Source organism: Nonomuraea sp. NPDC004580 (genome assembly GCF_040609855.1).
GTDB lineage: Bacteria > Actinomycetota > Actinomycetes > Streptosporangiales > Streptosporangiaceae > Nonomuraea > Nonomuraea salmonea.
This window is the reverse complement of record NZ_JBEXLH010000039.1, coordinates 35124-80305: the sequence shown is the minus strand read 5'-3', so window position 1 is coordinate 80305 and position 45182 is coordinate 35124. Positions and strand designations below refer to the sequence as shown.

General features: G+C 71.2%; 47 protein-coding genes and 4 pseudogenes. 26 read left to right on the top strand and 25 right to left on the bottom strand.

What is annotated here, in order from left to right; genetic code table 11:
- Positions 1 to 140: 140 nt before the first annotated feature.
- Complete coding sequence (locus ABZW11_RS31345) at positions 141 to 1049, bottom strand: helix-turn-helix transcriptional regulator (RefSeq protein ID WP_355424839.1); 909 nt, start codon at positions 1047 to 1049, stop codon at positions 141 to 143.
- A gap of 189 nt (positions 1050 to 1238) precedes the next feature.
- On the opposite strand from ABZW11_RS31345, the gene ABZW11_RS31340 reads away from it, so the two are divergent.
- From ABZW11_RS31340 to ABZW11_RS31330, 3 genes are all read left to right on the top strand, one after another.
- Complete coding sequence (locus ABZW11_RS31340) at positions 1239 to 2180, top strand: hypothetical protein (RefSeq protein ID WP_355424836.1); 942 nt, start codon at positions 1239 to 1241, stop codon at positions 2178 to 2180.
- Complete coding sequence (locus tag ABZW11_RS31335; protein WP_355424833.1) at positions 2177 to 2725, top strand: hypothetical protein; 549 nt, start codon at positions 2177 to 2179, stop codon at positions 2723 to 2725. Before ABZW11_RS31340 ends, ABZW11_RS31335 begins: the two co-directional genes overlap by 4 nt.
- 777 nt (positions 2726 to 3502) lie before the next feature.
- Complete coding sequence (locus tag ABZW11_RS31330; RefSeq protein ID WP_355424830.1) at positions 3503 to 3742, top strand: hypothetical protein; 240 nt, start codon at positions 3503 to 3505, stop codon at positions 3740 to 3742.
- Between the two features lie 298 nt (positions 3743 to 4040).
- Here the strand turns inward: ABZW11_RS31330 and ABZW11_RS31325 are convergent, their stop codons facing one another.
- Positions 4041 to 5378, bottom strand: coding sequence for an MFS transporter (locus tag ABZW11_RS31325; protein ID WP_355424827.1), 1338 nt, complete (start codon positions 5376 to 5378; stop codon positions 4041 to 4043).
- Positions 5379 to 5593: 215 nt separating this feature from the next.
- Between ABZW11_RS31325 and ABZW11_RS31320 the strand changes: the two genes are divergently transcribed.
- Complete coding sequence (locus tag ABZW11_RS31320) at positions 5594 to 5764, top strand: hypothetical protein (RefSeq protein ID WP_355424824.1); 171 nt, start codon at positions 5594 to 5596, stop codon at positions 5762 to 5764.
- Positions 5765 to 5766: 2 nt separating this feature from the next.
- Here the strand turns inward: ABZW11_RS31320 and ABZW11_RS31315 are convergent, their stop codons facing one another.
- The 3 genes from ABZW11_RS31315 to ABZW11_RS31305 are packed head-to-tail and all read right to left on the bottom strand — an operon-like array spanning position 5767 to position 7563.
- Positions 5767 to 6225 carry a dihydrofolate reductase gene (locus ABZW11_RS31315; protein ID WP_355424821.1) on the bottom strand — a complete coding sequence of 153 codons (459 nt, stop codon included), beginning with the start codon at positions 6223 to 6225 and terminating at the stop codon, positions 5767 to 5769.
- A complete protein-coding gene (locus ABZW11_RS31310) occupies positions 6222 to 7019 on the bottom strand; it encodes a thymidylate synthase (RefSeq protein WP_355424818.1) in 798 nt (265 codons plus the stop codon). The genes ABZW11_RS31315 and ABZW11_RS31310 overlap by 4 nt, the downstream gene beginning before the upstream one ends.
- 10 nt (positions 7020 to 7029) lie before the next feature.
- Positions 7030 to 7563 carry a hypothetical protein gene (locus tag ABZW11_RS31305; RefSeq protein ID WP_355424816.1) on the bottom strand — a complete coding sequence of 178 codons (534 nt, stop codon included), beginning with the start codon at positions 7561 to 7563 and terminating at the stop codon, positions 7030 to 7032.
- 39 nt (positions 7564 to 7602) lie between these two features.
- Between ABZW11_RS31305 and ABZW11_RS31300 the strand changes: the two genes are divergently transcribed.
- Positions 7603 to 7977, top strand: coding sequence for a DUF4260 family protein (locus ABZW11_RS31300; protein ID WP_355424813.1), 375 nt, complete (start codon positions 7603 to 7605; stop codon positions 7975 to 7977).
- Here the strand turns inward: ABZW11_RS31300 and ABZW11_RS31295 are convergent.
- On the bottom strand, positions 7951 to 8703 hold the full coding sequence (locus tag ABZW11_RS31295) for an SDR family NAD(P)-dependent oxidoreductase (protein ID WP_355424810.1): 753 nt from the start codon (positions 8701 to 8703) through the stop codon (positions 7951 to 7953). The genes ABZW11_RS31300 and ABZW11_RS31295 overlap by 27 nt on opposite strands.
- A gap of 92 nt (positions 8704 to 8795) precedes the next feature.
- Between ABZW11_RS31295 and ABZW11_RS31290 the strand changes: the two genes are divergently transcribed.
- Positions 8796 to 9398 (top strand): TetR/AcrR family transcriptional regulator, encoded by a 603-nt coding sequence (locus ABZW11_RS31290; protein ID WP_355424807.1) that lies wholly within the window; start codon positions 8796 to 8798, stop codon positions 9396 to 9398.
- A gap of 99 nt (positions 9399 to 9497) precedes the next feature.
- Here ABZW11_RS31290 and ABZW11_RS31285 read toward each other — a convergent pair whose 3' ends face one another.
- From ABZW11_RS31285 to ABZW11_RS31265, 5 genes are all read right to left on the bottom strand, one after another.
- Positions 9498 to 9995: a GNAT family N-acetyltransferase gene (locus tag ABZW11_RS31285; RefSeq protein WP_355424804.1), complete on the bottom strand. Its 498-nt coding sequence runs from the start codon at positions 9993 to 9995 to the stop codon at positions 9498 to 9500.
- A gap of 85 nt (positions 9996 to 10080) precedes the next feature.
- Positions 10081 to 10293 carry a hypothetical protein gene (locus ABZW11_RS31280; RefSeq protein WP_355424801.1) on the bottom strand — a complete coding sequence of 71 codons (213 nt, stop codon included), beginning with the start codon at positions 10291 to 10293 and terminating at the stop codon, positions 10081 to 10083.
- A gap of 6 nt (positions 10294 to 10299) precedes the next feature.
- Positions 10300 to 12390, bottom strand: coding sequence for a hypothetical protein (locus ABZW11_RS31275; protein WP_355424798.1), 2091 nt, complete (start codon positions 12388 to 12390; stop codon positions 10300 to 10302).
- A complete protein-coding gene (locus tag ABZW11_RS31270) occupies positions 12387 to 13967 on the bottom strand; it encodes a peroxidase family protein (RefSeq protein ID WP_355424795.1) in 1581 nt (526 codons plus the stop codon). The genes ABZW11_RS31275 and ABZW11_RS31270 overlap by 4 nt, the downstream gene beginning before the upstream one ends.
- A 2-nt stretch (positions 13968 to 13969) precedes the next feature.
- Positions 13970 to 15241 (bottom strand): cytochrome P450, encoded by a 1272-nt coding sequence (locus tag ABZW11_RS31265; protein WP_355424792.1) that lies wholly within the window; start codon positions 15239 to 15241, stop codon positions 13970 to 13972.
- A 205-nt stretch (positions 15242 to 15446) separates the two neighbouring features.
- On the opposite strand from ABZW11_RS31265, the gene ABZW11_RS31260 reads away from it, so the two are divergent.
- The 4 genes from ABZW11_RS31260 to ABZW11_RS31245 all read left to right on the top strand — a co-directional run bounded on the left by ABZW11_RS31260 (position 15447) and on the right by ABZW11_RS31245 (position 19056).
- Positions 15447 to 16391, top strand: a complete 945-nt coding sequence (locus ABZW11_RS31260; protein WP_355424789.1) for an acyl-CoA desaturase — start codon at positions 15447 to 15449, stop codon at positions 16389 to 16391.
- A 160-nt stretch (positions 16392 to 16551) separates the two neighbouring features.
- Complete coding sequence (locus ABZW11_RS31255; RefSeq protein ID WP_355424845.1) at positions 16552 to 16767, top strand: hypothetical protein; 216 nt, start codon at positions 16552 to 16554, stop codon at positions 16765 to 16767.
- Positions 16758 to 18092: a toll/interleukin-1 receptor domain-containing protein gene (locus tag ABZW11_RS31250; protein ID WP_355424786.1), complete on the top strand. Its 1335-nt coding sequence runs from the start codon at positions 16758 to 16760 to the stop codon at positions 18090 to 18092. The genes ABZW11_RS31255 and ABZW11_RS31250 overlap by 10 nt, the downstream gene beginning before the upstream one ends.
- A gap of 175 nt (positions 18093 to 18267) precedes the next feature.
- Positions 18268 to 19056, top strand: a complete 789-nt coding sequence (locus ABZW11_RS31245; RefSeq protein WP_355424784.1) for a hypothetical protein — start codon at positions 18268 to 18270, stop codon at positions 19054 to 19056.
- Here ABZW11_RS31245 and ABZW11_RS31240 read toward each other — a convergent pair.
- The gene (locus ABZW11_RS31240; RefSeq protein WP_355424848.1) at positions 19051 to 19710 is read right to left on the bottom strand and encodes an NADP oxidoreductase; all 660 of its coding nucleotides are present in this window, start codon (positions 19708 to 19710) and stop codon (positions 19051 to 19053) included. The genes ABZW11_RS31245 and ABZW11_RS31240 overlap by 6 nt on opposite strands.
- A gap of 43 nt (positions 19711 to 19753) precedes the next feature.
- Positions 19754 to 19885: pseudogene (locus tag ABZW11_RS31235) on the bottom strand (hypothetical protein); the annotation flags it as partial.
- A 20-nt stretch (positions 19886 to 19905) separates the two neighbouring features.
- Here ABZW11_RS31235 and ABZW11_RS31230 point away from each other — a divergent pair.
- Together ABZW11_RS31230 and ABZW11_RS31225 are read left to right on the top strand one after the other, a co-directional pair.
- Positions 19906 to 20013 (top strand): annotated as a pseudogene (locus ABZW11_RS31230) (LysR family transcriptional regulator); the annotation flags it as partial.
- Positions 20014 to 20326: 313 nt separating this feature from the next.
- Positions 20327 to 20713, top strand: a pseudogene (locus tag ABZW11_RS31225) (hypothetical protein); the annotation flags it as partial.
- A 79-nt stretch (positions 20714 to 20792) separates the two neighbouring features.
- Here ABZW11_RS31225 and ABZW11_RS31220 read toward each other — a convergent pair.
- Positions 20793 to 21878 (bottom strand): LacI family DNA-binding transcriptional regulator, encoded by a 1086-nt coding sequence (locus ABZW11_RS31220; protein WP_355424782.1) that lies wholly within the window; start codon positions 21876 to 21878, stop codon positions 20793 to 20795.
- Between the two features lie 147 nt (positions 21879 to 22025).
- Between ABZW11_RS31220 and ABZW11_RS31215 the strand changes: the two genes are divergently transcribed.
- From ABZW11_RS31215 to ABZW11_RS31205, 3 genes are read left to right on the top strand one after another with little or no spacing between them, the layout of a single operon-like run.
- Positions 22026 to 23387: an extracellular solute-binding protein gene (locus tag ABZW11_RS31215; RefSeq protein ID WP_355424779.1), complete on the top strand. Its 1362-nt coding sequence runs from the start codon at positions 22026 to 22028 to the stop codon at positions 23385 to 23387.
- A gap of 5 nt (positions 23388 to 23392) precedes the next feature.
- Positions 23393 to 24289: a sugar ABC transporter permease gene (locus ABZW11_RS31210; RefSeq protein ID WP_355424776.1), complete on the top strand. Its 897-nt coding sequence runs from the start codon at positions 23393 to 23395 to the stop codon at positions 24287 to 24289.
- A complete protein-coding gene (locus tag ABZW11_RS31205; RefSeq protein ID WP_355424773.1) occupies positions 24286 to 25110 on the top strand; it encodes a carbohydrate ABC transporter permease in 825 nt (274 codons plus the stop codon). Before ABZW11_RS31210 ends, ABZW11_RS31205 begins: the two co-directional genes overlap by 4 nt.
- Before the next feature lie 133 nt (positions 25111 to 25243).
- Here the strand turns inward: ABZW11_RS31205 and ABZW11_RS31200 are convergent, their stop codons facing one another.
- Together ABZW11_RS31200 and ABZW11_RS31195 are read right to left on the bottom strand one after the other, a co-directional pair.
- On the bottom strand, positions 25244 to 25780 hold the full coding sequence (locus tag ABZW11_RS31200; RefSeq protein WP_355424770.1) for a hypothetical protein: 537 nt from the start codon (positions 25778 to 25780) through the stop codon (positions 25244 to 25246).
- 115 nt (positions 25781 to 25895) lie between these two features.
- Positions 25896 to 27734, bottom strand: coding sequence for a DUF1996 domain-containing protein (locus ABZW11_RS31195; RefSeq protein ID WP_355424842.1), 1839 nt, complete (start codon positions 27732 to 27734; stop codon positions 25896 to 25898).
- A 601-nt stretch (positions 27735 to 28335) separates the two neighbouring features.
- On the opposite strand from ABZW11_RS31195, the gene ABZW11_RS31190 reads away from it, so the two are divergent.
- Both ABZW11_RS31190 and ABZW11_RS31185 read left to right on the top strand, forming a co-directional pair.
- Positions 28336 to 28692, top strand: coding sequence for a DUF1048 domain-containing protein (locus ABZW11_RS31190; protein ID WP_355424767.1), 357 nt, complete (start codon positions 28336 to 28338; stop codon positions 28690 to 28692).
- 1 nt (position 28693) lies between these two features.
- On the top strand, positions 28694 to 29020 hold the full coding sequence (locus ABZW11_RS31185; protein WP_355424764.1) for a DUF1048 domain-containing protein: 327 nt from the start codon (positions 28694 to 28696) through the stop codon (positions 29018 to 29020).
- Positions 29021 to 29116: 96 nt separating this feature from the next.
- Here ABZW11_RS31185 and ABZW11_RS31180 read toward each other — a convergent pair whose 3' ends face one another.
- On the bottom strand, positions 29117 to 29266 hold the full coding sequence (locus ABZW11_RS31180) for a hypothetical protein (protein WP_355424761.1): 150 nt from the start codon (positions 29264 to 29266) through the stop codon (positions 29117 to 29119).
- 32 nt (positions 29267 to 29298) lie between these two features.
- Here ABZW11_RS31180 and ABZW11_RS31175 point away from each other — a divergent pair, with 32 nt between their 5' ends.
- Positions 29299 to 29493 carry a winged helix-turn-helix transcriptional regulator gene (locus ABZW11_RS31175; RefSeq protein ID WP_355424758.1) on the top strand — a complete coding sequence of 65 codons (195 nt, stop codon included), beginning with the start codon at positions 29299 to 29301 and terminating at the stop codon, positions 29491 to 29493.
- Between the two features lie 198 nt (positions 29494 to 29691).
- Here ABZW11_RS31175 and ABZW11_RS31170 read toward each other — a convergent pair whose 3' ends face one another.
- Both ABZW11_RS31170 and ABZW11_RS31165 read right to left on the bottom strand, forming a co-directional pair.
- The gene (locus ABZW11_RS31170; RefSeq protein WP_355424755.1) at positions 29692 to 30486 is read right to left on the bottom strand and encodes an SGNH/GDSL hydrolase family protein; all 795 of its coding nucleotides are present in this window, start codon (positions 30484 to 30486) and stop codon (positions 29692 to 29694) included.
- The gene (locus ABZW11_RS31165) at positions 30483 to 31061 is read right to left on the bottom strand and encodes a PadR family transcriptional regulator (protein ID WP_355424752.1); all 579 of its coding nucleotides are present in this window, start codon (positions 31059 to 31061) and stop codon (positions 30483 to 30485) included. The genes ABZW11_RS31170 and ABZW11_RS31165 overlap by 4 nt, the downstream gene beginning before the upstream one ends.
- A 65-nt stretch (positions 31062 to 31126) precedes the next feature.
- Between ABZW11_RS31165 and ABZW11_RS31160 the strand changes: the two genes are divergently transcribed.
- Positions 31127 to 31927, top strand: a complete 801-nt coding sequence (locus tag ABZW11_RS31160) for a methyltransferase domain-containing protein (RefSeq protein ID WP_355424749.1) — start codon at positions 31127 to 31129, stop codon at positions 31925 to 31927.
- A gap of 3 nt (positions 31928 to 31930) precedes the next feature.
- On the opposite strand, the gene ABZW11_RS31155 is transcribed toward ABZW11_RS31160, so the two are convergent.
- Positions 31931 to 32479, bottom strand: a complete 549-nt coding sequence (locus ABZW11_RS31155; protein ID WP_355424747.1) for a GTP-binding protein — start codon at positions 32477 to 32479, stop codon at positions 31931 to 31933.
- On the opposite strand from ABZW11_RS31155, the pseudogene ABZW11_RS31150 reads away from it, so the two are divergent.
- Positions 32468 to 32560 (top strand): annotated as a pseudogene (locus tag ABZW11_RS31150) (30S ribosomal protein S14); the annotation flags it as partial. The gene ABZW11_RS31155 and the pseudogene ABZW11_RS31150 overlap by 12 nt on opposite strands.
- 31 nt (positions 32561 to 32591) lie before the next feature.
- Here ABZW11_RS31150 and ABZW11_RS31145 read toward each other — a convergent pair.
- Genes ABZW11_RS31145 through ABZW11_RS31130 form a run of 4 tightly spaced genes read right to left on the bottom strand, consistent with a single transcriptional unit; the run spans position 32592 to position 36047 of the window.
- Positions 32592 to 33362 (bottom strand): ABC transporter ATP-binding protein, encoded by a 771-nt coding sequence (locus ABZW11_RS31145; RefSeq protein WP_355424744.1) that lies wholly within the window; start codon positions 33360 to 33362, stop codon positions 32592 to 32594.
- Positions 33359 to 34369, bottom strand: a complete 1011-nt coding sequence (locus tag ABZW11_RS31140; protein ID WP_355424741.1) for an iron chelate uptake ABC transporter family permease subunit — start codon at positions 34367 to 34369, stop codon at positions 33359 to 33361. The genes ABZW11_RS31145 and ABZW11_RS31140 overlap by 4 nt, the downstream gene beginning before the upstream one ends.
- Positions 34366 to 35103 carry a class I SAM-dependent methyltransferase gene (locus ABZW11_RS31135; RefSeq protein WP_355424738.1) on the bottom strand — a complete coding sequence of 246 codons (738 nt, stop codon included), beginning with the start codon at positions 35101 to 35103 and terminating at the stop codon, positions 34366 to 34368. Before ABZW11_RS31135 ends, ABZW11_RS31140 begins: the two co-directional genes overlap by 4 nt.
- Positions 35100 to 36047, bottom strand: a complete 948-nt coding sequence (locus ABZW11_RS31130; protein WP_355424735.1) for an ABC transporter substrate-binding protein — start codon at positions 36045 to 36047, stop codon at positions 35100 to 35102. The genes ABZW11_RS31135 and ABZW11_RS31130 overlap by 4 nt, the downstream gene beginning before the upstream one ends.
- Before the next feature lie 136 nt (positions 36048 to 36183).
- On the opposite strand from ABZW11_RS31130, the gene ABZW11_RS31125 reads away from it, so the two are divergent.
- The 6 genes from ABZW11_RS31125 to ABZW11_RS31100 all read left to right on the top strand — a co-directional run bounded on the left by ABZW11_RS31125 (position 36184) and on the right by ABZW11_RS31100 (position 44080).
- Positions 36184 to 36462 carry a phosphopantetheine-binding protein gene (locus ABZW11_RS31125; protein ID WP_355424733.1) on the top strand — a complete coding sequence of 93 codons (279 nt, stop codon included), beginning with the start codon at positions 36184 to 36186 and terminating at the stop codon, positions 36460 to 36462.
- Entirely contained in the window at positions 36455 to 37621 is a 1167-nt protein-coding gene (locus tag ABZW11_RS31120; RefSeq protein ID WP_355424730.1) for a cytochrome P450, read from the top strand. Before ABZW11_RS31125 ends, ABZW11_RS31120 begins: the two co-directional genes overlap by 8 nt.
- The gene (locus ABZW11_RS31115; protein ID WP_355424727.1) at positions 37618 to 38901 is read left to right on the top strand and encodes a condensation domain-containing protein; all 1284 of its coding nucleotides are present in this window, start codon (positions 37618 to 37620) and stop codon (positions 38899 to 38901) included. The genes ABZW11_RS31120 and ABZW11_RS31115 overlap by 4 nt, the downstream gene beginning before the upstream one ends.
- Positions 38894 to 40270, top strand: a complete 1377-nt coding sequence (locus tag ABZW11_RS31110) for an amino acid adenylation domain-containing protein (RefSeq protein ID WP_355424724.1) — start codon at positions 38894 to 38896, stop codon at positions 40268 to 40270. Before ABZW11_RS31115 ends, ABZW11_RS31110 begins: the two co-directional genes overlap by 8 nt.
- Positions 40271 to 40344: 74 nt before the next feature.
- Complete coding sequence (locus ABZW11_RS31105; RefSeq protein ID WP_355424721.1) at positions 40345 to 41598, top strand: SGNH/GDSL hydrolase family protein; 1254 nt, start codon at positions 40345 to 40347, stop codon at positions 41596 to 41598.
- A 349-nt stretch (positions 41599 to 41947) separates the two neighbouring features.
- Positions 41948 to 44080 (top strand): hypothetical protein, encoded by a 2133-nt coding sequence (locus ABZW11_RS31100; RefSeq protein ID WP_355424718.1) that lies wholly within the window; start codon positions 41948 to 41950, stop codon positions 44078 to 44080.
- On the opposite strand, the gene ABZW11_RS31095 is transcribed toward ABZW11_RS31100, so the two are convergent.
- Positions 44028 to 45071 (bottom strand): hypothetical protein, encoded by a 1044-nt coding sequence (locus ABZW11_RS31095; RefSeq protein WP_355424715.1) that lies wholly within the window; start codon positions 45069 to 45071, stop codon positions 44028 to 44030. The two genes, ABZW11_RS31100 and ABZW11_RS31095, sit on opposite strands and share 53 nt — an antisense overlap.
- Positions 45072 to 45182: the final 111 nt, after the last annotated feature.

Sequence of the window (45182 nt, the reverse complement as noted above, 5' to 3'; positions counted from 1 at the left end):
CGCCGCAATCTGGCACAACTGGAACACCGACGCACCGGTGAAACGGTCCCTGACCGCCTACGACCACTAACCAATTTCACATCAGCGATCTAGCCGGTGAACGCCGCTGGTGCCGGCCGCCTGTCAGCCTCGACCGCCGCTCAGCCCGTCTTCGCGGCGGCGAGCTCCCGCAGCAAGCCGGCGGTCCGCTCGGGTGGCAGCGCCGCCAGGCCCAGTTCGTCCATCAGGGCGTGGTGGGGCAGCACGTCGGCGCTCTTGGTCAGGTATTGGGCCGTGGTGAGCTGCTCGATGTAGACGACGTCGGGCAGTTGCTGCTGCGGGAAGCGCAGGATCGTCACCGGGCCGAGCCCGCCGGCGCAGGCGCTGGAGGTGAACGGCAGCACCTGGATGGTGACGTGCGGCAACTCGCTCATCTTCGTCAGGTGCTCCCACTGGGCGCGCATGATCGCCTCGCCGGCGACGCGTCGGTGCAGCGCGGCCTCGTCCAGCACCACCCAGAGCCGTGCGGGATCGTCCCTGGTCAGGACGCGCTGGCGGCGCATCCGCAGCGCCACCCGCTGCTCGACGCTGTGACTCCCGGCGCTCTCGGCGCCCTGGGTGATGACCGCCCGCGCGTAGTCCTCGGTCTGCAGCAGGCCGGGCACCAGCTGCACCTCGTAGGCGCGGATGAGGCAGGCGTCCTGCTCCAGCCCCAGGAAGGGCTCGAACCAGTCGGGGATCGCCTCGCGGTATTCCTGCCACCAGCTCGGCGCGTTGGCCTGCTCGACCAGCGCGAGCAGGCTGGCCCGCGCGCCGTCGTCGGTGACGCCGTACAGGGTCAGCAGGTCGGCCACGTCGCGCGCCTTGAACCCGGTGCGCCCCGCCTCCATACGGCTGATCTTCGAGTTGGACCCCCGGATGAGGAACGCGGCCTCCTCGCGGCTGACCCCCTGCGCCTCCCGCAGCCGCCGAAGCTGGGCCCCGATCAGGGCCCGCAGGGTCGTCGGTGCGGACCAGAGCCCGCTGCCGTCAGAGACGTCGTTCAGGTCGCTCATGTCAGCAGCAGGCATCCATGCTCCTCGGTTCCGGGACCCTCGCCGCGCTCCATCCTGGCACGGACCAACGCGCGTGAGCCCGCTTATTCTCGCAAGAAGATCGGCCGCGTCGTCCGCCTGATCAGGTGATGTCGCGGCGAAGCGTGACGAGCCGTCGCCGTACGTGAAGATCGGGGCGGCCAGGAAGACCGCTGCGACCTGGCGGTGGCGTACAGCCTCATCCTGTGGTGGCCGTTCGCGGTGCTGCCCGACGAGGTCGGCGCGGTCGTTCAGCTCGTCATGTGGGGCGCGATCGACGTCCTCCTCCTGCTCGTCATCCGCTGGCGGTCGCGCGTGCTGCGGGCGGCGGCCGGGGTGATGTTCGCGATCCAGATCCTGGTGATGGTGGAGGACCTGCTCGACGAACTCGACATCTGGGAGTTCGACTGGAACGACGTCGCCTGGTGGATCTACATCGCGGTCTGTGTCGCGGCGACCGTTCTCACGGTCGCCGGGCAGTGGCGCGACGGCCGGTGGAGTCGCGGCACGCTGATCGCGGGCTGGTTGTCGTTGACCTCCTTCGCGTTCAACTTCCCGATCGGCACCTTCTTCGAGCCGCTCACCAGCGCCTGGCCGACGTCGATGGTCGTCAGCCACGTGCTGGGGCTCCTCGGCGTCGTGTGGAACGCGGCGACCGCGCGGGAGATGCCCGTCGCGGACGGTCATCCGGTGGCCGCGTCCTCGCGGCGGCGGGGGTGGGGGCATCGCGTCGCGCTGGCGGCCATGCTCGTCGTGCCGATGGTCGTAATGATCCAGCCCGAGCAGAACGCGCGTCACACCTTCGACGGCGGGTCGCCGGACTGCTACGGCCGGCCCAGCTTCGCGACCTCAAACCCGAGGAACGCGAGCCCACGTTCCTGTGCCTGGCGCGCAGCACGGATTACGGGCAGCCACCCATGTTCCCTGACAGCATGCCGGACCAGGCCGTCCTCGCGTACGGGCGGGAGCTGTGCCGGGCGAAGGACCGTACCGAGCAGGAGGCGCTCCTGCGGCAGGCCGGGAGCGCGCGGGCCGCCTGGGGCGTCGACGGCTGGGACCTCGTCTACGTCTGCCCCGAGATCGTCGCGAAAACCCAGCCTCACCTGCTGCGCTCCTCCGAGCAGTTGAAGGCGGACGAGCGCGACTACATCGCCGAGAAGAACGCCAGATGCCGTGACCCGTGGCCCCGGAGCAGGGGCGTCGTCCAGGCCACGGCCAACTACTTCCTGTTCGTCGACGGCGACCCCGGCTACGTGGTCACCGACTCCGCCAACGACGAGGGAACGGGCGAGGACGCGATGGACGAGCTCTACAAGGAGGGCAACACGACCGGGCTCGGGGTCACCCCCGGCACGGTGCTCGTCGGGCACGTCGCGGACGTCAGCGACGTGTGCATCACAGTGAAGGCGTTCCGCAAGGCGCCGCCGCCACGGACCGCCGGGTGGGACTCGGTGCATGAGGTTGCGATCACCAGCCGCAGCGGCACGCTCCAGGTTCCGGAGAAGGACGGAGGAGAAGTGGGCGCGGGCGCCCCGATGCCGAACCTCGCGATCAAGGGCAAGGGCCGCTACCGGCTGCGCGTGTACGTACGGGTGAGCGACGGAGGAGAGGAGGAGCACCTGGTCGTCGTGTACCCCGGAAGATCGAGGAAGCAGATCGCCCTGAAGTCGTGACCGGACGCCGTCGCGCGGTGTCGCCCACGATCAGCGGGGTCCACCACTCGCCGATGCGTTCCAGGGATTGGCCGATCGAGCAGTGCCTCTCCGACGGTTCGCCGGCCCCGCCGCCTGGGTGCACATCGACGAGTTCCCCGAGGGCGACTGGGGGCGGGCGGGGAGGTCGTCCGGATCGAGGACCTCGTCGCCCTGGTGGCCGCACCCCAGTGCCCGCACTCTAATGGCCGCCGCCCCGCTGTCCTGCGGGGCGGCTCAGCGGCAGCAGATCCAGCCGTAAGGTCTTCTTCAGGTTGTCACGGCAAGATTGCGCGGATGGGAACCATCGGCCCTGCTACTTCCATCCCATTTAGGGAAGGTGCGAGGAACCGGCCACCGGATTCTCGTACGTACCAGCGAAGTCGCAGGGGAGGTCACCGAATCGAGGTGCAAGCAACGGGCCGCACGCAAGCCCCCCACGGCGGCACGACCGCCGGCGATCGCGGCGCGCCCGGCCGATCCCTTCCATGGCCGGGGGAGTGGCCATCCCCCGGCACCGTCGCCCGCGCAGGCGTACGGTCGTCCGGCATTTCCCGAGCGTCCCGAGGCCGGGCACGACACGAGCGTGCCCGGTGCACCCACCGACGACGGGGGTATCGCGTTCGACCCGGACCTCTTGCCCGCACGCAGGCGGGGGAGCGTGACCCGCTCCCCCGCCGCGTCCACCACGACGACGAGGAAGACAATCACATGCATCCTGAGGCGTTAACCCGACGCGCGCGCCGCCACGGATGGAAGGTGGCGTCCGGCGCCGGCCCCGTGGTCGCCGTCGAGCGCCACCACTGGCGCATGAGAGTCACCTTCACCGGCACGGCCCCGCAGACGGCCAGCATCACCGGCCCCGACCTCGAGGAGAGCCGGCCCGTCAATCTCCGCCTGATCAACACGTTGCTGCGGGCGAGCCCGGCCGAGATCGCCGAGCATGCCGCCGAGGCCATCATCGGCGGCGGCCAGGACGGTGATCGGGCACGCACGTGACGGATCCGCCAGGGGGGTGACCGGGGCCGGACGGCCCCGCACCCGTCCCGCCACAGAGCTCACGCGATCATGTCCTTGAGCTGCGCACGCAGCTCCGGCCAGGCGTCACCGAGTACTCGAGGTCCTCGGCGCGCCCGCCGAGACGCTCGGCGATGGCCTCGACGGTCAGGGAGTCGGTGACAGGCTGTACGACGGTCCAGCAGGTGGCCTCAGCGAGATGGGGGCGATGCCGCAGGAAATCGGCGTAACTGCTGAAGATCAGTGATCACGACGGCAGTATGGCCACCCTCACCGACAATCAAGGCCGGCTCGGCTCGGGGTCCGCCGGTAGCGTGATGCGGTGGCTGAGCCGCCGGTACGGGCGGCTGCGCAGGGCCACGGCGGTGGCGATCAGGCCGATGACGCCGACCGCCATGAAGATGAGGGCGAGACCCCGGTCGGTGCCCGTGCCGAACCAGTCGCCGATCGTCCTGGCGCCCGCGCCGTCCGTCATGAACGGGATGACGACGAACTGGGCGATCGGGGAGATCAGGAACGCGGTCAGCGGGGACGCGGCCTGCTCCACGCTCTGCGCGAACCCGAAGACCCGCCCCTGCCGCTCATAGGGGACCACTTTCTGCAGGATCGTCTGCTCCGCGGCCTCCGCGTACGGGACGAGCAGCATGTACGCGTACATCCCGACGGCCAGCAGCACGATCGACGACCGCAGCGGGAACAGCAGTGTGACTCCCCACAGGACGAGGTTGACGAGCAGCAGCACCTTCACCGGGTTACGGCCCAGACCGGTCCGTGAGACGAGCAGGCCGCCGGCGATGAACCCGGTGCTCAGCACACCCCACAGCAGCCCCCACACCTGCACGGGCACCAGCGACAGCCCGTAAGGATCCATCAGCGCCATGAAGACGCCGCCGAGGAAGTTGTTGAAGGCGGAGAACAGGATGAGGGCCGTCAGCCCCGGCACCTCCCCGACCAGCCGCATCGTGCCGCGAAGATCCACCGACCGCTTCGGCGCGTCATCCGAGACCTCCGGGCGTTCCGGTACGCGGACGACGGCCAGGTGCAGCAGAGCGACCGCGAGGACCGCGAGGCTCAGGACGAGCACCCAGTACATGCCGCCGATCGCCACCAGCGCCCCGCTGAACACCGACGTCACCAGGAAGCTCACCCCCGTCGAGCTGCCGACCAGCCCGTTGGCGCGATCCCGGCCCTCCTCGGGGATCAGCAGGGTGACCAGGGTCGGCAGCGCGATCGTCCTGATGTTGCCCACGATGACGCCGACCATCAGCAGCACGACCATCACCCACAGGACGACACTGCCCGGATCGGTGAACGTCTCCTCAGGCACCGCCAGGTAGATGCCCAGCGCCCCGGCGTACAGCAGGAGCGAGGCCAGCGCCGACGCCTGCATCATCGTCTTCTTCGCATGGTGATCGACCAGGCTGCCGAACCAGATGCCGGATAAGGCGGTCATCACCAGGAAGATGCCGGAGATCACGCCCGTGGCGAAGACCGACCGCGTCTGCAGGTAGACGTAGAACGTGATCGCGAACCACGCCGTGCTGTTGACCACCGACACCAGCACGGTGTTGCCCAGCAGCTGGTAGAAAGTCCTGCGATCTCCAGGAATGACGCTCATGAGCCGCCTCCCGTACCTTTCGTCATGATGTCCTCGGACGTTGAGACCCCTCGGAGCGGGATAACTCATCGCAGGACGCCGCCCGTACGGACGATAATCGAGCGCGACATGGAATTCTTCTGCCGTCACCGTGACCGCCCCGGCTCCGCGACCCTCCGTGAGAAGCTCGTGGACGGCCTCGGCGCGGGCGAGGCCGAGGAGTCACCGCCCGGCCGGTGGGACGACCTGATGGCCTACGGCCGCTGCTGTCCGACGACGGCGGCACCTGGCTGGGCACGGCGGCCCTGATCCGGGCGACGGATCGACAGGCGGCACGCACGCTCCTCGACCCGGATCGGTACGCCGGCGTCGAGGTCCACGCCTGGGAGTTCGGCGGACGACGCTGAGCTCAGCTCCAGCTCAGGAACCGGTAGTGCAGGCCGGTCGACGACTCCTGCCACGCCCCCACGGAGTCGGGCGCGCGTCCCACGTCCGGCGCGTGTGTGTCCCCTTCGAAGGGCTCCCGGATCTGGGTGACCACGATGCGGTCGGCCAGGGGCAGCGCCGCCCGGTAGACGGCCGCGCCGCCGATCACCCACACGTCCCCTGACGCCGCGGCGAGCGCCTCCTTCAGGTCGGTGAAGGTGTCCACGCCCTCCTGCGGCGTGCGCGACAGCACGAGGTTGCGCCTGCCCGGCAGCGGACGGAACCGCGGCGGCAGCGACTCCCACGTGCGGCGGCCCATGAGCACGGTCGCGCCCGCGGTGAGGGAGCGGAAGTGCTTCAGGTCCTCCGGCAGGTGCCACGGCATCGTGCCGTCGCGGCCGATGACGCCGTTCGCCGACTGCGCCCAGACCAGCCCGATCACACCGCCACCGGTGCCTTGATGGCGGGGTGCGGGTCGTAGCCGTCGAGGACGAGGTGCTCGTAGGTGTAGTCGAACAGGCTGTCCGCCGGCTTCAGGCTCAGCGTGGGGAACGGCCGCGCCTCGCGTGCGAGCTGCGTACGGACCTGCTCCTCGTGGTTGTCGTAGATGTGGCAGTCGCCGCCGGTCCAGATGAAGTTACCGACGCCGAGCCCCACCTGGTCGGCGATCATGTGCGTCAGCAGGGCGTAGCTCGCGATGTTGAACGGCACGCCGAGGAACAGGTCCGCGCTGCGCTGGTAGAGCTGACAGGACAGCTTGCCGTCGGCGACGTAGAACTGGAAGAACGCGTGGCAGGGCGGCAGCGCCATCTGCGGGATGTCGGCGACGTTCCACGCGGAGACGATGATGCGCCGGGAATCGGGATTGTCGCGCAACGCCCGCAGCACTTCGCTGATCTGGTCGATGTGCCCGCCGTCGGGGGTCGGCCACGACCGCCACTGCACGCCGTAGATCGGGCCGAGCTCACCGTCCGGCCCCGCCCACTCGTCCCAGATCGTGACGCCGTTGTCCTGCAGCCACGTGACGTTCCCGTCGCCGCGCAGGAACCACAGCAGCTCGTACGCGACGGAGCGGAAGTGCACCTTCTTCGTCGTGACCAGCGGAAAGCCGTCGGACAGCCGGTAGCGCAACTGGTGACCGAAGATCGACCGCGTCCCGGTGCCTGTGCGGTCGTTCTTACGGGCGCCCGTGTCGAGCACGTGGCGGAGCAGATCTTCGTACTGGGTGTCCGGCATGCCCGCGAGCTTAACGGGTCAGCCCTGAGCCGGCCTCTTCCGGCTCGTCCAGTGACGACGGCCGCAAGGGGCGGGTGCTCATGACCCATGAGCCCGCCACGCGCGGAAGGCACGCCTGGACACGGGCTTGGGCCTGTTCGCCGAGCTCGTCCTGGTCGATCGACCAGTCCATGCGCGGCGGACCGTCCCCTAGGAAGACGGCCTCCAGGTAGTCGTTCCACCGCCCATAGGAGCTCAGGACGACGAACTCCTCCGGCGCGTCCAGGTCCAAGACGACATAACGGCCGTAATCCTCTTCGCTCTGAGGGTTGAGGAGGAGTTCCGCCGTCAGCGCCACCCGGTCGTCGCGGGTGTCCGGCCCGAGCCAGGCCCACAGGGGCGGCCGGCCCGAGCAGTCGATGCCGCGCCGCGCCATCTCCGCCACCATCTCCTCGTACGCGGGACGGTACGAGGGGCTCAGCACCCTGGCCCAGTCTCCGGCCAGTTCCCCGTGGTCCTCCAGCGACTGGAGCACGAGTCGGTGCTGAACCGTCCACAAACGCATCGGACAGAGTATGCCAGCTCGCGACATTAGGATGACGGGGTGGGCAACGACTTACCGCCGCGGGCCGGGCTGGGCCGGAGGGTCGCCTGGGGTGCGCTCGGGCTGTTCCTCGCGGCGTTCGCGATCTTTGAGAGCTGGAAGTACGGCCTGCCGACCACGGCCGCCGCCCTTGCGTTCTTCGTGCTGCCCGACGTGGTGCGGCTGGCCGGGGCGCGGCCAGGAGGGCCGCTGTACCAGGTCGTGCACCGGGGGTGGATCCCGCTCGTGGTGGTGGTCGGCTACAGCTTCGGGCCGGTGGTGTGGCCGCCGTTGTTCACGGCCGGTCTGGGGTGGCTCACGCGGATCGCGCTCGATCGTACGCTCGGGCGCGGTCCCGCCGGTGCCGCCTCAGTCGAGCGTGCCGGCGCCGTATGAGGCGGCGACGGTCTCCAGGTCGAACGTGCTCGGAGGGCCGATGAGGCTCGCCTTGGCGTCGGCGCCGATGCGGTCGACGATCTCGATCTCGCCGGCCTCCAGTCCGTCCAGCGCGAGCCGTACGAGGTCGGCGGGGTCCTGCAGGACACCGTCAGGGAACTCGATGCCGGCGTTCGCGGCGAACTCCTTCATCGTCTCGGTGGCGATGAGCCCGGGGACGAGGGCGGTGACCTGCGTGCCCTGGGCGGCCAGTTCCACGCGGACGCCGTTGGTCAGGCCCCATTGGGCGGACTTGGCGGCGGCGTAGGAGGTGTTGCCGTCGACCGTGGTCCAGGCGGCGGCCGACAGGACGTTGAGGATGGCGCCGCCGCCGTTGCGGGCCAGGATGGGCGCGAACGCCCTGATCATGGCGAGGGTGCCGTAGTAGTTCGAGTCCATCGTCATGCGGATGGCGTCGAGGTCGCCGGTCATGAAGTTCCCGCCGGCGGTGAACGCGGCGTTGTTGATCAGGACGTCGACGTCGGTGGCGATCGCGGCGGCCGCGTCGACGGAGCCCTGGTCGGTGATGTCCAGGCCCAGGACCTCGGCGCCCGGGACGTTCACGAGTTCGGGACGGCGGGCGGTGGCGTAGACCTTCGCTCCGCGTCGCAGCAGCTCGACGGCGAAGTGGTGGCCGATGCCGCGGTTGGTGCCGGTGACGAGGGCGGTGGCGCCGTGCAGTTCCATGGAGGCAGCTCCTTAAGATGACCGATAGGTCAAGATGTCTGGCGAACGTACCCAGAACATGACCTCTCGGTCAAGTTGCTAGGATCGCGGTCGTGACCAAGCCTGAACGCCCCCTGCGCGCGGACGCGGCACGCAACCGCCGGCTGCTCCTGGAAGCGGCGGCGGCCGAGTTCGCCGAACGCGGCCTGGACGCCTCGATGGCCGACATCGCCCGCCGGGCAGGGGTGGCCAAGGGCACGGTCTTCGCGCACTTCGCGACGAAGGAGGAGCTGATCGTCGCGACCGTCGGCCACTACTTCGCCGAGCTCACGGCCCTCGCCAGGCGGCTGCTCGACGCGGCCGACTCAGGGGCGGCGCTGCTGGAGTTCCTCACCGTGGCCTGCGGCAACCAGCAGCAGCACGACCTGGCGTTCCTGCAGACGGTCACGGAGGGCGACTCGGAGGTGACCAGGCTCAGAAACGAGCTGCACGAGAGCATCGGCGCGCTGGTCGATCGGGCCCGCGAGGCGGGCGCCGTCCGGCCCGACATCATCGGCACCGACATCTTCCTGCTCATCTGCGCACCGGTGCACGCGGTCGGGTTCCTGGCGAAACCGGACCCTGACCTGTGGCGGCGCTATCTCGCGATCATCTTCGACGGGCTGCGCCCGGAAGGCGCCAGCCCGCTGCCGCACCCGGCGCCGACCTGGCCGTGACCGTCACAGGGGGGAGCGCCGGCAGGCTGAGCGGCGTGCTCCCTCCCCGGTGCCGCCGCCGGCGCGGAGCCGTCCTGCACTCCTACCCGAGGCAGGTGTTCAGACGGGGACCTCGAAGACGAGCTCCAGGCCGTCCACCTCGTCCCACTGCTCGCCGACCTGGGCGAAGCCGAGCCCGGCGATCGTGGCCAGGGACGCGGTGTTGTCCGGGCTGATCGTCACCCGTACGGTCCTGACCTCCGGGGCGGCGGCGGCCTTGCGCATCAGCTCGGTCAGCATCGTCCTGGCGTACCCCTGGCGGCGGTGACGGGGGTCCACCGAGTAGCCGATCTCTACCATGCCGGATATATCCGGCGGCCCATGGAACCCGGCGTACCCCACCACGACACCGTCCGGCTCGGCCACCACGGCCTTGGTGAGCCACCCCGCGCTTTCCGGGGCCGTGGCCAGCTGGTTGACCCGGTAGCGCCAGACCCACTTCGCCTGATCGGTGAGGAAGTACGCGGTGAGCCCGGCTCCTGCCTCGGCACTGGCCCGGAGCAGGTCGTCGTCCAGGAGGGCGGTCATGACGGCGCCGGTCAGCTCGATGAACCTCACGGGCTTCCGACGGAGAGCGGATCTGTCACAGCGCGGATGCTCCCGGAGCGTCCCTGCCCGTGTCCAATCGTTTATGCGCCGGCGATCAGGGGGTCAGACGGCGTGCGGCGCTCTCCAGGTCGGCGGCGGCCACCAGGCAGGCCGCGATATGGGCCCGCACCGAGGCGTGCAGCCACTCCGGCGCCCCGCCGCCCGCCTGCAGCTCCGCCTCGATCGCGCGCAGCCGCTCGGCGCAGGCGATCAGGGCGTGGGCGTCCGAGCGGAGGGTCTCGGCGTGGGCGCTGATCTCGGGGGACATGGCACCTCACCGTGGCACCGGGACGGCGGCGTCCCGGAGCGACTGGCGGACGGCGGTGGACAGGCACAGCAGCGGACGGGCTCCGTCGAGCCCCAGCTCGCGCAGCCGCCCGGCCAGCGGATGGGCGGACTGCGGCGCGACGACCAGCCGCAGCGGGGGAGCCGCGTGCAGCCGCGCCGGCCCCCGCGTCCGTAGGCAGGACCGCAGCACCACACCGGCCTCCCGGGCGTAGGAGACCATACCGGGATCGCTCAACGGCAGCCCGGGCCCGAGCCGCCCGCGCAGGGTGAGAATCTGATCGGCGCCGACCTGAGCCGAGCGCCCGAGCCGGATCGTCAGCGGCGTCAGGTACGTCTCCCCGCCCCACAACCGCGAGCCCAGGGCGCGCACGACCGGGTCATCGACGGCGGTGCCGACGAGGAAGCTCCCGGAGCGGCGCAGGTCAGCCGCCCGCAGCAGATCGGGCACGAAGGGGAAGCGCCGCCGGAACGGCCCCGGCACGACGACGCCGACCTGCAGCTCCGCGTAGGCGCCCGCGCTGGTGCGCCGGTTGGCGGCCACGTGCACCGCGACCAGCGCCCGCCCCGCCACCTGGACGGCGGGCCCGACCCCGGCTCCCTCCAGCAGGCCGGCCGCCACCACGGGATGCGCCGCGAAGTACGCCGTGAGCGCTTCACCCTCATGGCACCTGATCGGCAGCTCGACGCCGCCCTCGGCGACGGCACGGGTGGGGACCGCGAGGAAGGGACACTCCTCGGGGCCGGGCGGGCGGTCGAACAGCAGGTACGCCTGCGACCGCACCACCCGCCCCCGATACGGCGTGAGCCGCTCGTCGATGACCGCGCGGGCCTCGGGCAGGTCGTCGGCCAGATTGGCGCGGTAGTGGTCGATGCCGTGACAGAGCGGGAACAGGTGGGTGGCATCGCCGTAGTCCACGACGTACCAGTCGGGGTGCAGGTCGAAGCAGGTGCCAGCGCCCTGCCCGTCGAGCGTGGGGATGATGTCGTGCTGGTTGGTGACGCTGGCGACCCACGTGCGCCGGTCGGCGGGACGCTTGAAGTCGACCGGCGAGCCGACGGCCACGACGTGGGTGACCGTGTGGCGGGCGCAGAAGGCGGCGTCCTGCGCCAGGTTCATGATCGCCGCTCCGCCCGCGCTGTGCCCGACCAGCGCCAGCTCGGCCTCCGGCGGCAGCCCGTAGTCGGCGACGGCCTCGGCCAGGGCGCGGCTGTAGGGGCTGCTCGCCAGGACGGCGCTGCTGAACGCGCCGAGCAGGTCCTGGGGAGACTCCCCGTCGGGACGTCCCGCGCGCATGCCGGGCGCCTGGAGGACGTGGCGGATCACCCCGTCGGGCCCTTCGACGCTCTGGATGAGGATCCGTCCCGTGGTGCCGAGCGCGCTGATGTTGCCCAGGAAAGCGAGCAGCGACCCCCGCGTGCACAGCAGCGCCGATTCGGCCGCGCTCAGCTCGACCCGGCGCGCGGCGCCTTCGCCGGTGTCGAGGACGGCGATGGCCCTGTTGCTCAGCCCGGTGATCGGGTCGGCGGTGGCGTACCCCTTGCCGGTCGCGATGAGCCAGGCGGTGGCGTCGTTGAGCGGGTTCTCGTCCAGGAGCGCGCGCAGCGCGAGCACCTCGCCGAAGACCGGGGCGAGCTGGCTGAGCGCGCGCACCGCGCCACGTTCCTTGAGCAGGGCGCGCAGGGCACGTACGGCCTCCAGGTCCCGGTCCGCGGCGGCCGCGTCGATGAGCCGCGCCAGCATGGGGTCGCCGGTCAGCTCGGGGTGGGCGATCGTCACGGCCGCGACGCGCAGCCGCAGCGACGTGGCCAGCACGCGTACCGACAGACTCTCGGCACCGAGCAGGCCGCCGATCTTGGCGGCGGCGGTGAGCAGCGGGCCGCCGCCGGTGAACGCCCACCCGAGCCCCCGGCCGTTCGTCGTGGCCCGCAGCAGCGCCCCGCAGGCGGGCAGGGCGTGCGGTAACGCGACGTCGGTGAGCGCGGACGTGGCGTGCGCCGCCGCGTCCTGGATGGTGAGCGCGACGTCGACCAGCTCGCGAGCCGCGGCGCGCAGCCGCGCGGCGTCGGGCTCGTTCATGGCCGGGTCCGCCGGGACATGCTGACCAGGCGGGGCTTCTGGTCCTCCGGGGTGTTGCGGTGCACGACGTCCGACAGCGTGCGGGTGCCGGCGATGACGCGCATGCCCACGGGGGAGAACGTGGCGGAGTTGAAGATCCGGGGAGCCAGCAGCGGGTTGGTGAGCGCCTGGGAGAAGGCGTCGATGGCGATGATCTTGGTGAGCAGCGGCGGCAGGATCGCTCCGGGGGAGCCGGGTTCCTCGGCGAACAGCCCGACGTACAGGTCCACGTCGTCCACGTCGCGATAGAGCTCGCGCAGCGCGCCGATGACCCGCCGGTCGCCGGAGATCTGCGTGAAGTCGCGCACCCGGGGGAAGCGGCAGTGCTCGCGATAGTCGTTGTACGGGGCCAGATCGAGCGCCCGCGAGTCGGCGATGCTGGCCACGTCGATCTCCCGCAGCACGGGATCGGTGTTGAACAGCCCGATGCGGCCGGCCCGCTGGCGGGAGGCGTCCTCGAACAGCCGCCCGAGACCCGGACCGGGGATCAGCGCGCTGCCGAAGAAGGTCTCGGCCATCGGCAGCTCGCGCCCGCCCACCGACAGGTGTGAAGGGACCAGGCTGTGCCAGCGGTAGACGAGGTTGAACTCCACCGACGCCCAGTTCTGGCGGTGCCAGGGCGCACGGTCCAGCCGCGCCGGCAGCGCCGGGTCGAGGGTGAAGCGGAAGTGGTAGGGGGTGATGTGATTGATGTACTCCTCGACGACCAGCTTGATCAGCAGCACGATGAGGATGTTGCGGGTCGTCTGGAAGAGCCGCTCGTCGTCCCAGCGCGGATGTTCCAGAGCGAGCAGCCGCGCCACCCGGTTGTGCTCGCGCAGGAACAGCACCGTGAGCATGGTGAAGCCGATCTGGCCGTTGCCCCGGTCGCTGCCGGTCGCGAACAGCGTGTCGCGTTGCGCGCCGGTGAGCCGCTCCCAGCGGACGACGCTCAGCGGCGCGAACTCCGGCTTGACAGCGCCGTTCTCGCACAGGTAGGGCGGGAACTCGCCGCCGTTGATCAGCTGGCTCTTCAGCAGCCCGCCGTCGAAGGTGCGCAGCGCCGTCGTCGCCGCGTCGTTCAGCCCGTACAGCTGGTTGAGGTCGATGTGGTGGTTGGAGCTGTTCTTGCGCGGGTCGCGCGGGACGTTGGTGTCGCCGCGCAGGAAACCGTCGGTGAACCATTGGGCGAAGTACGCGAACAGCACCGTGGACCGCGGGCACGGGATCATTGACGCGCCACGCGTGAACAGGGCGGCGGCGGCCTCGGGTGTGGGCCGCTCCCGCTCGCCTGCGGGGACGGGAGGCAGGTGCCTGCCGCTGTAGGTGCGGTCGGTCAGCGAGGCCCACGAGGTGTAACCGGCCATGGTGCTCAGCGGCTCGGGGCGCGGCGGCATCTCGCGGACCGCGTGGTCGATGAGCGAGGCGTTGATCCGGCTGCGCAGCGGCCGGCTCGCCTGCAGGAGGTCCCACAGCGGGCGGCCGCTGGTCAGGGCCAGGAACCTGACCCGGTTGGTGAGGCCGTCGGTGGCGATGCTGCGTGCTCTGCTCGGCGCCATGGTCAGCCTTCCCGCCCTTCGGTCCCGAGGCCGAGGGGAAAGGCGTCGGGGAAGATCCCGAGCGACCGTTCGACGCTGCCGGCCGCCTGTACGCCGGGACGCAGCAGCAGGCGGCGTACGGTCTCGGCGATCACCGGGCCGGCCAGGTGCACGCCGAGGCAGGCGTGATGCCCGTACCCGAAGAACAGCCGATGGTGGCGCGGGCGGTCGAGACGGAACGCGTCGGGCTCCGGCACCACGTCCGCGTCGAACATGGCGGAGGCCGGCGCCGCGAGCACGAACGTGCCCGCCGGGATCACCGTGCTGCGCGGGGTGCCGGCCGCCAGGACGTGATCGCGCTCGCAGATGCGGGGGAGCAGCTTGAAGAACGGGCTGAAGCGCAGCGCCTCCCAGACGTACGGGTCGAACCGCTCGGGGTCGGCGGCCGCCTGCCTGGCCTCGGCGAGCACCCGCGGGCGCAGCAGGAGCTGCTCGACCGCCTCCACCATGGCGCCCGGCGCGCTCTCCACGAAGCCCAGCGGCAGCCCCGCCATGTTCACCACGATGCGGTCGTCGCTCACGCCGGGCGGCGAAGCCCGGACGAGGCGGGCGAAGACGTCGTCGGGCAGCTCGTCCCCGGCCCGCAGCTCGGCGAGACGGTCGCGCAGGTGGGCGAGCAGCTCCGCGCCCGCGCTCACGGACGCGGCCTGGAGCTGCGGATCGCCGAGGAAGTTGGCGAAGCCGTCGGAGACGACGGCCCGCGTCCACCCGCCCAGCGTCCGCGGATCGGGGCCCGGCACGCCGAAGTAACGCGCGCACACGCCGAGCGCGACCGGGCGGAACAGCCCGTCCACCGCGTCGAAGCGCCCGTCCCGCGGGGCGGCGTCGAGCAGCTCGTCGGCGAGCCGGCCGGCCAGCTCGCGCACCCGGCCCGCGTCCTGCGGGTCGAGCATGAGCTGCATCAGGCCCTTCTCCCGCCAGTTCATCGGCGTGGCGTCCCTGGCCAGCATGAACGGGGCGCCGCCCAGCGCGGCGTCGAGGCGCGGCCCGAAGGAGCGCACGGAGAAGACCTCCTCATGCGCGAGCACCTCGACGACGTCGGCGAAGCGGGTCACCACCGTGAAGGCGGGGGTGACGAAGATCGGGCGCCGCTCGCGCAACTCGGCGAACAGGCTCCGCCAATCGGTCCGCATCCACTCGCGGACCAGGCCGAAAGCGGCCATCGGATCCCTGGCGAGCGCCTCCTCGTATCGCTCGAGATGGCCGCCCGTGGTCGCCTGATCGACAGCACCCATTCCGTGGACCTTCCGCCTGGTTTCGCAGCGTACCGAGATGATCGCGTTGTGCGATCACCATCCCACGCCCTTTTCTCGCGGCAGGGGAGTCCATGATTTTGATTCCACAGAGTAATCATTACGTCACTTTCAGGATATTGCCGCACGCCAGGGGCGTGGCCGTTCAATGAGGAGCCTGAATCGTCCTGACCACCCGGGAGGCAACGTGCAGCGGCCGGCCACGGCGGAGACGGTGACGGTCACCACCGGCCGCCGCCTCGCGTACCTGATCGTGCTGGTGGTCCTGCCCGTGGCGCTGCTGGCGCTCGCGGTGCCGGCCGCATGGGGCTGGGGCGTCGGGCCTCGCGACCTGGTCATCGCGGTCGTGATGTACCTGGTGAGCATCTTCGGCGTCGCCATCGGCTACCACCGCCTGTTCACCCACCGCGCCTTCAAGGCGTCCCGTGCGCTGCGGATCGCGCTCATGCTGGCCGGCGGCATGGCCGTCGAGGGTCCTGTGACGCTGTGGGCCGCCGAGCATCGCCGCCACCACAAGTACGCCGACCGCGAAGGCGACCCGCACTCTCCCTGGCGCTACGGTGACAGCGGCTTCGCGCTGCTGCGCGGCATGGCGCACGCCCACGTCGGCTGGTTCTACACCGCCCACCAGCGTTCCAGCCGCCGGCACTGGGTGCCCGACCTGCTGGACGACCAGGACGTACGGCGCTTCGACGCCGCCTACCCGGCGGTCGTCGTCCTGTCGTTCGCGCTCCCCGCCGCCGCCGGCGGGCTGTGGTCGATGTCGTGGGCGGGCGCGTGGAGCGCGCTGCTGTGGGGTGGCCTGGTCCGCTACGCCGTGGTGCACCACGTCACCTGGTCGGTGAACTCGATCGCCCACACCTTCGGCGACCGCCCGTTCCGCACCAGGGACCGCTCGTCCAACGTGTGGTGGGTGGCGCTGCTGACGCTCGGCGAGGGCTGGCACAACTGGCACCACGTGGAGCCGACCTGCGCCCGGCACGGCGTGCTCAAGGGGCAGCTCGACCCGAGCGCGCGGCTCATCCGCTGGTTCGAGCGGGCGGGGTGGGCCCACGGCGTACGCTGGCCGAACCCCGACCGCCTGACCTCGCTCCGCGCCGAAGCACGGCCAGAGCGGCCACCGACAGCGTGACCCCGGCGAGGGCGACCATGTCGCCCGCGCAGCACAACGCCGGCACAGCCGTCACGTACGAGGCGCCGCCCCGCCCACGCCCTGCTCGCCGTCCACCCCGCCTACGAGGACCCGCCCAACATGGCCCGCCTCGTCGTCCTGGAGCCCGCACACCCGCGACCTGTACGCAGGCTGGCCCGCCAAGGCCCGCGCCACCGTCGGCTACCTGCGCCAGGCCGCCGGACGGTGGCCCGACGACCCGGAACTGGCAGCATTGGTGGGGAAGCTGACCCATCAAAAGCACCGAGTTCGCCACCCTCTTGGCCCTAGCCGGCTCGCCACTGCGATCATCTGGTTGTCGTCTGACACCGAAGGTAAAGTCACTTCGTGGCGGTGAAGCCCCTCAGAAGCGCCCTGCCGCTCCGGCGAATCATGTACATGATCGCGGCGGCCGTCGTCGGTGCACTGGCTGGTCTGGTGATCTTCGAACTGACGAACATCGGCGGTCGCGGCTTCTACGCCACTGGGGGCGCGGCGGCCGGGGCGGCCGGCGCCGTGGCGAGCCAGATCCGCAGCCGCTCGGTCCGGCTGACCAAGGTCAAGCTGTCGCTCCCGCAGCTGAGCGAGCTGACGTTCGTGGTCGATGAGGAAGGCAGGGACGTCGCCTGGAAGTTGTTCGTGGAGACCACGACCCGGGTGTCCACCCAACCGCTGGACGACGACCAGGGACTGACCAGGGAGGCGCTCTCTTCCCTTCACGCCTTGTTCGCCACCGTACGCGAAATCCTGAAGGCGAGCCGCCCCTCCGCGCCCAGCGGCCGGACCGTCGAGCAACTGGCGATCACCTTGCTCAACCAGGAGCTACGGCCGTTCCTGGCCAAATGGCATCCACGGCTCCGCGCATTCGAGCAGTCGCACCCCGGCACCCCGGACTCGGAGTGGCCGGACAACGCTGCCTGCCGCGCCGAGCTGCGCATGCTACAGCGACGGATCCACCTCTACGCGACGGGATTCAGCGAACTGGTCGGCGTAACCACCCCAAGGCGATGGCCGGTGCCGGCGGATGAGCGGCCGTTACGCTACGACGCCTTCCTCTCCTACGCCTGGGAGCCGGACGCCTCCCTCGTCCGGGCCGTACGCGACGCCCTGCACAATCTGGCCAGACCCTGGTACCGGCTGCGAGCGTTACGCGTTTTCCACGACCAGTCCAGCATGCCGGCGACCTCAAGGCTGGACCGGGCGATCGAGGACGCGCTCGCCGCCTCCCGCCACCTCATCGTCTTCCTGTCGCCGCAGGCCGTCGCCTCGCCCTGGGTCGATGACGAGATCCGCTACTGGCTGAAGCACAAGAGCGTGGAGACCCTCTATCTGGTGCTGTCCGGCGGCTCGCTCGTCTGGGACGCCGTCGCCGGCCGCTTCGACGTGAAGCGATCCTCGGCGCTCCCGTCCGCGCTGCACGGCGTCCATCCAGGGAGGCCGCTCTGGATCGACCTGAGCTGGGTCACCGAAGACGACCAGCGCGACCTTCGCAATGAACGGTTCCGCGCCTGCCTGGTGCAACTCGCCGCAGCCCTGCACGGCAAGGCGCCCGACGACCTGGACGGCGAGGACGTCAGGCAGCACCGGAAGACCCGCCGGGTGGCAGCCGCGGCGGTGACCGCGCTCGCCGTGCTGGCCGCGTCCACGGCAGTGGCTGGAGCGATCGCCGCGCAGCGCGCCTAGGCTGGTGGGCCGTCGCGCCGGGCATCCTGCCCGAGCAGCCGATCAGCCTGCCCCTGATCCTCCTACAGGAGGCCTTGTCATGCCGTGATCACGCCGAGATCTGTCCGTGAGAAGATCGTCGCCTCTCGGTTGTGGCAGTGCGGGGCCGGGCATCCTGCGAGGAGATCATCACCAGATGAAGCGACGAGCGTCGGTCGTGGTCCTTGTCGTGGCCGCATCGGCACTTCACGGCACCTCCGCCGCCGGCGCGGCCACCGCCCCCAAGGATCCGGGGGCGGCGATCCAGCGGCAGCTGGTCAAAGGGCACGGTGTGCGGGTCACCGAATACACCACGTTCCACTCGGACGCGATCTCAGGCTGGGAGCGGTTCCAACCGACCAAGGGTGTCGTCGCGTTCGGGGACGGCGAGGTGGTGGCGACCGACCTCTGGGATTACCAACTGGGGGAGGCGGGTGTTCGCGTCGTCTGCATCGGCAAGCGGCTTTGGCAGTACGACCCGAAGAAGAAGCTGCCCAAAGGCAGGAAGTGGGTCACCCTCAAATATCCTTGCGAATTCCGCCTGGCGACGGGCTTTCTGCGCTTGGACGAGCCGGACGTGCTCAGAGCCGTATTGTCGACCACGACGAGCACCAAGGCCTCGGTGAAGTACGACGGCTCGCCCACGACCCTTCACCAGGGGTCGATCTCGTTTCGCCGGCTGTGGGACGTCAGGCCGGATCTGCGCGGCGGCTCTGTCAAGGAAGAGCACGCCGACTGGGAGATCGACTGGCGGCTGTGGCTCGGCAAGGACGGTCTCGTACGGCGGGCCTGGTCCAAGTGGCGCCAGCCGGAAGGTGACAAGCTCAAGGGCATGACGGGTGGCCAGGGCTGGTACGGCTTCGTGAAGGACGTCCGCTACTCGGACTGGGGAATGACGCTCACCATCAAACCCCCGCCCACCGCACAGACCATGGCCGCTTCATGACTCCGGGCCTCTGACAAGCCGGTGCAGACCCGCTGTGGCGCGGTTGAGGGCCACGAGGTCGTCGAAGAAGGAGTCGTTCCGTTCCCACGAGTTCATGATCGCCAGGATCGCCTCGCGTCGGATTCTCGCGATCTCGTGGTCGGCCAGCGCGAGGGCCTTCTGGAGTTGGGCGGCGTTCAGGTCGGTGCAGTAGGCGGGGGTGCCTGGTTGCATGCGCCACCCGTCCTCGGCGGTGCCCGCGTCTACGGGGTCGAAGCCGGTGTCGTCCACCAGGGTCATGACGAGTTCCTTGGCGGCGAGGTCGGTGCCCGCGACCGGGACGGCGAGGCGGCCGGGGGTGCCTGGTGGTCTGCCCTTGTCCGCCAGCGTCGTCTGGACGAGGGCGTTCCAGGCGCGGATGACAGGGCGGCCGAGTTGTCGCTCGATCCAAAGGCCCTGGGGCATTCCGTCATCGATGTCCTTGATGTGGCCGTCGCGTTGGGGGAGGTGGTTCGAGGTGTCGGCCACCACGACGCCGGCCGGGAGGCGGTCGGTGATCGGCCTCAGGGCGGGCACGCGGCCCAGGGGGATGGAGGTGATCAGGACGTCCACGGCGCGGCTGACCGAGTCGAGGGGGACGGGGGTGACGCCTGACTGCTCCGCCAGCGCGGTCATGCTGGACGGTCGCGACCCGTACGGTATGTCCGGCCGCGCCGAGCTTGTACGTGAGCGTGGCCCCGATGCCGCCGGTGCCGATGACGCCGATCCTCAAAACAGGCTCCTTCCAGGAATGGGTGGCAAGAGCAGCTTGGCAATGACAGGCGGGGCCGCGCGATGATGAAGTAGGCACCGGTCATTACCCTCAGGGTCATGAAACGGATCGAGGTCCGCGAGCTCGAATACTTCCTGGCCGTGGCCGACACGCTGCACTTCGCGCAGGCGGCCGAGCGGCTCGGCATCGCGCCTCCGCCCCTGTCCCACCTGCCGCCCGTCGGCCTGGACGCCCTCATCGACCTGGTGGTCACCGGGCAACTGCTGGCGGTCGTCGGTGACAGCGCCGTCGACCGGCTCGGTCCGTACGTCACCGCCGTCCCCGTGACGGGGCTGCCGCCGAGGGAGGTGCTGCTGGCCTGGCCGGCCGACTCGCACGACCCGCGCATCGCCGACCTGCTGGCCACTACCTCGTGACCAGGAGGGGGAACGTCACTCCGGTGAGATCCTCGGAGACGGCCCACAGCCGCTGCTGGAGCGGCATGTCGTAGGACTGCGGGCTGGAGGTGACGAGGCGGGGGTGGCCCATGATCTGGTTGCGTCCGCCGGGGCCGTAGTACTGGCCGCCGAGCACGGCGGGGTCGGTGGCGGCGCGCAGGGTCGGCAGGGCGCCCATCGCGGGGGTCTGGAGGACCAGCGGTGCGAGCCCGTTGACCACGGGCCGGAGAAGTGCGGGAGTGTTGCGGGCGAGCTCGGTGCTGGACCCGCCGGGGTGCGCGGCCACCGCGACGGTGGTGTACATGACGCCCGCGTTGTTGTTCAGCAGGTCGACGCGGCCGAACCGGGACCGCAGCGCGGCGGCACCCTGTTCAGCCTCCAGGCCATGGTGCTGGCGGGCGCGCTGTCGCCGTACGACACGCCCTCGCCCAGCCTGCAGGCCGCCTACCAGGCAGAGCCCGACCTGGCCCGCTTCCACCCGCGGCTGCGGGACGCCCTGAACATGGCCCTCACCGCGACCCTCCTCGGCGTGCTTGCCCCGCCTCTGATCAGCCGAGGGGCTCTGCGGCGGGCGGCCGGGCGACGGACTCACGCGCGCGGACGGGCATCGGCACCCGGTGCACCCGGCCCGGCCGCCCGGCGTCCGCGCGGTCGCGCTCGATCTCGGCGAACAGCACGTCCACCGCCTTGCGGCCCAGTTCGTAGTGGGGCAGCGCCACGGTCGTCAGCCGGGGCCGCACCCAGGAGGCGATGGGATGGTCGTCGAAGGAGACGACGGAGACGTCCGCGGGGACCTTCAGCCCGAAGTCGTCGAGCGCCTGGTAGGCGCCCATCGCGATCCGGTCGTTGAAGCAGATCAGCGCACGCGGCCGGACCGTCCGCAGCAGGTCCCGCGTCGCGGCGAGCCCGTACTCCGGCAGCCAGTCGGGGCAGGTGCGCGCGCCCGCCACCTTGACCCCCGCCTCGCCGAGCGCCTCGTGGATGCCGGCCAGCCGTTCCGCCGCCGCGACGCTCTGCTGGGGGACGTCGCCCGGGCCGGGGCCGGCGCCGATCAGGTAGACGCCGTCGCGGTGACCGGCGTCCAGCAGGACGCGGGCGGCGTGGCGGCCGGCCTCGATCTCGTCGGGCAGGACGGCGGGCAGGGGAGTGGGCCGGTCGGGCAGCGCATTGAGCAGGACGGCGGGCAGGGGGGTGAGCGCGGCGGTGACGGCCTTCGGCACCGTGATGGTGCGCGTGAACATCGAGGCCAGGATGAGCCCGTCGACCTGGCGGTCGTGCATGGCCTGCAGCAGGAGCCGTTCGAGCTCGGCGTCGCCCTCGGTCTCGCCGATGAACAGCATGAAGCCGCGCTCGCGGGCGGCCTCGAGGGCTCCTTTGATCATGTCGCCCGCCAGCCGTGAGGTGGCGACGGTGTCGGAGACGAAACCGATCGTCCTGCTGATGCCCGTGCGCAGGCCCACGGAGACGATGTTGGGCCGGTACTGCAACTCCTCGGCGGCGCGCAGCACGCGCTGCTCGACGTCCTGGGAGATCCGCAGCTCGCGGCCGCGGCCGGACAGCACGAGCGAGGCGGTCGTGCGGGAGACGCCCGCAGCCTTGGCCACATCGGCCAGCGTGACCCGTCGTGGGCTCACCCAGAATCTCCGATCGTCAAGAGTGTGTGACGAGGGGTTGACATGCTACGACGCGCGTGGTGAGACTATCGGGCGCTAACCCGATTTAGCAACGGACTCCGGAGGCCGGCCGGGGTGCCGTCGTCCCCAGCGGCCAAGGAGATGCACATGGCTCGTCGAGTTCGCCCCGGCAGGGCCGGCGCCGCGCTGGTGATCGCCATGGGGACGCTCGCCGCCGCCTGCGCGGCACCCGGCAGCGACAGCCCGCGGCCCGCGGCCACCGGCGCGGCGCCGCAGTCCGCCGCGCCCACCTGCGGCACGACGCCGATCACGCTGAACGGCTACTTCGAGACGGGCTTCCCGCTGCCCAAGGCGCTGACCACCGAGTTCACCCAGCAACATCCGAACGTCACGTGGAACATCCGCGAGGACCAGTTCGCGGTCATCACGCAGAACGCGCCCCGGGTGCTCGCGGACAACCCGCCCGACCTGATGCGCCTGCCCCAGGTCTCCGAGCTGGTCAAGGACGATCTGCTGAAGAACCTCGACGGCTACGCCACCGCGTTCGGCTGGGACAAGTGGCCGGCCTCGCAGCTCGAACAACTACGCCTCGGACCCGGCGGGCGACCGCGCGGCGAGGGCTCGCTGTACGCACTCGGGCTCAACATGAGCATGACGGGGCTCTTCTACAACAAGAAGCTCGCCGCCCAGATCGGAATGTCCACGCCGCCCGCCACTCTGGCGGAGCTCGACCAGGCGCTGAAGAAGGCCAAGGACGCCGGCATCACGCCCATCGTGCAGTTCAACGGCGGCGCCACCGGCGGCCTGGCCTTCCCGCTGCAGAACCTCATGGCCTCCTACGGCCCCGCGGCGCCGATCAACGACTGGATCTACCAGAAGCCGGGCGCCACGATCGACACCCCGTCCAACCTCCAGGCCGTCCAGCACCTGGAGCGCTGGATCAAGGCCGGCTACTTCCAGAAGGACGTCAACGCGGTCGACTACGCGACCATGATGAGCCGCTTCATCGACGGCCAGGGCCTGTTCATGTTCAACGGCGACTGGGAGTCGGGCAACCTCGACAAGCAGATGGCGGGCGACGTCGGCTTCACCCTGATGCCGCCTGCCGAGGAGGGCGGCAAGCGCGCCGCCATGTCGGCCCCGCTCACCTTCGGCATCGCCGCCGGCGCGAAGAACGCCGACTGCGCCGCCTACTTCCTCAACTGGGTGGCCACCGACAAGCGCGCCCGTGACATCGGCGTCGAGGTCGGGGGGTCGCGCCCGATGGGGCCCGCCGACGCGTACATGCCGGCCGTCGGCGAGGACAAGGTCACCGCCGCGACTCTGGCGGCCGGGGCTGACATCGCCGAGGACGACGGCGCGATGGACTTCATCGCCAACGCCACCGGCGCCATCTACGCCAAGAGCTGGACGCCGAACCTGCAGAAGCTGGTGGCCGGCCAGCAGCAGCCGCAGGACCTGCTGAAGACGGTCCAGGCCGACTACGCCGGCCAGCTCGAAGGGAACTGATCACGTTGACGGTCCGGCCCGCGCGCCGGCCGCGCGGCGCCCACGGCGTGGCCGGCTGGCTGTTCGTCGTCCCGGCGCTCGCCTTCTACGCGGTGTTCGTCCTGCGCCCGATCGCCCTGACCGTCCAGTACTCGCTGTACGAGTGGAACGGCATCGGCGCCTCCACCTGGGTGGGGCTGGCGAACTACGGCACGGTCTTCACCGACCCCGACCTGTTCGACTCGCTGATCAACGCCTTCCAGCTGATCGTGTTCTTCAGCGTGATCCCGGTCGCGCTGGGCCTCGCGATCGCCGCCACGATCCGCCGGATCGCCGCGAGCAGGCTCGCCCTCGTGGCGCGCACCGTGCTGTTCCTGCCGCAGGTCATCCCGCTGGTGGCCGCGGGCATCGCGTGGAGCTGGCTGCTGGCCTCCACCGGAGTGGTCAACCAGCTGCTCTCGCTCGTCGGCCTCGGCGGGGTGACCAGGGCCTGGCTGGGCGACTTCGCCACCGCCCTGCCGGCGGTCGGCATGATCGGCGCGTGGGTGCTGCTCGGCCTCTGCACGCTGCTGCTCCTGGCCGGCATGAGCAAGATCGACCCGGCGCTGTACGAGGCCGCGCGCCTCGACGGAGCCGGGGCGTGGCGGGAGTTCGTCTCCATCACGGTGCCCAGCCTGCGCCAGGAGATCGCGGTCTGCGTCACCGTGACCGTGATCGCCGCCCTGGCCAGCTTCGACATCGTCTACATCGCCACCCAGGGCGGTCCCGGCAACACGACCATGGTGCCCGGCCTGCAGATCTTCTACCTCGCCTTCACCGAACGCGAGGTGGGCACGGCCTCGGCCCTGGCCGTCGTGCTCATGCTTCTCGTGATCGCCTGCGCCCTTCCCATCCAGTGGTTCACAAAGGACGACAACCGATGATCATCGCGGGCCGGGAGGCCTGGACCGGCCGGCTGCTGCTCATCGCCATGATGGCGGTCACGCTCCTGCCGTTCCTCAGCCTGTTCGTCACCGCCCTGCACCCCTCGGGCACCTACCCGGCCGGTCTGGCCTGGCCGCAGGACCCGCAATGGAGCAACTTCCTGCGGGCCTTCGAGGCCGCGAACATGGCCGAGCTGCTGAAGTCGAGCGTCCTCATCGTGCTGGGCGTGGTGCCGATCTCGATCCTGCTGGGCACCATGGCCGGCTTCGCCATCGGCCACCTGCGCGTGATCGGCGGACGCATCGTCTTCCTGCTGTTCGTGCTCGGCCTGACCCTCCCCTTCGAGGGCATCATCACGCCGCTGTACTACCAGATCCGCGACATGGGGCTGCTGAACACCCGCTGGGCCATCATCCTGCCGCTCATCGGCCTGTTCATGCCGTTCTCCGTCTTCTGGATGCGGGCGCACTTCGTCAACATGCCGGAAGAGCTGTCGGAAAGCGCCCGCATGGACGGCGCCAACGTGTGGCAGTTGTTCCGGCGCATCCACGTGCCCCTGGCCATGCCGGCGATCTCGTCCCTGGCCATCCTGCTGTTCCTGTGGACCTGGAACCAGTTCCTGCTGGCCATCGTCCTGGTTGACGACCCCGCCAAGCGCACGATGTCCGGCGCGCTCGGCGCCTTCCAGGGGCAGTGGGGCACCGACATCCCGCTGCTGTGCGCGGGATCGCTGCTGATCCTGACTCCCACACTCGCGATCTTTGTCGTCTTCCAGCGTCACTTCGTCAAGGCCCTGCTCCAGGGCTCGCTGAAGGGCTGACCCCGCCGTGCCACCGCCCGCTGGACCGTCCGGCACCTCGGCCTGCCGGCCGAGAGCGCCGGCGACACGCCGACCGGCCCGGCCTGATCGGCCAGGCGCGCTCGCGCGCTCATCAGGCGGTTCGCTGGGCGGATCAGTGAGTGCTCGACGGCGAGGCGGAGACGCCGTGGCCGCTGTGGGCGCTGTGGCCGCCGCTCTCCTCGACCGTGCCTCCGAGCTTTCCGCTCAGCTCCTGCATGAAGGACTTGGACTTGGCCGACAGCACCCATCGATCACCTCTGAGGTAGAGGCCGCCGTACATCTCGGCGTAGTCGAGCCACTCGCGCTGGCCCGTGGCCGTGGCGAAGTCGAGGAACACGTACGGGATCCCGTCGCTCGTGCATTCGCCCTGACGGTAGTCCAGGGCCTTGAGGGTGATCGTGGCGGTGCAGCCGACCGCGGCGGCCAGTTGCTCGATGGTGTACGTGCGTGACACCTCCTTCCCGGCTGCCGGCCCCGTACCTTTGCCCGCCTCGGCTTGACCGCCGCATCCGGCGAGCATGAGCGCCGAGGCAACGGCCAGGGACAGGACGGCGCCGGCACGGCGACGCCTCCTGACGATGCCGGACGCCCGCACCGTGCCCACCGGCGCGGCATCTCGCACGTCTCGCGGGCGGGAGACGTCCATCATGCTCTTGACCTTTCTCGCACTGATCGCGGTCCTCCGCGGAGCGACGAGGCCGGTGTGGCCGCTCGCCCGGCCACACCGCGCCCCGCTCCTGGCCGCCGGTCGCCGCCGGCGAGGATCAGCGGCAGCGCCTGCCGCTGTTGATGCAGGTGACGACCCGCTGCATCTGCTGCTCGTTCATCAGGTTGATGAAGTCGCTGTGGTCGGTGATCGGTTTGTGCAGCTCTTCCGGGAAGCCGTCCACGGCGAAGTTGGGGCCGCGCGGCACGTTGTAGACGAGCCGGTGCTCCAGGGCCGGGATCGGCTGGAAGCCCTGCGGGCAGCTCCCGTCCGCCTCGGGGAAGGTGACGTGGGTACGGTGGTTGGCGCTGTCGATGTTCTGGCCGTCCCAGCAGCTCTGGAAGTCGAAGACCCGGACGAGCCTGCTGCCGCGCGGGCAGAGCGGGTACTTGTCGGTCAGCTGGCGGTTCTCGAACCCGGTGCAGGTCCATCCGGCGTTGTGCTCGGCTCCGTTGACCCGGGCGTTGCCGGTGATGATGCGCAGGAACTGCGGCGCCGGCACCACCTTCGCGGTCGGGTTGCCCTTGAACGTGATCTGCACCTGAACCGGGGTGAGGATCTTGCCGACGTTCAGGTCGAGACCGCCGCCGCGCTGGTCGGCGTCGAACTCCTCCTGACCCAGTGCCCTCAGCACAGGCCAGTAGTGCGTGGACTTGTCGCCGTTGGTGCAGGTGGTGCCGGCGGCGAGCAGGCTCTCGTTGGTGGACTGGTTGTTGGTGGACTCGTTGCCCACGTAGTCGTGGGTGTGCTGGGCGCCGTTGGACACGCCCGGTGCCACGATGACGTTGTCGGAGTTGAAGATCCGCCCCTCGTTACGGCCGCAGTCCACGCTGAAGGTGCCTCGGGAGCCGTTCCGCTGGGTGCGGGGGGTTCTCACGTTCGGGCGTACCGAACGGATGTCGACGAAGTCCTCGGCAACGGGCCCTCTGGCCTGCCCGCCGCCGTTGTCGCCATTACCTCCGTCGTTTCCGGTATCTCCGTCGTTTCCGTCGTTGCCATTGTTGCCGTTGTCACCGCCGCCTTCCGGGTCACCCACCTCACAGGTCGCCAGAGCCCGCAGGTCGGCCGGCGCACGGGCACCGGCTCGCTGGAAGGCGAGCGCGATGCGCTGCAGGGTGGCCGTCCGCTTGTTCTTCAGCGGACCGAGGATGGCGTTGCGGACGAAGTTGGGGCCGCCTTGGCCGCCAGCGTTCTCCAGCCGCTGGTTCGCCTCGGCGATCTGAGTCTCCAGCTGGCGCAGGTTGCGCTGCACCTCTGCCCGGGCACGCGCGGGAACCTGACCCAGCCGGTCCGCCACGGAGGGGCAGCTGATCCCGCCGGGAGCGCCGGTCTGACCGCCGTTGTCCTGGCCGTCGCCTTGCTGGTCGCCGGTTCCCTGGCCGTCGCCCTGCTGGTCGCCGGTTCCCTGGCCGGTGTCGCCTTGCTGGTCGCCGTTGTCCTGGCCGCCGTCGCCTTGCTGGTCGCCCGTGCCCTGGCCGTCGTTGTCGTTCCCGTTCCCGTTGTCGTTGTCGTTGCCGGTGCCGTCGCCGTCGCCGTCGTCCCGTACGGTGCAGGTGGCCAGAGCGTCCAGGCCGTTCGGGGCCTGGGCGCCGGCGCGCTGGAAGGCGATCTCGATACGTTGCAGCGCGGCCGCTCGTTTGTCCCGCAGCGGGCTGAGAACCGCGTTCCGCACGAAGTTGGGCCCACCCTGCCCCTGGGAGGATGCAAGCCGCCGGTTCGCCTCGGCGATCTGGGTCTCCAGCTGGCGCAGGTTGCGCTGCACTTCCGCCTGAGCCCGAGCGGGAACCTCACCCACTCTGTCGGCCACGGCGGGGCAGGAGACGGCCGGCGCGAAGACCGCGCCGGATGTCGTGTTCGCCGCCGCGCCCGTGGCGCCGACCGTCAGACTGCCGCCCATGACAGTCAAGGCCGTCAGCATGCCTGCGGCCCGGCGGCGGATCCGGGACCTATGTCGAACTCTCATACAATCCCTCTCTCCGTCTGTAGCTGCGATTCGGCCTGCGCGCATCAGGCTGCAGAACAGAAAGGTTGCGGCCTTCGTCATCACGGGATACGGGGACAAGGCGGCTTAGGTTCGACGTCGCGTGCTTTCTTCCTCACCAGGTCGCACCGAGACGGGACAGGCTCGCAGGACGGCGGGCACGTGCTCGGGCCGGAAACCCACCACGGCGGCCGCTCCGGCCAGGCTCTCGACGCCGTTCACCACCCGCTGCCGCCCACCGGCGCGCGAACGCCGCCCCTCCGCGCGAAATATGCCGGACCATCGCCGGCACATGACACAACCGTGCGGCGGAATCCGGGAAGACTCGGACCACTACTTTGTGATACTTTATAGCGGTACTCGGCGTTACAGAGTACCCCAGGAGCCGATCGTCCGAGCAGGGCCCGCCGCGGAAGTTCTACGCGCTCAACGACGCGGGCTGCGAGGAGCCGGCGACGTTCTGGGCGAAGTGGGAGTACGTCACCACGCGGATCGACAAGCTCAAGGAGGGCGGAAGATGAGCTTCTGGGAGACCATTACGGGCAGCGATCTCACCAGAGAATGGAAGGCGTTCGAAGCCAGGGCGGCGGTCTTGCCGGCCGATTACCGGACGGCCTGGGAACAGATGAAGGGTCACCTGTTCCTCTACGGGGACTTCACCGGCCGCAACCTGATGCCGATTCTCGACGGTGCTCTGGGCCTGCTGGAGGAGACGGCAGCCGACGGGCAGAGCATTGACGACGTACTGGGTGACGACATCGCCGGTTTCTGCGCGGCGCTGGCGGGCGAAGAAGGGGCCGGAAACGTCCGCGACCGGTGGCGGGAGCAGTTGAACAGGAACGTCGCCAGGAAACTGGGCAGGCTGGGAGGCTGACGTGGGCGTCAGGGACATCATCGAGGGCAAGAAGCAGTGGCGGGCGCACATGGCACGGGTCAAGGCGCTCCCTTCGGACTACGAGATCGTCTACAAGGAGATTCAGAAGTACTACTTCAAGGTCGGACCGATCGACCTGCTCAACGGTTCCCTGCTCGCAGACCTCCTCGACTTCTTCGAGGGGGGCGTCGCGGACGGCAAGGGCGTCCTGGAACTCATCGGCGAGGACGTCGCCGCCTTCGCCGACGACCTGATCAAGGACTCGCGCACCTTCGCGGAGGTCCATCAGGAGTCCGTCGCCAGGAAACTCGGCACGGCCGAGAAGTGACACGCTCTCCTTCTTGATCGGCGGCTGCACGAAGTCGGCGGCCCGGAACGCCGGCGCCTCGATGGGCCCTCGGCGGCGAGAATCACCACGCGGACGTCATCGTCCTCCCGCCGCCCGCACGAGGGCCGCGTCCAATTGGTAGAGCAGGTGCAGATCCTGCGCGTTGCTCGCCACGATCTCGTCGAAGAAGTCCGGCCTGACCTCGCCGAACGGGACGAAACCGCCCCCGCCCGCGTTGGCGAACACCACGCCCAGGCCCGGCCCGTGCCCGGGTGTTCATGACCCGCCGGTGGACCTCGGCGATCATGTTCGCCGGAGCAGAGGGCGCACGCCGGTTCGGCGAATACCGGCGCATGGTCGGCGGCATTTCCGGCCGCATGCTGACGCTGCGGCTGCGGGAACTGGAGGAGCACCGCTCCCTCATCCAGGCCGTGCACGCGGTCGCCTCCTGGGCGGCGCGCGAGGGCCGGTGAGCGGACGGGCCGTGTTCAGGCCGTGTTCAGGCCGTGCTCAGGCCGTGCTCAGGCCGTGCTCAGGCCGTGCTCAAGCCGTCGGTGACGACGCCGTGGCGGCCCGGCGGACGCCGAGCAGATCCGCGCCGCGCCGGCCGCGGCTCGGCGCCTCTGAACCGCCGCCAGGTCGCAGGAGCGAACGAACCGGTCCCAGCGCGATCAGCGCGCCGGCTCTCCGGGGATCGGCCGCACCCACGGGGTGAGGTCCGGGCGTTTGGCCGTGCGGCCGTCGCCTGAGGAGCGGCCGCGGAGGCGGCGGGCCATCCAGGGGCCCGCGAAGGTCGCGAACCAGCGCACCTCGTCCGCCGCCACCCGCCACCTCGTCGCAGGAGGCAGCGGCGGGAAGGGCAGCATCCACGCGTCGTTGCTGCCGGCCAGCCCCAGCGCGTGCGCCATGGCGGCGGCGATGCGGGCGTGGCCGACCGGGCTCGCGTGCAACCGGTCCACGCTCCACATCCGCGCGTCCGTGGCGAACTCCAGCCCGTACGTGTCCACCAGCGTGACTCCGTGGCGGGCGGCGGCGGACCGGATGTGGTCGTTGAGGTCGAGCACCCTGGGCACCAGCGGTCGGGCCATGGGAGCGATCTTGCCGATGTCGGGGAACGTCACGCTGACCACGTGCGTGCCCGCCCCGGTGAGCCTGGCGAACATCTCCTCCAGCACGCCCGCCACCACGGCGGCGTCGAAGCCGGGGCGGATGATGTCGTTCATCCCCGCCATGACCGTGGCCAGGTCGGGCCGCAGCGCCAGCGCGGCGTCCAGCTGCTCGTCGCGGATCTGCGCCGCCACCCGGCCCCGCACGGCCAGGTTGGCGTAGCGTAGCCCGGGGTTGACGCGGGCCAGATGCTCGGCGAGGCGGTCGGCCCAGCCCCGGTGGCCGTTGACGTCGTCGCCGTCGCCGAGCCCCTCGGTCTGGCTGTCCCCGAGCGCGACGTAACGCGCGTAGGCGGTCATAAGGCCTCCTTCCCGATGTGCGCGCGGGCGCGCGCCTCCAGCGTCCGCGCGGTACGCAGGCACCAGTCGCGCGTCTCGCGGGCCAGCCAGCAGCCGGCCTGGCAGGACAGGTACGGGCCCACGGGGTCGCCCTCGCGCAGGAACGTCTCCTCGTCCAGGTCGCCGCGCAGGCCGGCGAGGATCCGTTCGAAGATCTCCAGCTTGGCCTCTTCCTGCCGCGCCCGCTCGTGCAGCTGCTCGATCACCGGCCCGGCGTCGAGCAGGGCTACGGCGTGCACCTTGACGGCCAGGTCGTCACGCAGCACCAGCGGCCTGGCCGGAGTCTCGGCGAACGCGGCCAGCTCGGCGAGCCCGGCCTCGGTCACCTTGAACACGCGCTTGTTGAGGCGGCCACGCTGAACCACCTCCCGGCCCGTGACCAGGCCGTCGGCCTCCAGCTTGGTCAGCTCGGCGTAGAGCTGCTGGGGAGCGGCGTACCAGAAGTTGGAGACGCCGATGTCGAAGATCTTGGTGAGCTGGTAGCCGCTGTACTCGCCGTCGAGCAGCGCCGCCAGCACCGCATGCCGGAGAGCCATCAGTAGTAATCATCAATATGAGTAGTCATGCCTATGACTATAGCCGGAAGCGAGATGATGCGGGGATGAACGCATCCAAGCCCCCCGCTTCTCGCTACCTGCTCGACAACGCGCGGACGGAGGCGGGCGAGCGGTTCACCTGGCTGGCCGAGCTGTTCGACGGCGTCACCCTGGGACACGCCGAGCGGCTCGGGCTGGAGGAGGGGTGGCGGTGCTGGGAGGTGGGCGCCGGTGGCCGCAGCGTCCCCGAGGCGCTCGCCAGGGCCGTCGGACCCACCGGTCACGTGCTGGCCACGGACATCGACACGTCCTGGCTGGACCCCGACGGCGGCTACGAGGTGCGCAGGCACGACATCGTCACCGACCCGCCGCCGGGCACGTTCGACCTGGTGCACGCCAGGCTCGTGCTCGTTCACGTGCCCGACCGCGCGCGGGCGCTGGCGACGATGGTGGCGGCGCTGCGGCCCGGCGGCCTGCTGCTGATCGAGGACGCCGACACCGAGCTGCAGCCGCTCGCCTGCCTCGACGAGGCCGGTCCCGCACAGCGGCGCGCCAACCGGCTGCGGCGCGCCGTCCGTGAGCTGATGACCCGCCGCGGCGCCGACCTGCGCTTCGGCCGTACGCTGCCGCGCGTGCTGCGCACGGCAGGGCTGGAAGACGTCGCGGCGTCCGGCTGCTTCCCCGTCGGCGGGGTGGCCTGCGACCGGCTGGAGAGCGCGACGGTGCGCATGGTCCGCGCCGAGCTGCTCGCCGCCGGGCTGGCCGACGACGCCGAGATCGACGCCCACCTGGCCGCCGTGGACGCCGGCGAGCTCGACCTCACCCTCGCCCCGCTGATCTCGGCCTGGGGACGCCGCCCCGCATAGCCGTCAGGACTGGTGCTCAGCGCGGGAGGCATAGGGGAGCAGGGCCATCTCACGGGCGGTTTTGACGGCCTGGGCGATCCGGCGCTGCTGCTGGACGGTGACGCCGGTGAAGACCAGGTGCTGGACGCGGTCGCCGTGCTCGGGGTGCCAGCCGAGGGCTGCCGCCACGCGGCGGGCAGGGGAGAGGAGGGCCCACGCGGCCTCGGGCAGCGCGGCCAGCCAGGGGCCGGCGTCCTCGACCGGGACGATGCCGGCGACGGCGTCCCGCGCGAGCAGCTGTCCCGGCCGGGTGGCCGGCCAGAAGCGGCCGCGCGAGCGTACGGACGCGGTGACCAGTTCGTCCACGGCCTCGAAGAAGCGGCCGGGATGCAGCGGGCGGCGGCTGCGCCAGACCGTGGTGACGATCTCCTCGGTCGTGGCGTCGGCGGGCAGGCTCGCGGTGCGGGACCGGTTCGTCCGGCTCACGCTCAGCGCCCGCGCGATCAAGACGGTCGACAAGATCGGCGTCGAGGCGGCCGTCGCCCGGATCAGGGCGAGGGGCCCCGCGGGCATCTGACCAAGTTCGGGCTCTCCCGGGTGCGCTTCCGCGAGATGGCACTCCGCGGCGAGCTGCCCGGCATCACGAAGGCGTGACAGGGCTGCAGGGCTCGGGCCCTGCCGCCCTTCATGCCGTCCGAGCGGCGCCGGGCAGGAAGCGGAGGGCCGGGCGGCCGGTGGGAGAGCGGGTGATCTCCGTTCGCACGCCGTACACGCGCTCCACCGTCTCCTCGGTGAGGACCTGGCCGGGCGGGCCGGTGGCGACGAGGCGGCCCTTGTGCAGGAGCAGGAGGTGGTCGCAGTACTGGGCGGCGAGGTTGAGGTCGTGCAGGACCGTGACCACGGTGGCGGGGATGGCGGCGAGCAGGTCGAGCAGGGCCAGCTGGTGGGCGATGTCGAGGTGGTTGGTCGGCTCGTCCAGCAGCAGCTCGGTGGGTTCCTGGGCGAGTGCGCGGGCGATGTTGACCCGCTGGCGTTCGCCGCCGGAGAGCGTGGGCCAGCGGCGATGCTCCAGGTCGGCGACCCCGCACCGGCGCAGGGCGCGGCGGGCGCGGGCGAGGTCGTCCGCGCCCGTCATGCGGCGGCCGTGGGGGATGCGGCCGAGCAGCACCACGTCCAGGACGGTCAGCTCCACCTCGGTGGAGACCTCCTGGGCGGCCACCGCCAGGCGGCGGGCCACGTCGCGGCGCGGCAGGCGGCCCAGGTCATGGCCGTCGAGCAGGACGGCCCCGCCCTGAGGGCGCAGCAACCCCGCGAGCAGCCGCAGGAACGTGGACTTGCCCGAGCCGTTCGGGCCGAGCACCCCGGTCAGGCCGCCGGGGACGATCTCGACGGTGATGCCGTCCACGATCGGCCGGCCCTGGGCCGTCCAGGTGACGTCACGGGCGTGCAGGCTCACGACGGCGTCTCCTTTCTCCGCCGCATGACGAGCGCGAAGGCCGGGACGCCGATCAGGGCCGTCAGCACGCCGACGGGGATCTCGCGGGGGGCGAAGGCGGTGCGGGCGACGGTGTCGGCGGCCAGCAGGAACACGCCGCCGTACAGGGCGCAGGCTGGAAGCAGCACGTGGTGACGGCCGCCCGCCAGTGCGCGCACGGCGTGCGGCACGATCAGGCCGGCGAAGCCGATCGCGCCGCTCGCCGCCACCAGCACCGCCGTGGTGAGCGCGGTGACGGTGAACAGGGTCAGCTCGGTCCTGGCCGGGGCGATGCCGAGCGAGGCGGCGGCCTCCCTGCCGAACGCGAACGCGTCCAGCGCCGGGGAGGCGAGCACGCACGCCAGCAGCCCGCCCCCGGCCACCACGGCGCACAGGGCCACGCTCGGCCAGCTCGCCGCGGCCAGTGAGCCCAGCATCCAGAAGGTCACACCGCGGGTGCTCTGCGCGTCCGCCGCCCAGATGACGATGAGGCTGGTCGTGGCGCTGAACAGCTGCGAGACCACGACCCCCGCCAGCACGACCCTGACCGTGCTGCCCAGCTCCCTGCCGATCATCGCCAGCACGCAGCAGAAGGCGAGCAGGCTGCCGCCGAACGCGCCGGACGACAGCGCCGCGGCCCCGGAGCCCAGGCCCAGGACCAGCACGGCCACCGCCCCGGTGGAGGCACCGGAGGAGATCCCCAGCAGGTACGGATCCGCCAGCGGATTGCGGGTCAGCGCCTGCAGCACGGCACCGCACACCGACAGCCCGGCCCCCACCAGCACGGCCAGCAGCACCCTGGGCAGGCGCAGCTGCCAGATGATGCCGTCGTCCAGCGGCGCGAGCGGCCGCACCGGCAGCCCGGCATGGAACGCGACCGTCCGCAGCACGTCGGCGGGTGACAGCCCGGCCGCCCCCACCACGGCGGCGGACGCGACCGACAACGCCAGGAGCAGCAGCCCCGCGCCGATCACGTACGCCGCTCTCATCGCCTGGCGAAGACGACGTAGTCGTCGAGGTACTGCCAGACGGTGCCCACCTCGGCGAAGCCGGCCGTCCGCAGCGCGGCGAGATGGAAGGCCAGCGGCGCGAGCGGCTGGGGCGGCCGGTCGGCGAAGCGCCGCTCACGCTCGGGCAGCCGCTCGGCGAGTGCGGGCAGCCGCCCGGCCAGGGCCCACCAGGCGTCCCAGGTGGGGGCGCCGGCGGTGAAGGCGGCCCGCCGCACCTGCTCGTCGTGGCGGGCCGACACGTCCGCCAGAGACGGGTGCTCGGGCCCGAACCGCAGATGGTCGGCGTTGAGCAGGACCGCCCCGGGCGGCAGGAGCGCGGCCAGCTCGGTGTAGACGCCGAGGAGCTGCCGCGGCGCCAGCCAGTGCAGCGCGGTCGAGGTCAGGACGGCGTCGAAGCGCCACTCGGTGAAGCGCCGGCTCCAGCCGGCCTCCGCCAGGTCGGCGTCGATCACGGTGGCCCTGTCGCCGAGGACGAGTTCGGCGAGCCCGGCCAGCACCGGGTCGTGGTCGGTGGCCACCACGCGGGCGCCCGGCACCCGGGCCAGCACCCGGCCGGCGATCGAGCCGGGGCCGCAGGCCAGGTCCAGTACGGTCGGCTCGGCGGGGGCGTGCAGGCGCAGGACGTCCAGCATGACCTCGAAGCGGTTCTCGCGGTGGGCGACGTACGCGCTCTGCTGCTCCTCCCAGCAGGCCAGCAGCTCGTGCGGGGTCACGCGTTCTCCTTCCTGCCGAACAGGCGGGTCAGGCCGCGGCCGACCTGCTCGACGGCGGTGACGGCGCGGATGGACGGGTCGACGGACGAGCCGGGGACGACGATGAAGCGGTCGTTCCTGACCGCGGTGAGGCGGGCGGCGACGGGGTCGGAGCGCAGGAAGCGCTTCTTGGCCTCGGCGCTGTCGCCGTCGCCGCCCCTGGTGAGGTCGGCGAGCACGATCACGTCGGGGTCGCGGGCGGCGATCTCCTCCCAGTTGCCCTCGGCCCACTGCTGCTCGACGTCGGCGAACGCGTTGCGCGCGCCGAGCAGCCTGGTGATCGTGCCGGGCAGGCCGGTGCCGCCGGCGATGGCGGGCGTCCTGGTGCCGGAGTAGTACCACATGACGTCGGCGTCGAGGTGCTCCGCCCGCTCGGCGGTCCGCAGCCGCCTGCGCAGGCCGGCGACCACGGCCTGGCCGCGTTCGCGTACGCCGAAGACGGTGGCGATGTCGTCGATCTCCTTGAAGATCGCCTCGAACTCGGCGTGCGCGGGGATGAGCGCCTGGTCCTCGCAGTCGTTGGCCGACAGGTACGCGGGCACGCCCAGCTTCGCGAGGTCCTGCCGGGAGCCGGCGGCCTCGGGGGCGAAGGCGGACGCGCGCATCGAGTAGACGAAGTCGGGCTTGGCGGCCAGCAGCGCCTCACGGCCCGGATACCGCGCGGCCAGCACGGGCACCTTCGCGTAGTCCGGCGCCAGCTCGGGCAGCACAGGATCGGTCCGGTACGCGGTGCCGGCCATGCGACCGGCCAGCCCCAGGCTCAGCATGATCTCCGCCGCGTTCTGCTCCATGGCGACCGCCCGCCGCGGCGGCGCCGGGATCTCCAGCGGCAGCCCGCAGCTCGTGACCCGGGCGGCGCCGGTCGCCGCCGTGCCGCTGCCGCAGGAGGTGACCAGCAGCAGCACTAAGAAAATGGAAACGGTTTTCATATTCGTCGACCTTAGCATCAACGAATCCTCAACGCGGACTCAACACCGGCACGGACACACTGGCCGGGACCTGCGCGTACACCTGACCACGGAACCTGATCACGGAGCCGGCATGACCACTGTCACCTCACGGGACGACCTCGAGCTCGACTCGCCGTACGAACCCCCGCGCACCGACACGGAACGCCGGCTGGCCGCCCTGTGGGAGGACAAGCTGGGCGTCGCGCCCGTCGGCATCGAGGACGACTTCTTCGAGCTGGGCGGCGACTCCCTGCTGGCGGCCGACGTTCAGTTCGCGATCGACCGCGAGTTCGGCTTCGAGGTGCCCGCCTGGGCGCTGTTCCTGTCGCCGACCATCGCCGAGCTGGCCGCTGTGATCGGCCATGCGTGACCTGTCCGACCCCCGCCTGTTCGAGGCGGGCGGCCAGTACGCGGCCTGGCGGTGGCTGCGCGAGAACGACCCGGTGCACCGGCACGAGACGGGCTTCTGGTCGGTCACCCGGTACGCCGACGTGGACCGCGTCCTGCGCGACCACACGTGCTTCACCAGCGAGCGCGGCACCCTGCTCAACCTGCTGGGCCGCCCCGACCCGGCCGCCGGGCGGCAGCTCGCCGCCACCGACCCGCCCGCGCACGACCGGATGCGGGCCCCGCTGCAGAAGCTCATGGGCATGCGCTCGGCCGCCGCCTACGAGCCCGCCATCGTCGCGGCGATCACCGAGCTGCTCGCCCCCGGCCTGGACGGGCGGCCGTTCGATGTGGCCGAGGCCGTGCGCGGGCTGCCGCTCGCGCTGATCGGGCCGCTGCTCGACCTGCCGCACGCCGACCGGCCGCGCCTGCTCACACTGGTCATGGCGGCCAGCGCCGAGGACGACCCCGACTACCAGGTCGCCGGTGACGCGGCCACGACGCTGCGGCGGGCGCACCGCGAGCTGTTCGCGTACTTCCTGCACCTGGTACGCGAGCGCGCCCGCACCCCCGGCGGCGACCTGGTCAGCCTGATGCTGCAGGAAGGCCCCGGCACGGTGGTCGCCAACTGCTACAGCCTGCTGCTCGGCGCGAGCGTGACCCTGCCGAACGTGGTCAACGCGACCGTCGTGGAGCTGGCCTGGGGCGGCGGCTACCGCGCCTGGGCCGCCCGTCCCGATCTGCTGCGCAGCGGGGTGGAGGAGGCGCTGCGCTGGGCGTCGCCCGGCAGCCACTTCATGCGGCACACCACCCGCCCGGTACGCCTGTCGGGCGTGGAGATCCCGGCGGGCGAGCCGGTGGTCGCCTGGATCGGCGCGGCCAACAGGGACCCCGAGATCTTCCCTGACCCGGACGCGTTCGACCCGGCCCGTACGCCGAACCGGCACCTCGCCTTCGGCAGCGGACACCACTACTGCATCGGCTCCCACCTGGCCCGGCTCACACTGCGGCTGTTCTTCATGACGCTCTTCGCGACCTTCGCCGACGTCGCGCTCGCCGCGGAGCCGGTCCGCGTGCGATCGACCTTCCTCACCGGCTTCAAGAAACTGATCATCACGGGCGTGCCCAGGAGAGGCAGATGACGACAGAGATCCCGTTCACCTACGCCCAGCAGCTGCTGCTCGGGCTTGAGCTGGCCGTCCCGGGCAGCGTGCTCAACCCGGCGTTCATCGTGCGGGCGGCCTACCGCGTCGCGCACGAGATCGACGAAGACGTGCTGCGCCAGGCCGTGGACGACGTCGTGGCCCGGCACGACGCGCTGCGCACGGCCGTGGTCCGCGACGCCGGCCAGAGCATCAAAGCGCACGTGCACGACGGCGTGCCGGGCCGGCTGCTGGTGCACGACGTGGACGACGAGGACGACGAGGACGCCTTCCTCGCGATGGCGACGAACGCGGCGTACCCGCCGGACGAGCCGCCGCTGCTGTGGGTGCACCTCGGCCGGTGCGCGGACGGCACCAGCCTGCTGGTGATCGTCACCCACCACCTCGTCTCCGACGCCTGGTCGCTGACGCTGCTCGCGCGCGACCTGGCCGACGCCTACACCGCCCGGCTGCGGGGCGGCCCGCCGCCCGGCTCGCGGGTCCTGGGATACGCCGAGGTCGCCGCCGACGACTTCTCGCCCTCATGGGAGAAGACGATCACGGACGCGCTGCCGTACTGGAAGGACCGGCTGGACGGCGTGGCGGACCTCGCCCTGCCGGTGCCGACGCCCGGCAGGCGCGGCGAGCAGCGGACGTGCCGCTTCACCGTGCCGGACGAGCTGTGGCGGCGGCTCGGCCGGGTGGCGCGGCGGCGCAGGACGACGCCGTTCACCCTGCTGCTCACGGCGTTCACCGCGTCGGTCTGGGCCGGGCGCCGCGACGCCGTCGTGCCGATCATCACCGCCGGCCGCAAGCCGTCGGAGTGGTACACGGCCGGCTTCATGCTCAACCTGCTCTGGCTGCGCATCACCACCGGCGACCCCGGCGACCTGGACGAGCTGAGCCGCCGCGCCGACGAGGTGTGCCGGGCGGCCTACCGGCACGACGTGCCGCTGCTGCGGGTGCTGCCCGAGGCGCCGGACCTCACCGCGCTGATCTTCGACCCGGCGGAGGTCGTGGAGCGCACGTTCCCGGTGTTCCAGCTCATCCCGAAGTCGCCGTTCGCGCCCACCGCGGACGACCCGGCGCTGCTGCTGACGCCCGTGCCCGAGGAGCGGCAGCCCGCCCCCGTGATGCCGCTGCACCTGCTGTGGTCGATGCGGGTGGACGAGGAGGTGGTCGGCATCGTCTCCTGCGAGGCCGAGATGTTCGGCCAGGAGTGGGTGGAGGAGAAGATCGCCGGATTCCTGAGCGTACTGGAGCGGCTGGCCGATGCTTGAGCTCATCGAAGCGCACCTGACCAGCCCGGCCACGGCGATCGCCGACCGCGAAGGCGAGCTGCCCTACCGGGAGCTGGACCAGCGCAGCGCCGGGCTCGCGCGGGCGCTGCAGGACGCGGGCCTGCGACCCGACGAGCCCGTGGTGATCCACGCCCACCTGTCGCGGTGGGCGGTGATCGGCATGCTCGCCGTCCTGCGGGCCGGCGGCCGGTACGTCGCCGTCGACGCCGCCTTCCCCGTCGGGCGGCAGCAGGACGTCGCCCAGGCGTGCGGGGCGCGCATCGCCCTCATCGAGCCGGACATGATCGTCCCGCTGAACGGCCCGTCGTGCCGCATCGACATGACCACGCTCTCCGGCGACCCCCTCCCCGCCGGCCAGGCCCGGCTCGCCTACACCTGCTACACCAGCGGCTCGACGGGCACGCCCAAGCCCGTCACGATCTCCCGGGCGGCCCTCGCCTGGTCCACCTCCGCCCGGCTGACCTCCTACCCGTCGCCGGTCACCGGGTTCCTGCTGTGCTCGTCCATCTCGTTCGACAGCTCGGCCGCCGGGATCTACTGGACGCTGGCCAGCGGCGGCACCCTGGTCATCCCCAGCCAGCGCCCCTCCGACCTGGCCGCCGCCGCGCGCTTCGCCGCCGAGCACCGGCCCTCCCACCTGCTCATGGTGCCGTCGCTGTACGGGCTCGCGCTCCGCAACGGCCTGGCGGAGGCGTTCCGGTCGCTCGGCACGGTGATCGTCGCCGGCGAGACCTGCCCGCCCGCGCTGGTCGGCGCGCACTACGCGGCGCTGCCCGGGGCGGTCCTCTACAACGAGTACGGCCCCACCGAGTGCACCGTCTGGAGCACGGTCCACCGCTGCGTCCCCGAGGACGCCCATTCTTCGCGGGTGCCCATCGGCCACCCCATCCCGGGCGCGCGGGTGTCCATCGCGGAGCCGAACGCCGAGGGCGTCGGCGAGCTGGTGATCTCCGGTCCCGGCCTGGCCGAGGGCATCGGGGACGCCTACCGTACCGGTGACCTGGTCTCCCGGCGCGGCGACGGGGCGCTGCTGTTCCACGGCCGCGCCGACCACCAGCTCAAGCTGAGCGGCGCGCGGGTGGAACGCGCGGAGATCGAGCACGCCATGGCCGGTTTCCCCGGCGTACGGGAGGCCGCGGTCGGCGTGACGCGGGGCCCGGCGCGGGGCCCGGCGCGGCTCAAGGGCTACCTGGTCACCGAGCAGGAGCGGATCGACCGCCGCGCGTTGCGCGCCCACCTGCTGGACCGGCTGCCCGTGGTGGCCGTGCCGACGGTGTTCCAGCGGGTGGACGCCCTGCCGCGCCTGCCCAACGGCAAGGTCGACTACACGGTCCTCGACGACGGCTGATATTGACGCGCCCGGTGCGGCATGTTGTGATCAACCCACGAATTTCGTACTGATTCAGTAGGAAATGGGTGGTCATGAGGTTCCTCCAGCGTGCCGCCGCGGTCGTCATGCTCTTCGTGAGCGCGGCGGGCGTCCAGGCCGTGCACAGTGGACCGGCGCAGGCGGCTCTCCCCACCGCCGCCGTCGCGCTCGGCGACAGCTTCGTCAGCGGCGAGGGCGCGGGGGACTACCAGCCCGTCGTCGACTCCTCCGGCACGACGCAGGGTTTCCCCGGCTGGTCGGCGGCCAACAGCAACGCCTATTTCTGCCACCGGTCGGCGAACGCCTCGCTGTTCAAGGCGTCGCTGCCGGGCATCCAGCAACGCCTCAACCTTGCCTGCTCCGGCGCCCAGCCCGCCGACATCACCGCGCCCGCGAGCGCCCGCCCCGAGGGCCGCACCGTCGCCGCCCAGCTCGACCAGCTGCGCGCCGTCGCCCAGACGCACGACATCGACGTCGTCCTCATCGGGCTCGGCTCCAACAACAGCCAGTTCACCTTCGGCGACGTCGCCACGTTATGCGCCAACCGGTTCATCGCCGACGCCTGGACCGGCTGGTGGGAGTTCTGGGCGTACCTGAAGGGCGAGGTGCCGCAGCAGCCCTGCTCCGCCTCCGACCTGGCCACCGCCGCCGAGGTCGCCGCCGCCACCGCCGAGACCACCGCCGCCCTGCGGCAGATACTCGACACCCTCGCCCAGGTCGACGCCGACGGCGTCCACCAGGTGATCCTGCAGACCTACACCAACCCGCTGCCGCCCGAGCTCGCCACGCCGTACCACGAGGAGGACGGCCGCAAGGACACCCGCGACAAGTTCCGCGCGCTCGGCGCCGAGCGCTACGCCGCCGGCTGCCCGATCCACCGCGCCAGCCTCGGGCCAGGGCACGTGTTCTCCGAGAACCTCGGCACCCTGGTCAAGAACGCGCACGCCACGCTGGCGGCCGAACGCCCGGCGGCCGACGTGCGCGTCCTGGACGTCCAGCGCGCCTTCGACGGGGCCCGCCTCTGCGAGAACTCCGGAAGCCCGTCCGGCGCGCTCGCGACGCCGGTCCGCGTCCAGGACGGGCCGACCGGTACGCCCGTCACCAGCCTGTCCGGCTGGGACAAGATCCGCATCCAGCGGGCGGCGAACACCTGCGTCACCTACTTCCAGACCTGCCAGGAGTCGTGGCACCCCAACGCCGCCGGCCACACGGTACTCGGCCAGTGCCTGAGCGGCGCCGTCGCCGCGGGGCCGCGCGCGAGCGTCACGTGCGCCCGCGACCAGAACGGGACGATCACCGTCTCCTGACCCGGGCAGCCGGCTGTGACGCGCGGGCGAAGCGCGGTCAGGCATGGAGACGCTGCCCGAGCGGTACGCCGGGCCGCTCCTCGCGCTCGCGCCGCCGTCGTCGCCGGTGGAGCCTCGGCTCGGCCGCCGTCGGGGCGGTCGCGACCGTGCCGGCCGAGGACCTGCGGGCACGGCGGCTGCACCGGACGCTGACAGCCGGCCGAAGGTGACTCTCACTGCGCACGGACAACAAGGCCAGGTTGTAAAGGGGCCGATCCGGTGTCTGTATTGAGGAACTTCGACGTTAAATCTTGCGTGCTGCCTCATGCGGGAGGAGAAGGGAAGTCTCGCACTCATGGGGAGGGACGCAATGAAGCGATCCAGGACCGACACCCCGGTCTCGGAGGCGGAGGACACCGGCCTGAAGGCCCGCGAGCACGAGGGGCTGCCCGCTGTCCACCTCCGACCGGCGGTGCTGCTGCACGGGGGGAACGTCGGGAAGGTGCAGATCAGCCCGAGCCCGCGCACGCCGTCGCCGTTCGGCAGCAGGATGGGGGACCACACGATCGCCTGGACGGTCCACCTGGACGCGCTCAAGGCCGAGCTGCACGGCAAGCCGATCGCCGAGGCCGTCACGGCGCTGGAGAAGGCCCACCACGACGCCACCAGCTGGATGGCCGACCCGTCCAGCGCCCAGAGGAAGATGCTCGAGTGGCTGAGCGACGTCGAGGAGCGCGTGCCACGACTGGAGGACTCCGACGCCCGTACGCGCACGCACATCAACGCGGCGCTGAAGGCCATGGTCAACGGCAAGGCCGAGGACATGGCCGCGGCGCTCGGGCCCGCGCTGGCCCATCACCTGGCCTACGTCAACTACACGCCGTTCGCCACGGTACGCAACCTCAGGGACCGTTCCATCGGTTCGGCCGAGGCGCACTACCGCAGGATCATCCTGCGGTGCGAGCGCTATCACGCGGCCCAGTCCGCGAAGATGGAGACCGACGAGGTCAAGCCGGCGATGACCAGGGGCGGGACGGTCATCCTCCGGCCCGAGGATTTCGAGGAGCCGTGGAAGCCCGACGCGCAGGAGGTCAAGGAGGCGCTGTGGCGGCTGTTCTCCTTCGACGCCGCGCTGCGCGAGACCGGCCTGGACTACGCGCTCAGCCCGGAGGCGGCGATGAAGCCGCAGGAGGACAGCCGCAAGCTGGGGAAGCTGGGCGTCCAGCTGACGAAGCACCTCGACCGGCGCACCTCCTTCTCGCTGGATGTGGACGGGATCGCCCAGCAGGCCAAGGAGATGACCGAGCGGCTGCGCGGGGTGGAGGGGCAGCAGCACCTGTTCAAGGCCGCGCAGACCATCTCGAACATCGCCGGCGGCCTGTGGCACGCTGATCAGGAGGACTTCGGCTACTACAAGCAGCAGGTCAACAAGTATCTGAGGCTTGCCAAGGAGGAGACGCAGGGCGAGACGACCAAGGCCGACGACTCCGCCGACCGCTTCGTCACGATCACGTCGTACCTGCTGCACGAGCATCAGCGGCTGTGTTCGCTCGCCTATCCCCTGAGCGTGTCCACGTCGGGCTTCCTGTCGCCCTCCCCGTCCGAGGCCGCGATCGCCGCGTTGACGGCGTACATCGCGAAGCGGCGCAGGAAGCTCAGGCTCGACACCGAGGCGGGCGTCAAGCTGCTGAGCGACCTGAAAACGGCACTCGACCGGCTGCCGCAGCCGCCCGCCGTCGACGGGGTCGTCAAGGACTGGGTCGCCGACGAGACCGGTGACCCGCTCGTGGTCACCTTCGTCGCAGGCCGAGGCGCCGACGTCAACGGCCGTCCGCCCGCTCCCGCCGGAGTGGCGGGCATGGGCTGCCACACCACGGCCTGGGTGATCCAGAGCACGGCGGTCAAGCAGCTGCTCGCGCGCAGACGCACCGAGCCTGAGGGTCTGGAGGCGCTGGAAGAGGCGCTCGAGGCCGACCTGAGATCCGACCTGATGACGCTCGACAGGTACCTGCCGCTCGCCCAGCTGGAAGGCGGCCAGCTCAAGGCGATGTTCCAGGCCGCCTTCGACACGCTCACCGACGCGACACCGGGCGAGTCCGCCGCCTCCTACCTCACCTTCCGCAACCTGCTGCCGTTCGCCACGGTCGATGCGGGCGACAGGGGCGGACACGGCGAGAGCCTCGCCGCGTCGGAGCAGCAGACCTTCGATGCCGAGGCTCTGGGCACGACGCTCGAGCTCCTGCGGGAGGAGCGCCGACGCGAGCGCAGGAGGATCGTCACGCGGTTGCGGAAGGTGGCCGACGAGCTGGAGGACGAGCTCACCTACGAGGGCGACACCCGCTGGTCGGCCGACTACCGCATCACCGCGGCGGTGGAGGATTCCGTGGCTCGGCTGCGGGCCGAGGCCTCCCTGCTGGAGGCCAGGAACGTTCGCGACCCCGCCGAGATGATCATGACAACGCGCTCCCAGGAGCACCGCCGTCTGTACGCCTTGGCTCACTAGACGTGACAGCCGCCCGTTGCCGCCAGGCCAGGTCGCGCCGCCGGCGGCGGGCGGCGTTCAGGCGGAAGGCGACGACGGCGAGGGTGAGCAGGGCGGCCAGGGCTGATTGTGGCCAGGGCAGCGCCCACACCCTTGTGGTGGCCGCCGCCTGCTGGGTGGCGACGCCTGGGAGGGGGCCGGTCGCGGGGGAGGGGAGTGCCACGATCGTTGCGCCGATCGGGCCCAGGGGCCAGGCGCCGGGCAGGCGAGCGGTGAAGGTGCGGCGGCCGCCTGGCATCAGTTCCCTGGCCCTGGCCGTTGATGGGTCGGTCCAGGTGTCCTTGGTGAACAAGGTGGAGGTCAGGACTTGGTTGCCGGTGACCGCGCGGACGTTGCCGGTGTTGGCGACGGTGTACGTCACCTCGACGGTGCCGGGGGTGAAGGGGTTCCAAGAGGCGGTGTACGCCGCTCTTACGTCGGTCACGGCCAGCTTGGCCACGTAGTCGCCGGTGACGCGGATGTTCAGGCGGACGCCCACCCGGTTCTGGACGCGTACCTGGCCGGAGACCGTCTCCAGGGACGCGGTCACGCCGGCCGGGTGATCGCCCGGGGTCGCGTTCGTCGGGACCGACACCGTCACCGGGACGACGGAGGTGGCGCCGGCGGCGACGGTCACCGTCTCGGGCACGGTGATCCAGGAGCCGCCGTCGACCGGCTCGACCCCGGACGGCCGCATGTCGAAGTAGCCCTTCGCGGTCAGGTAGCCGTCGCCCGCGTCGATCCCGAACACGACCGGCTCCGTGGAACGGTTGATGACCGCCACGTGCTCGACCACCTGCTGGCCGCCGGCGAGTTCGAGATCGATGGCGGTGCGGCCGTCGGGGCCGCCGGTGTTCGCCGGTACGACCGACCAGGTGACGTCGGCGTGGGCCGCCGGCCCCACCAGGACGGCCGCCGGTCCCACCAGGACGGCGGCCGACAAGGCGACCAGCGCGGCGAGGGTGCGCCGCATACGGCTTGTGGTCAACAGGCGTGTCTCCGGTTCCGTCGGGGCGCGGTGGTCAGGTCGAGCACCTGGCCGGGATCGGCCACGTTGAACCCGAAGAGCGTCACCCCGCCCAGG

What these genes read in the sequence shown, in the direction of transcription:
- ABZW11_RS31270 (WP_355424795.1), bottom strand. Translation starts at nt 13,967, where the DNA reads ATGGCGCCGAGCAGAGCACGCAGCATCGCCACCGACGGCCTCACCAAC.
- ABZW11_RS31105 (WP_355424721.1), top strand. Translation starts at nt 40,345, where the DNA reads ATGAGGTTCCTCCAGCGTGCCGCCGCGGTCGTCATGCTCTTCGTGAGC.
- ABZW11_RS31190 (WP_355424767.1), top strand. Translation starts at nt 28,336, where the DNA reads ATGAGCTTCTGGGAGACCATTACGGGCAGCGATCTCACCAGAGAATGG.
- ABZW11_RS31120 (WP_355424730.1), top strand. Translation starts at nt 36,455, where the DNA reads ATGCGTGACCTGTCCGACCCCCGCCTGTTCGAGGCGGGCGGCCAGTAC.
- ABZW11_RS31195 (WP_355424842.1), bottom strand. Translation starts at nt 27,734, where the DNA reads ATGGGCGGCAGTCTGACGGTCGGCGCCACGGGCGCGGCGGCGAACACG.
- ABZW11_RS31175 (WP_355424758.1), top strand. Translation starts at nt 29,299, where the DNA reads ATGACCCGCCGGTGGACCTCGGCGATCATGTTCGCCGGAGCAGAGGGC.
- ABZW11_RS31140 (WP_355424741.1), bottom strand. Translation starts at nt 34,369, where the DNA reads ATGAGAGCGGCGTACGTGATCGGCGCGGGGCTGCTGCTCCTGGCGTTG.
- ABZW11_RS31200 (WP_355424770.1), bottom strand. Translation starts at nt 25,780, where the DNA reads ATGATGGACGTCTCCCGCCCGCGAGACGTGCGAGATGCCGCGCCGGTG.
- ABZW11_RS31215 (WP_355424779.1), top strand. Translation starts at nt 22,026, where the DNA reads ATGGCTCGTCGAGTTCGCCCCGGCAGGGCCGGCGCCGCGCTGGTGATC.
- ABZW11_RS31275 (WP_355424798.1), bottom strand. Translation starts at nt 12,390, where the DNA reads ATGAACGAGCCCGACGCCGCGCGGCTGCGCGCCGCGGCTCGCGAGCTG.
- ABZW11_RS31310 (WP_355424818.1), bottom strand. Translation starts at nt 7,019, where the DNA reads ATGCCGGACACCCAGTACGAAGATCTGCTCCGCCACGTGCTCGACACG.
- ABZW11_RS31205 (WP_355424773.1), top strand. Translation starts at nt 24,286, where the DNA reads ATGATCATCGCGGGCCGGGAGGCCTGGACCGGCCGGCTGCTGCTCATC.
- ABZW11_RS31155 (WP_355424747.1), bottom strand. Translation starts at nt 32,479, where the DNA reads ATGCCCGCGGGGCCCCTCGCCCTGATCCGGGCGACGGCCGCCTCGACG.
- ABZW11_RS31305 (WP_355424816.1), bottom strand. Translation starts at nt 7,563, where the DNA reads ATGCGTTTGTGGACGGTTCAGCACCGACTCGTGCTCCAGTCGCTGGAG.
- ABZW11_RS31095 (WP_355424715.1), bottom strand. Translation starts at nt 45,071, where the DNA reads ATGCGGCGCACCCTCGCCGCGCTGGTCGCCTTGTCGGCCGCCGTCCTG.
- ABZW11_RS31100 (WP_355424718.1), top strand. Translation starts at nt 41,948, where the DNA reads ATGAAGCGATCCAGGACCGACACCCCGGTCTCGGAGGCGGAGGACACC.
- ABZW11_RS31325 (WP_355424827.1), bottom strand. Translation starts at nt 5,378, where the DNA reads ATGAGCGTCATTCCTGGAGATCGCAGGACTTTCTACCAGCTGCTGGGC.
- ABZW11_RS31115 (WP_355424727.1), top strand. Translation starts at nt 37,618, where the DNA reads ATGACGACAGAGATCCCGTTCACCTACGCCCAGCAGCTGCTGCTCGGG.
- ABZW11_RS31265 (WP_355424792.1), bottom strand. Translation starts at nt 15,241, where the DNA reads ATGGGTGCTGTCGATCAGGCGACCACGGGCGGCCATCTCGAGCGATAC.
- ABZW11_RS31245 (WP_355424784.1), top strand. Translation starts at nt 18,268, where the DNA reads ATGAAGCGACGAGCGTCGGTCGTGGTCCTTGTCGTGGCCGCATCGGCA.
- ABZW11_RS31345 (WP_355424839.1), bottom strand. Translation starts at nt 1,049, where the DNA reads ATGCCTGCTGCTGACATGAGCGACCTGAACGACGTCTCTGACGGCAGC.
- ABZW11_RS31125 (WP_355424733.1), top strand. Translation starts at nt 36,184, where the DNA reads ATGACCACTGTCACCTCACGGGACGACCTCGAGCTCGACTCGCCGTAC.
- ABZW11_RS31295 (WP_355424810.1), bottom strand. Translation starts at nt 8,703, where the DNA reads ATGGAACTGCACGGCGCCACCGCCCTCGTCACCGGCACCAACCGCGGC.
- ABZW11_RS31170 (WP_355424755.1), bottom strand. Translation starts at nt 30,486, where the DNA reads ATGACCGCCTACGCGCGTTACGTCGCGCTCGGGGACAGCCAGACCGAG.
- ABZW11_RS31160 (WP_355424749.1), top strand. Translation starts at nt 31,127, where the DNA reads ATGAACGCATCCAAGCCCCCCGCTTCTCGCTACCTGCTCGACAACGCG.
- ABZW11_RS31240 (WP_355424848.1), bottom strand. Translation starts at nt 19,710, where the DNA reads ATGACCGCGCTGGCGGAGCAGTCAGGCGTCACCCCCGTCCCCCTCGAC.
- ABZW11_RS31110 (WP_355424724.1), top strand. Translation starts at nt 38,894, where the DNA reads ATGCTTGAGCTCATCGAAGCGCACCTGACCAGCCCGGCCACGGCGATC.
- ABZW11_RS31165 (WP_355424752.1), bottom strand. Translation starts at nt 31,061, where the DNA reads ATGGCTCTCCGGCATGCGGTGCTGGCGGCGCTGCTCGACGGCGAGTAC.
- ABZW11_RS31280 (WP_355424801.1), bottom strand. Translation starts at nt 10,293, where the DNA reads ATGTCCCCCGAGATCAGCGCCCACGCCGAGACCCTCCGCTCGGACGCC.